This window comes from Geomonas edaphica, from assembly GCF_004917075.1.
Classification (GTDB): Bacteria; Desulfobacterota; Desulfuromonadia; order Geobacterales; family Geobacteraceae; genus Geomonas; species Geomonas edaphica.
In genome coordinates, this window is sequence record NZ_SSYB01000001.1 from 403345 (window position 1) to 461015 (window position 57671).

Here is a 57671-nt window from a genome sequence, read left to right on the forward strand (position 1 = left end):
GGTCGAAAGCGGTCCGGATGATGTTGAACATTTCGGCCCGGGTGGGGATCGTTGTCTGATAGGTGCGGCTCATGTTTTGGACGCCAAGGCCTACGCTGGAGACCTCGAGCGTGCCCAGTTTGCGGTGCCCAAGAGGTGTGGAGTGGGCGGAGCTGGCCCCGCTGGCGGGCTGTGTTGCCTGCCCCTGCGCCCTGGCGGGCATGGACGGCAGTAAAGAGGCTGCGGCTAATCCCAACCCTGTGGCCAGGAATTGCCGGCGGCCCGGCAAAGGCAGGTCGTTTTCTTCAGCTTGTCCATTCTGCGTATTGCTCATAAAAGTCAGCTCCTTTCATTGTTTCCCATTGTATTGTTCGTCGCTGACCTGTCCCTTCCAGTCGGCAGTTTTACCTTCTTGGCCTTCCTGAATGGCAATATGGGTCATGGATGAGCCTGGTGCGGCTCCGTGCCAGTGTACTTGGTTGGGCGGAATCCAGATGACATCTCCCTGGCGGATTTCCTCGATCGGGCCACCCCGCTGCTGAATGAGACCGGTGCCCGCGGTCACAATCAGGGTCTGGCCCAGCGGATGGGAATGCCATGCGGTCCGGGCACCTGGCTCGAAAGTAACCCGTCCCCCCGTCGTGCGTGATGGTTCGTGTGCCTTGAGGAACAGAGGGTCGATACGTACCGAGCCGGTGAAGTTTTCGGGGGAGCCCTGGATCGAAGGCTGGGAGCCGCTTCGTGTGATACTGATTCTCTGCAACGCCTGCCTGCTGCTCAGCACCTGCGCCAATATCTCGTTGGCATTGTCGGCTTGTTTTCTGCCGACCTTTGATTCGAGAGCGGACGTCAGGCCTCTCAACTGCGTCTCAGTCAGCCCTGTGTTGAGTCCGACGTTGAAATGAGCCTGCAGCTGGGGATTGACCCCCTCGATATTTGCCAGGGCCGCAATGGTTGCCAATTCTCGGCTCTGAAAATCTAGGTTGTCGCGCCCAAAGATGTCTCCGAAAAGATGCCCCTTCAGAAACTCGTCAATGGCCGGGGTAAAGGTGATATACGCCCCGGTAGCCGGTGCACCGATCAGACGTGTCTGGATTTCGGCCCCACGTTCTATGCTGCTCCGATTGGCGGGCAGGGAGCTTGGTTCCTTACCGGGAAGGTCCTTGATCCCCTTTTCCCCCCTCTCCTCCAGAACGTTTATGAAGGTGTTGATGCCGTTCAGGCTGCGGGGGAATCCGGCATAGGCGTACATCTGGACCAGGACTTCCTTGATCTCGTTGATGGTCAAACCGGCGTCCAACCCCTCGCTTAAGGCCGTTTTCAGTTTTTGCAGGTCACCGTTGGCAGTAAAAGCCGCAATGGTGACGATGCTTTCCTGTCTGGCATTTAACCCTTTATTTGTCATGGTCTGAGCCTCCGAAAATGTTATGCAGCTGAATAATGCGGCAAGTATACTTGCCAGGAGCACGGCAACTTTCTTCATGCACTTTCCCCTCGAATCAGTTCGCCCTTTCTTCTCTTCACAGTTTGGCCCCTCATTTCAGTGTCTTGCCGAAGAACTCGGTCAGTTTGCCCATGGCCTCATCCACATACCGGGGAACCCAGTAGGTCTCGATATGGGTCGCGCCATCGATCTTGAACAATTCCTTGTCCTTCGCGCCGGTGGCCTTGGCGATCGCATCCTCGCTCATGTACAGGCTGTCGGACTTGCTGCCCGCGATCATCAGCAATGGCTGGTTGATCAAATCGATATGGTCGGTGGCGTCGAAGCGCATCAGGTCCTGCAGACTGCTCGTGGTGTACTTGAATGTCGAGTTGGGGTGTGCATGCGTCTTCCAGTAATACTCATAACCCTGTCGGTACAGCTCAAACGGTAGCTTGGCTATCTGCTCATCCGTCAGATTGGCATCCCCTGAATAGAGAACTTCCCCGCCGGCCGCTTCCTGGGCGCGGGCAGCCGAAGCCTGCTGCAGTCGTTGCTGGATTGTGTTCAGTTGGGAATCGTTGTAGCCATTGCGACGAACCCGTCCGGAGTTGAACATGCTCACCGTCGCAATCGACTTGAATCGCTTGTCGGTTTGCGCGGCGGCCAACGAGTATCCGCCACCGCCGCAGATGCCGAGTAAGCCCAGACGCTTTCCATCCACGCCTGCATACCTCGTAATGAAGTCGGCCATGCCATGAATATCTTCTATACGGCTTGACGGCTTATCCACACTGCGCGGCTGCCCTCCGCTTGCTCCCTGATACGCCGCATCTGCGGCAATGGTGATGTAGCCCTGTTCGGCCAATCGCTGCGCATACAGGCCAGCCACTTGCTCCTTCACCCCGCCGTTCGGGTGCGCCACCACCACAGCCGGATAGGTCTTCTTCGGGTCGTAGTTGGCGGGGGTATAGAGGTTGGCAGAGATATCCAAACCATTCAGTTTGTAGGTGACTGGGTGGATATTCACTTTGCCTTTTACGTTCTGAGTAATCGCGCCGTCATAAGTCAGAGTAAACGGATTTAGTCTATAGTCTGCTGCCATAGCTCCTCCTGCGGAGATAATTGTCGCTGCCAATAACGAGGACACAGTTTTTAAGCCAAACATTCCTTTTCTCCTTAACAGGTATCTTGAGGCTATAGGTCCAGCTTACGAGTCCCGATCCACTTCACGATTTCCGGATCGCGATGATCGAAGAAACTGCTTTCCTTCCGGTCCAGCGTCGCAATGGCCTCCATATCCTCAGGGGCCAGTTCGAAGTCGAAAACGGTGAAGTTTTCAACCATCCGCTCCACGCGCACCGATTTCGGGATGACCACGACTCCTCTTTGGATCAGCCAGCGCAGCACCACCTGGGCAATCGATTTGCCGTATTTGCTGCCAATGGCAGCAAGCAGTTCGTTGCTGAAGAGATTGTTTTTGCCCTCGGCGAAGGGACCCCAGGATTCGATCTGGACCCCGTTTTCTTGCAGAAACCGTTGGGTCTCGATCTGCTGACAGAAAGGATGCGTTTCTATCTGGTTGACTGCCGGGGTCACCTCATTGTGAACCATGAGGTCCATGATTCGGTCCGGGTGGAAATTGCTGACACCGATGGCGCGGACCCTGCCTTCCCGGTACAACTCTTCCATGGCCCGCCAGGAGCCGTAGACATCGCCGTACGGCTGATGGATCAAGTACAGGTCCAGATAATCGAGCTGCAATTTGGCCAGCGACGTATCGAACGCCTTCAGGGTTCTCTCGTAACCCGTGTCCTGAACCCAGAGCTTGGTGGTCACAAAGATATCCTGCCGGTTCACGCCGCTACTCCTGATCCCGTCGCCGACAGCTTTCTCATTCATGTAAGAAGCAGCGGTATCAAGCAGACGATAGCCGGTCTGCAGGGCATTGCGGACACTGGCTTCACACTCCTTGAGGTCACTGACCTGAAAGACTCCAAAGCCAAGAATGGGCATCTCGACCCCGTTATTCAAAGTGACTTTCTGCATACTTGCGCCTCCATTGGGTAAATTTTGCTGGGCTTGCTGCCGACTCTAACCTTTCGGGGTGATCGTAGTTTCCGTGTCCAGCCAGCCTGCTGATGATTGTATCCTACACCCCAACAATCAACAGGTGTTAGACCGATCCTGTTGAATTCTTGCATTATCCTGCAAAGCGCTGAAAAACGGGTTGTAACGCTGGAGTGGATTGGTTAGCATGCATCTAGGAGGTAATTATGGGAAAAGCGCCGAATGAACAGGATTTTGAGGGTAATAGCTCGGGTGGAGCAATGACCGCGTTAAGCAGGAGGATTGCCGAATGGACCGAACAAAAAGAAAGGTACATAACGGCGATCCCTGGCTTATCGCTTTTCCGCCGGGAGGAACCGACTGAGCCGGTCAGCGGCATGTACGAACCTAGCATTTGTCTGGCTGTCCAAGGGGCAAAACGAGTCATCCTTGGAGAAGACACCTTCGTGTACGACGCTCACCACTATCTGATCACGTCCGTGCACCTGCCCACAATTGTGCAGATTACCAAAGCAAGTCCGGATAAGCCCTACCTTGGACTCAGGTTGACGTTCGATTTGCGTGAACTATCGCAACTGATGGTGGACTGTAATCTGCCTCGGCCCAAGCTACAAAAGTCGAGCCGCGGCATGGCGACAGGCGAGATAACACCTGAGTTGACCAGCGCTTTTATCCGGTTGATCAACTTGCTTGCCGATGAGAAGGATATACCGATTCTCGCGCCGGTCATCCAGCGCGAGATCATCTACCGTTTACTTGTGGGGGAACAAGGTGAACGGCTGCGCCAGATTGCGACTGCAGGAAGCCAGGGACAGCAAATTGCCAAGGCAATAGATTGGCTCAAGAGCAACTACTTCCAGCCTGTCAGCATCGATGAACTTGCCGCGCAGGCTAACATGAGTACGTCCTCGTTTCACCATCATTTCCGTTCCATGACCGCTCTCAGCCCGTTGCAGTATCAGAAGCAGCTTCGATTGCAGGAGGCCAGACGACTAATGCTGGCAGAACGAATGGATGCAGCAAATGCAGGATTTCGAGTCGGATATGAAAGCCCCTCACAGTTCAGCCGTGAATACAACCGACTGTTCGGGGCACCACCGTTACGAGACATTTCTAAACTACGTCAGATCTTCCCTGCGGAATAGACAGCATCTTTCGTATTGAAGCTTATCCGCACCCCATGACTCGCACTACCTGAACATCACGTCCATTTCGTTCATGTCGATCTCCTTAGCCTCAGGACGCTTCGCGGTGCCCCGATCTAAACAAGGGAGTGGGCAAGCGCACGGCCCCAGCTAATTCTAATGGAGACAGAATTGAGCAATCCCCTCAATATAATGAACATACTTTCTACCCCTAATCTTCACACAAAGAGCGACAGGGTCCCCAACGTCTGCCGTTTCCCACTTGGATCCTCTTGTATTCCGTAGGATCCACTTATTCCTTTTTACCCACGCACTTGGTAGATGGTAGAAGTGGGCGCGACTGAGCTGATAAAATTCTAAAGGGTTACTGAACTTACGCTATGTCATGTGTACCGTTCGTAACGGGCAATTGAGTGGGCTAGGAGGGAATCCCTTGCGAGCTCCAAAAAATTCATTCTAGCTGTTTGTCGGAAGAGGGGGGGGAGAGGTATAAGGGGGGAGGGCGGGTGTTCCACGTTTTCACCTGCAACCTGGGCGAGGGCTCTATGCTGATAACCACCTGAAGCAGCTATATGTTTTTTCGGACTGGAACCTGCGGTCTTCAGCTTGGGATCTGAGTCTAATGAAGGGGCAAAAAAACCCTGAATGCATAAGAATTAAAGATTTCAGCCCTCACAAAAAAATACATGGCGATTTCAAGCACTTCCTAAAAAAAGTAAGGACTTAATTGTTCTCCCTTTTTGAGATTTGATTAAAAAGGTAAGGACTCAATTGTTGATGTAACGACTTAATTGTCGATGTAACAACTTAATTGTCTCCCGACACGACTGTAAATTAAAGCGGCATGCCGAGGCGACGCATCTTTTCGACGAGGGTGGTTCGGTTGATGCTTAGCATCACGGCCGCGCGGGCCTTTACGCCCCCTGAAAGCTGCAGCGCTTCGGTGATCATACGCTTCTCGATCTCGTTGATCGCCTGGACCATGTCGATACCGGCTGGGGTGACACTGGTGGAGTGGGAGCCTTCGATGTAATTCTTCGCTATGTTGGCGGGGAGGTCGCGCAGGGTAATGACGTCACTTTCGGTAAGTGCTACGATGCGCTCCATGATGTTCTCGAGTTCGCGAACGTTCCTGTTCCACGGGTAAGCTTCCAGCGCCTCCAGCGCTTCCTTGTCGAGGTGCATGATAGGGCGCTGCATGGAGCGGCAGTTCTTCTCCAGGAAGTGCTTGGTGAGGGGAAGGATGTCCTCGACTCGCTCCCTGAGAGGCGGAATTTGAACCGGGATGACGTTCAGTCGATAGAAAAGGTCCTCACGGAAGTTCCCGCGGGTGACTTCCTCCTCGAGGTTCACGTTGGTCGCTGAAACGACCCGCACGTCGAGCTTGATCTGCTTGTTGGAACCGACCCGTTCCACTTCCTGCTCCTGGAGGACGCGCAAAAGCTTCGTCTGCAGGTGCATCGGGAGCGTTCCGATTTCGTCCAGGAAGATGGTCCCGTAGTTGGCAGCTTCGAACTTCCCTACCTTTTCCTTTACCGCACCTGTGAACGCTCCCTTAACGTGCCCGAATAGTTCGCTCTCAAGCAGGTTTTCCGGGATTGCGGAGCAGTTGACGGCGATGAACGGCTTGTCTTTGCGGCTGCCGTTGAAGTGGATAGCTTTGGCAACCAGTTCCTTGCCGGTGCCGGACTCACCGAGGATCAGCACCGTGGAGTCGGTCTTTATGATCCTCTGCATACGCGAGAAGAGCTGCTGCATCGCCTGCGAGTTGCCGATGATGTTGGCGAATTCGTATTTCTCACGCAGCTGTTTTCTTAGGTAAACGTTCTCACTGACCAACTGCCCCTTTTCGACCGCCTTGTCGATGATGATGCGGAGCTCGTCTATGTTAAGGGGTTTCGTGATGTAGTCGTAAGCGCCTTTCTTCATCGCCTGCACCGCGGTTTCTGCAGAGCCGTGCCCGGTAACCAGGATTACCTCGGTACGCGGCGAGTCCTGTTTCACCCGGGACAGGATGTCGATCCCGTTCATGTCAGGCAAAAACAGGTCGCTGATGACGATGTCAAAAGGCTCACCTGCCAGGAAGTCGAGACCGTCTTTCCCGCTGGAACACCCTTTTACGGCAAAGCCGCTCGCCTTAAGCAGGATGAGCAGCGCCTCCCGGCTCCCGTCATCGTCTTCGATAATCAGTATTTTTATACTCTGCTTCATAGAAAATTCCTGATTGTTAGAGGTTTCTTCAATAACATGGATAAGAGATTTTGGCAATATGGCAAATTGACGTGCAGGGCTGCTCCGATATACTTGGGCGGGCTTTCACTGTCTCTATGGTGACCCGAAACAGGAGGCAATCATGAACGTGGTGAACCTTTTCCCTGTGCTGTTTGTTCTGTTCCTTGTCGTGATCTTCCTTGCCAACGCCATCCGCATCCTCCCCGAGTACGAGCGTGGCGTACTATTTCGCCTGGGACGGGTCAAAAAGGTAAGGGGGCCCGGTCTGGTGCTGATTATCCCTGGGATCGACCGGCTAGTGCGGGTGTCCCTGCGCATCGTTGCGATGGACGTCCCCTCCCAGGACGTGATCACCCACGACAACGTGACGGTCAAGGTCTCCGCCGTCATCTATTTCCGTGTGGTCGACGCTGTGCGTGCGGTCGTGGAGATGGAAAACTACCTGTACGCTACGAGCCAGCTCGCCCAGACCACCTTGCGTAGCGTCCTGGGGCAGGTGGACCTTGATGAGCTCCTCGCTAATCGCGACAAGATCAACAAGGAGCTGCAGGAAATCTTGGACCGCCAGACGGAACCCTGGGGGGTGAAAGTATCTACGGTCGAGGTCAAAAACATCGATCTTCCGCAGGAGATGCAGCGCGCCATCGCCCGGCAGGCGGAGGCCGAGAGGGAGCGCCGCGCCAAGGTGATCCACGCCGAAGGGGAGCTGCAGGCCTCGGAAAAACTCGCGCTTGCCGCTCAGGTGATGGGAGCAGAGCCCATGTCACTGCAGTTGCGCTACCTGCAAACGCTCACTGAAATCGCCGCCGAAAAGAACTCGACGACCATATTCCCCGTACCGATCGATCTCATCAAGATGTTCCTGGACCGGGGTGAGTCGGGAAAATAACCCGGTTCGACGCCACAGTTGACTGCTGCGCCCATCTATGAGAAATTGCACAATCTTAATTTTGTGAGTTTGCTAGGCTGTTCCCTGGGGAATTTCAGATGGCTGCGTCCAACATGACAAGAATCGTGGTGCCCTGCTACAACGAGGCGAAAAGGCTGCATCCAAGAGCTTTTCTCGCCGCGCTGGGAGATGATCCCGGTCTGTCCTTTCTTTTTGTCAATGACGGCAGTACTGATGCTACGCTCGAGGTGCTCCGTGCGCTGCAGGCAGAGGCACCGGTACGGATCGCGCTGCTGGATCTGGATCGCAATGTCGGCAAGGGCGAGGCTGTCCGATTGGGGATGCTTGACGCGACGGAAGGGCCGTACGACCTTGTAGGATATTGGGATGCCGATCTCGCCACACCGTTATCTGCCTTGGGTGAGTTTCTTCGCTTGCTCGAGGATCCGGAGGTGGATGGCGTCATCGGTGCTAGGGTGCGTCTGCTTGGGAGAAAGATCAGGCGCAGGCCTTTGAGGCATTACCTGGGGAGGGGATTCGCCACTTGTGCCTCATTATTGCTCGGGTTAAACGTGTATGACACTCAATGTGGGGCCAAACTTTTCAGAAATAGTCCGATTTTGCGCTCGGTTCTATCAGCTCCGTTCAAGGTTAGGTGGATCTTCGACGTCGAGTTGCTTGCCCGTTTTCCACTGCTTATGGAAGTTTCCGGCGTGACGAGGAGCCAACGGTGGGTCGAACACCCCTTGTTAGAGTGGACCGACGTAAAGGGATCCAAGCTCGAACTCTCCGACTATTTCAGAGCAGTCGCTGAGTTTGCAATCCTGCTTTATTATCTACGCTCCCCCGCGGGCAAGTGTTATAGACGCTACCTTCAGGAAGCACAATCGGTCCCGGTTCCGTCGCAAACCTGACATCGTCGCCTTGGTAAAGAGTGAAGGGAGTGACAAAGAATGTTTACGGTTTGTCTAGTTGCAAAGGTCTGTGTCTGGGGTAAGATCTAACCGTCATTGATAGCCTGTGCGGCACGTATTAGACAGTAACGCGCCAGGCAATAAGGGGGAAATTGATGTTGACCGAGAAGCTCTGCCATGCCTTGAACAACCAGTTGAACAACGAACTCTATTCTGCCTATCTCTACCTGTCCATGTCTTCTTATGCTGGATCCATCGGACTCAAAGGAAGCGCCAACTGGTTCATGGTGCAATACCAGGAAGAGATGGTCCATGCGATGAAGTTTTACAACTACATCAACAGCCGCGGCGAGCATGTGAAGCTGCAGGCCATCGCCGCACCGCCCGCCGAGTTCAAGAGCCTGCTCGACATGTTCGAGCAGACCCTCAAGCACGAACTTTCCATCACCGCCTCCATTAACGACCTTACCGATCTCGCGCTCGCCGAGAAGGATCACGCCACCAACATCTTCCTTCAGTGGTTCGTTACTGAGCAGATCGAGGAGGAGGAGAATGATAGGGACATCATCGGTAAACTGAAGCTGATAGGTGATAACGGCCAGGGGCTCCTCATGCTGGACAACGAGCTCGCCGCACGCGTATTCGTACCGCCGCCGACAACGACGCCGTAGTAAGGAACTCGGATAGCGCTTAACCTGTTCTCCCTCTTCCTTCGGGCCTTTGCTTACTGCAGGCTTAGGTCCGCAGGCAGAAGAGGAAATATGGACGTAAAAAAAGGGCCCAAACCACGGGGCCCTTTCTGCTTTTGTTTATGATGATTGTTGGATCTAAGCTAGTTCTTCTCGATCTTCGCGGTCTTTTTCAGCTCGTCGATGTAGCTCGAGAGTTCCTGCTGTACTTTCTGCTGCTTCAGGTAGTTCAGGATTTTCTCCTTCACCGCGTCGAACTTTTCTGTGCTCGGTTCTTGCTTCTCCACCACCTTGATGATGTGGTAGCCGAATTCAGTCTCCACCACGCCGCTCACCTCGCCCGGCTTGAGGCCGAAGGCGGCACTTTCAAAGGCCGGGACGGTCTGGCCGCGGCCGAAGGCACCCAGGTCGCCCCCCTGGCTGGCCGACGGGCAGGATGACTCCGCCTTGGCGATCGCCGCGAAATCCTCGCCTGCCTTCACCCGCTTGAGCAGCGCCTCTGCCTTTTCTTTAGCCTTTTTCCGCTCCTCGGGGCTCGCCTTCTGGTCAGCGCCGATCAGGATGTGGCTCGCCCTGACCCCTTCCTCCTTCTTGAAACGGTCGATGTTCTGATCATAGAACTTCTTTGCCTCGTCATCGGTGGCGACGGCCTTAGCAACAAAGCGCTGTTCGATGAAATTGTTGATGAGGATGTCCTTCCGGGTGAAGTCCTGCATGTCCTTCATGGTCATGTCGACCCCTTTGAGGGCCTCGACGAAATCCTGTTCCGATTTGAACTTGGCTCGATTCTGGGCCACTTTCTCATCGACGAGTTTGTCCAGGTCGGCAACTTTCACCTTTGCTGCTTCCTGGTACAAAAGCTCAGCCGCGGTGAGCTGGTCGATGACCGCCGCTTCGGCCTGTTTCTGTGCCTCCGGGGCAAGGGGCTCCTGGACCTGGTTTTGTGCCAGCATGACCTTCATGGCACGGTCCACCTCGTGCTTGGTGATGCCCTGGCCGTTTACCTTGACGACGACGGCCTGTCCCTTGGCGTCAGCCTCCTTGGCAACCGCCTTCTGGTCGGTCGGTTTCGCAGCAGCATCAGCCTTTTCGCCGGCAAAGACACCGGCGGAAAGCATCAAGGTCGCTGCGATTGCTGCAACGGCCGGTGTCACTGTTCTTTTGAAGGAAAACATATGTATCTCCTTTGGGAAAATTTAAGACGCGATGGTAGCATCTAATCAAAGCTAATTCAAATCAGAAAACATATGTGCGGGAAAACTTCATTACTTAATCTTGGGGGGTTTTATTGCGCGCCGGAATGTGATAAGAATGACTGCACTATTTTTCTGCCGGTCACTTCCAGAACCAAAAGGAGCATACGACATGTCGAAGAAAAGCGAACAGGCCGCTCTGCTGGCCTTCCTGGCCGGAGCCGCGGTAGCTGCGGGTGCCGCTCTCCTCTTTACCCCCAAAACCGGTCGCGAGGTTCGCGAGAAGCTGAGCGAAGCGAAGGACGATGCGCTCGACAAGCTGAAGAGCTGCAGCACCAAGCTCCGTTCCAGAAAGGGCGCCTCCGATCCGCTCAACTACGACGGTGGAGACTGCTGGATATAAAGGGAAAGGGCCGGAGTCCGAAAGGGCGCCGGCCTTTTTCGTCTACAGTCCGAGTTCGCGCTGCGTCGCCTCCAGAAAACTCCGGATCGACTGCGCGCTCTCCATGGCGAGCACACGCTCGGCGACCAGCTGCGCCTTTTCAAGCGTAATCCGGCGCACAGCCTCTTTCACTCGCGGGATACTGGGTGCCGAGAGGCTGAAGCTGCGCAGGCCCAGCCCCATAAGCAGCAGCGCATTGATCGGCTCGCCGGCCATCTCGCCGCACAAGGAGGCCGGCTTTCCAGCAGCCGTCGCCGCATCGGCCACCTTCTTGATCGAGTGAAGAACCGCGGGGTGGTACGGATCGTACCATTTCCTTACCAACGGGTTGTTCCTGTCGCAGGCCAGCGTGTACTGGATAAGATCGTTGGTCCCGATGGAGAGGTAGTCCACCTCCTTCACCAGCATCTCTGCTCCTAGCACGGCTGCCGGGAGTTCCACCATCACGCCCAGGCCGATGTCCGGGGCGAACGCCTTCCCTTCGCGCAGCAAATCCTCCTTCACCTGTTCCAGGATCCCCTTGATGCGGCGCACTTCGTCCACCCCCGAGATCATGGGGAACATCAGGTTGCACCTTCCTCCCACCGAGGCGATGAGCACCGCGGCCAACTGCTCCCGAAGGATCTCCTCGCGGTCCAGGGACAGGCGCATGGAGCGCCATCCGAGAAACGGGTTGTCCTCCCTCGGATGCGGAAAGTAGGAGAGCTCCTTGTCGCCGCCTATGTCCAGCGTCCTTATGTTGACCGGGAGCCCCGGAAAACCCTCCAGCACCTTGCGGTACACCACGGCCTGTACCTGCCGGGTCGGAAAAGAACTTCTGGTCATGAAGGGAAACTCGGTGCGGTAAAGGCCGACCCCTTCGGCTCCGTGCAGGTGCGCCACCCTCAGGTCACTCAGAAGCCCTATGTTGGCGAGAAGGGAAACGGTGCAGCCGTCCAGGGTGCGGGCGGGGAGGTCGCGGATCTCTTCGAGCTCGCGCTGCTTCTGGTCGAACTCTCCCTGCAGCCGCACGTACTCCTGCTTCACCCCCTGGTCCGGGTTCACATACACGCAGCCGGAGTTGCCGTCAACGACGACTTCGCTGCGTACGCCGACCCGTTTCAAAAGTCCATCCACGCCGAAGACGGCGGGGATGCCGAGTGCCCGCGCCATGATGGCCGCGTGCGCGTTGCGGTTTCCTTTTTCAGTCGCGATCCCGATCACCTTGCCGTGGTCCATGATGGCAAGGTCGGAGGGGAGCAGCTCCCTGGCCACGATGATGCGCTCGTCGCGCAAGCGCTCCTTTTGCCTGCTGTGACCGTTCAAGGCGTCGCAGATACGGCGGCCGATGTCCTCCATGTCGGCGCTGCGCTCCCTAAGGTAGGGGTCCTCCATGCGGGCGAAGGCGGCCACGTACGCTTCTACCACCTGGCTCACCGCACGGTGGGCGCCGACACCTTCCTCTATGAGGGCGGTGATCTTGCCGATGAAGCCGCGGTCCTCGAGGATCATCAGGTGACTGTGGAAGATGGCGGCATCGGCCTCGGAGAGGATCTCACCCATCCGCTTTTCCATGTAGATGGTCTGGATGCGCGCCTTCTCGAGTGCCTGGTGGAACAGGTTCAGTTCCTCTGCGCGCGGACGGGCTCGTTCCAGTACCGCCTCCTCGGCAGGGCCGCGGTGGTGCAGTATGGATACCTTGCCGAGGGCGAACCCCGGGGAGATGCCTATGCCGGTGAGTGCGGTGGAGCCTGCGCCCTTGCGGTTGCCGCGGACGGCCTCTTTCGGCGTGCCCCCTTTTCTCAGGCGGTCCACCTCGGCCGCGTAGAAGGCGCGCTCCTCTTCCTTCTTGCGGATTGAATCGAGCAGTTTGGCGTTGGAGACGATGCTTGATATCTGCCAGGCGATGGTGGATACCGCACTGATCTCTTGGGGGGTGAAGGTACGCGACTCGCGGTTCTGGATGACCAGGACGCCGATGGGGTGATCGCGTTCGAAGAAGGGGACCCCGAGGAAGGAGAGCACTTTCTCCTCCTTGGTCTTCCTGAAGTATTTGTAGCGGGGGTGCAGGGGGGCGTTGTCGGTCGCCACCACGCCGCGCTGTTCCACGGCGAGACCGGTGAGACCTTCGGAGATCTTCATGGTGATGCCGACCGAGAGTCTGGACAGACCGCGGGTCGCGTGCAGTCTGAGCGTCTCGCCGTCCTCCTCCAGGAGATATATGGAACAGACCTCTGACGACATCCTCTTAGCGACCAGGTTGACTATGTTGTCCAGAGTTTCCTGCAGGTCGTGGGATTGCAGGATCAGCGCGCTGATATCCTCAAGCGTCCTTAGTCCCAGTTGTTCTCCTGCCTCCTCCGGCATTGCCTCCCCCTTGCTTCTGTTTGTCGCAGTATATATGAGGGAAAAGATATGTGGAAGCTTTTAATGCTTTTTCAGTGCTCTTAAGTTGGCAAAGCGGGCGCTTCTCTGTTATAGTGTGCGCCAATGAAATCTGATGCAGTTACGGAGGTGGCAATGGCAACGAATTTTGACGAGGCGCTGGCGAACGGAATAGCCCACATGGAGTCCGGCGAGTACGACCAGGCCATTGAGTCCTTCAAGGGGTGCATCGCCGTCGAACCGGACAACGCAGAGGGATACTTCTACCTTGGTGAGGCGTATTCCGAGGCGGGGCGCAACGATGATGCGGTCGCCGCGCTGAAAAAGGGTCTCGAGTTCGCCCCGCAGGACCTGGACGGTCTCACCGCGCTGGGCGACGTTTACTTTGAGTCGGGCAAGCACAAGGACGCGCTTGCATGCTACCGCAAGGTGACCGAATTGAACCCGGGGGAGTGCGACGGCTACGTCAGCATGGGGCTTGTTTACAACGCTATGGAGCGCGCCGATGACGCGCTGAAGTCCTTCGAGAAGGCGCTCGAACTCGATCCGGCTAACGTCTTCGCGCTGAACGCGCTGGGAGATCTCTATTACGGGCTGGGCGAGAACGAAAAGGCGATCGCCTCCTACCATAAGGGGATCGAGATCGACCCCAACGATGCCACGGCCCGATTCAACCTGGGCGAACTCTACTACGACATGGACGAGCTTGAGGCCGCCGAGCGCGAGACCCTGGAGGCGATCCGTCTCGATCCCGACTTCACCATGAGCTACCTGACCCTCGGGAACATCTGCATCGACCAGGATCGCACCGCCGAGGCGATCAAGCACTTCGAGAACTACCTGAAGAAGGAACACTCACCGCAGGCGCGTGAGATGATCGCTGAGGTGAAGGCGGTGGTGGAGGGGCTTCGGGAGGAGCTTAAGTAGGGGCGGTAGAGGCAAATCCCCCCTGTTCCCCCTTCGCATAGGGGGGGGACGCTGGGACGCATGCAGCGTTTCGTTGGCAACTGCACTGAACATCACTTGGATTACTGGATCAAATTGAAAAGGGGAGCCGAATTGGCTCCCCTTTGTCGTGTCTGCATCTAGTCCTGCGTCGTGTCCGCTTTAAAATCCCGGCTATTTCTTCAGCTTCTTGACGACCGCAGCGATGACGTGATGGGCGTCGTTCACAGCGGTGTAGATCAGGTTCGGATGGCGCTCTTCCTGGATGGCGCCTTTGCTGATGCGCATGTAGGAAGGGGAGATCGCACCGCCGATCACGTAAACCCCTTTTCTGGTCGACTCGAAATCGGCGGTGAGCAGCAGCAGCCGGTCACCTTCCTTGGCGACTTGGCAGACACCCTCGGCGCAGGCGATGGTCTGAACCCCGATCTTGTCGTAGATGGTAGTGGGGCCCTGGCTGCCGATGCAGGCGATGACGTTCTTCATCGGGAAACTCATGGCATGGTAGCGCTCGATTCCGCCGGCGATCTTGTCTTCGCTGACCCTGATCACCAGCCGGTCGACCCCCTCGTCGTCCACCTCGCCGATCCTCGGCGTGGCGCCCGGCAAAAGCCTTATATTCCCCCCCAGAAGGATCTCCTCACCCAGACGCTGCGCGGTCTCCTTGTTCACGTCAAAGGTCTCGGCAACGTGCGCCCAATAGACCGGCTCCTTGTCGTTCGCGCTCCTCTTCTCCTTAAGGATGGAGATGATCACGTCGGCCGCAGAGTTTCCGCCTCCGATCACCAGGGTGCGCTTGCCGATGTACTTCTTCGGGTCGTCGAGGGTCTTTGCCACCATCTTCGCGTCGCCGTACACGGAGAGCTCCTTCGGGATGGAGCTGCCGAAGGCGAGGAGCACCTTTTTCGTCTGGAAGGTGCCGCGCGAGGTGTGCACCTTGAGGTAGTCGCGTCCGTCTTCGATGTTCTCGAACTGGGTCTCGGTAAGCACGTTCAACCCCTCGTGCTGGACGAAGTGCTGCACGTACTGGATGTACTTCTCCACGGTCACCGGCTTGTCGGGCGGGCGGAGTTCCTCCACCAGGAACGGCTCGGGGTTCTCCTTGGGTTTAGACGGGTAGACGTTCTTCCCTTCGGGGTAGGTGTTGGCGATGCCCTGGAAGATTGCCTTGCCGGATTCGATCAGCAGGTGCGTGAGACCATGCTTGTGGCAGAGGTACGCCGCAGCTACGCCACCGGGGCCGCCACCGACGATAAGCACATCATATTTTTGATCCATGTTTTCCTCTTGGATAGCAAGATTGGTTGTTGTTGCAACGGTTCAAATATACACGGTTCAATACCCGCTTCAAAGCAATAATGAGAAGCGTACTTGGCAAAGCCTTACCATCGGGTAGTATATGGATGTTCCCTTGAACAACAACACACCTAAAGGAGGAGGGGCCATGGCCGATCGGGATAACAAGGTGATGGTTGGAGCGCTCATGCTCTTGGCAGGCGGCATCATCGGCGCGGGGGTCGCGCTTTTGTACGCGCCGCAAAGCGGCCAGAAAACCCGCAAGGATATCTCCCGCTACGCGAAGAAGGCGCGGCGCAAAGGGGAGGAGGCGCTGGAGGCGGTTGAGGATTTCACCGAGCAGGTGACCGATATGGCCGAGGCGATGGGCGATCGCGCGGCAGAGATCCTCGACCGCGGCAAGGACATGGCCTACGGCGCCAAGAAGAACCTTTTGAAAGCCCTGGAGGACGGGGAGGCGCGTCTTACCAAGGAGAGGGCACGCCTGGCGAAGATGATCGGGTAGAAGGCAAAGGCAGGACGCAAAGAGCGGCATCCAAAGGAAAAGGCCCCGCATCGGAAACGATGTCGGGGCCTTTTTTTATCCAAAGCCGGTCCAGGTCGGTAGGCTAGGGCGCCTTCATCCCGGTCAGCTTTACCAGCGCTTCCATGTACTTCTCGCCGGTCTTCTGAACGATCTCGGCGGGAAGCGGCGGGGCAGGGGCGGTCTTGCCCCAGTCCAGGGTCTCAAGGTAGTCCCTCAGGAACTGCTTGTCGAAGGATGGCTGCGGGCCGCCCGGCTTGTAGCTCTCTTTGGGCCAGAAGCGGCTGGAGTCCGGCGTCATGCACTCGTCGATGATGATCAGCTCGCCGTCGTAGATGCCGTACTCGAACTTGGTGTCGGCGATGATGATCCCTTTCTCGTCGGCCAGGTCGCGGGCCTTCTCGTAGATCTTGAGCGTCACGTTGCGCACCTTCTCTGAGATCTCTTTCCCGCAGATGTTGCACATCTCTTCGAAAGAGATGTTCTCGTCGTGGGTGCCGAGCTCTGCCTTGGTGGAGGGGGTGAAGATCGGCTGCGGCAGGCGGTCGCTTTCCTTGAGCCCCTCGGGGAGCTTAATGCCGCAGATGGAGCCGGTCTTTTGGTAGTCCTTCCAGCCGGAACCGGAGATGTAGCCGCGCACGATGCACTCAGCGGCCAAAGGCTTCGCCTTCTTCACCCACATGGAGCGACCTTTCAGGGTCTCAGCGTAGGGCTGGCACTCCTTCGGGAAATCGGCCACATCGGTGGAGATGATGTGGTTCTTGATGATGCCTTCCATTTGGCGGAACCAGTAGGCGGAGATCTGGGTAAGCACGTAACCCTTGTTGGGGATCCCTTCGTTCATGATGACGTCGAACGCGGAGATCCTGTCGGTGGTGACGATGAGCAGCGTCTCCCCGAGGTCGTAGATGTCGCGCACCTTCCCGCGTGCGGCAAGCTTCAGGCCGGGGAAGTCAGTGTTGAGTACCGGTGTAGTCATTGGTGCATTCTCCTTTTATGGTTCGCCTTGAGCGTGAAAAGTGAAAGGTGAAGAGTGCACCTTGCACCCTCCACCTCACACTTGAAAGCTGTTGACGCTTCCGTTTGACCCGTTAGTCCTGCAGCACCAGCGGGTTGATATCGATCTTGGCCTTGTCGCGCAGACCTTTGACCCACTTCTCAAGCACTTCCTGCTGCTTCTTCGGAAGGAGGGTAGCCTTGATGCCGGCGGCCTTGGCGGCGAGGTCGGCAAGAGGCGCCTCGGCGCGGGACTTAAGGCTCACCGCATACCAGCGGTCGCCGACCTTGAAGGGCTGCTTCGCGGCCTGGTTCGGAGCGGTGAGCGTGAAGGCGGCTTCCATGAGCTCCGGCGAGGTGCCGATGGTCGGCACGGCACCGGTCGCGGCATAGCCGAAACTGCCGGTGGACTTGGCGGCGCCGCCCTTGGCGAGCTGCTGCAGTGCTTCCTCGGCCTTCTTCTTGGCGAGCTCGGCGGCCTTAGCCTCAACCGCTTTCGCCTCGACGGCCGACTTGATCTGTGCCAGCGGGGGGACGGCAGCCGGTTTCTTGTCCAGTACCTTGACGAGGTAGATCCCTTTTGCGGTCTCCACCGGGCCACCCAGTTCACCCTGCTTGATGGCGAAGGCGCGGGCGATTACCTCGTTTTCGCCGGCAAGTGCTGCCGCCGGGGCCTTGGCGGTGAAGAGCGCGGTCTTCTCCACCTTGCTGCCGAGGGCTGCTGCGGCGGCGTCGATGTCGCCGGTAGCCTTGAATTTGTTGGCAGCCTCGGCCGCTTTCTCGTATGCCTCTTTGGCTGCTTTCTGCTTCTGGGCGTCCGCGGTGGCCTGATCCTTCACCTCGGAGAAGGGCAGGATGCCGCCCTTACCCTGGTAGCGGTCGATGTTTTTCTGGTAGTAGGTCTGCGCCTCTTCGGGGGTGACCGTCGCCTTGCCTGCTGCCTGGGCGGGGTTTACCAAGGTGTAGGCCACGGAGACCTGCTCCGGGGTCTTGAACTCGTTCTGGTGATCCTGCAGGTAGGTGGTGAGCTCCTGGTCGGTCAGCTTGATGCCACCTTTGACGTCGGCAGGGGAGAAGGAAACGTAGGCGAGGTCGACCTTGTCGTTTTGTTTCTTGAAGGCGTCCTTCACTTCGGCGTCGGTAACCGTGGCACCCATCTTCACCTTGTTACGCGCCTTCGCAAGCAGCATCTCCTGCTCCTGGGCCTCCTCGAATTCCTTCGGGGTGAGGCGGTTCGCCTTGAGGGTCTGCTGGTAGAGGTTGAAGTCGAAGGCGCCGTTGTTCTGGAAGGCGGGGATCTTGGCGATCTCGGCCGCGACCTCGTCCTTGTTTACCTTCACGCCCATTTTCTTCGCTTCGTTGAAGATGAGCACGTTATCGATAAGGGTGTCGATGGTGAGCTTCTTGATCCCCATCTGTTTTTCCATCTCGGGGGTGAGGGTTTTACCGTAGATCTGCTCATAGAGACCGCGGGTGCGGTAGTAACTCTTCTGGAACTCGTCCAGGCTGATCTTCGTGCCGTTGACGGACGCCGCATAACTTTTGCCGCCACGCTGACCGTCGCCACCTTTGCCCCAGACCAGGAAGATGGTTCCTATGAAAGAGAGAACGATGACAACAAAGACGATCTTGATGACGATCGACTGCTTATACTTCCTCATTACGCCTAGCATTCGGGTTCGGCTCCTTTGCACACAAAATTGACGCCATTAGATTAGTTCAAGAGACGCGAATGATAATATAATTTAATCGCAAAAGCAACGGTAGAATGAAGCGGTATACGTCCAATGTTTCAGCGCCCTGTCAGCCAGTAGACGGGTTTTCTTTCTTGCAAGGGTGTGTAGCTTTTGCTATATTTCCACCTTTGCCGGGTCGGTCCCGGCTACTGCGCCAATTCAAAAGGAGTTCCCAGGATGCTCAAGATTTTCGATGCCCTTTTCGGCATGTTTTCTAACGACCTCGCCATCGACCTCGGCACGGCCAACACCCTCGTTTACTTGAAGGGTAAGGGGATCGTAGTGCGCGAACCGTCCGTGGTTGCGGTCCAGAAGATGCCAAGCGGCCAGCAGAAGGTGCTTGCCGTAGGGATGGAGGCAAAGAAGATGTTGGGGCGTACCCCCGGCACCATCACGGCCATCAGGCCGATGAAGGACGGGGTCATCGCCGACTTCGACATCACCGAGGAGATGCTGCGTTACTTCATTCATAAAGTGCACAACAGGAAAACCCTGGTGCGCCCGAGGATCGTCATCTGCGTTCCCTCCGGCATCACCCAGGTGGAGAAGCGCGCCGTAAAAGAGAGCGCCGAGTCCGCCGGCGCCCGCGAGGTGTACCTGATCGAGGAGCCGATGGCGGCGGCGATCGGTGCGGGGCTTCCCATCACCGAGGCGTCCGGCAACATGATCGTCGATATCGGGGGGGGCACCACCGAGGTGGCCGTGATCTCCCTGGCCGGCATCGTCTACACGAAGAGCGTCCGCGTGGGCGGCGACAAGATGGATGAGGCGATCGTCCAGTACATAAAGCGCAAGTACAACCTCCTCATCGGCGACCGCATGGCCGAGCTCATCAAGATCGAGATCGGCGAGGCATACCCGGGGACCCAGCTTTTGCACATGGAAGTCAAGGGGCGCGACCTCGTCTCCGGCATCCCCAAGACCACCGAGATCGACTCCAACGAGATCCGAGAGGCCCTCTCCGAGCCGGTTACCGCCATCGTAGATGCGGTGCGCAACTGCCTGGAGCGCACCCCGCCCGAGCTTGCGGCCGACCTCGTCGACAAGGGGATTGTGCTGGCGGGCGGCGGCGCGCTTTTGAGGAACCTCGACGTCCTTTTGCGCGAAGAAACCGGTCTACCGGTGGTCACCGCCGAGGACCCGCTTTCCTGCGTCGTGCTCGGCTCGGGAAAGGTGCTCGACGAGCTTGCACTGCTTCGTAACGTCGCTGTGAGTTCCTAGGCCCGATCGCGCTCCAATCCGCCGTTTCTACCAGAGGGATTTTCATGACCGACGCTATCGTAGACGTCATCATACCCGTTTGGAACCGGCCCGAAGAGACTCGAAACTGCCTGGTCAACCTGATCAACCACACCCCGAACGCCCGCTTCATCATCGTGGATTGCGGCTCAGAGCGCGACACCGAGAGGATGCTGCAGGAGTTTGCCGACGCCCTGGACGAACGCGCCCTTTTGATGCGTGACGACAGCAACATCGGGTTCGTGCGCGCAGCAAACCGCGGTTTCGAGAGTTCCGAGGCGCCGTTTCTGGCCCTGATGCGCAGCACCAGCATAGTAATGGCGGGGTGGTTCGAGCCGCTTTTGCAGTTCGCACACACCCATGCCGACGCCGGGATAATGCTTCCCTGTCTTGACCCGGGCGACCCCTGCGACCTCCCGCGCGAGGTTGTCAGCGGCTCCTTCGCCGCCATGGCCGTGCGCCGCGAGCTCTACCGCAAGATCGGAGGGTTCGACGAGACGATGGACGGCGGAGCCTGGTGCCTTAGGGACTTCACCATGCGTGCCTGCGCCGAAGGGTTTCGCACCGTGCAGGTCCCCGGTCCCACGGTGAGCCACCATGACGAGGCGCCGCTTGGTTCCGTGCAGCGCCGCCGCGAGACCCTGTTGCGGAGCATCTCCCTTTTCAAGGAGCGCTGGGGGGAGGGGAGCAACTTCCTCGTCTACGTCCCTAAGGGGGTCGAGGCTTCGCTTCTCGAGCAGAAGCTGGAACTACTGGTGGAGGGGGCCCGGCACGGCGACTGCTACACGGTGCTCCTTCCGTTCGCGCTGCATCAGCAGGCCCGGCAGCAAGGGCTTGCCGCACTGCATGAAAACGTGAAACTGGTGGCGCTGCCTCGCATCGCCCTGGACGGCATGAAGCGCCGCCTCTACGAGAAGCTTCTCGCCGCTTCTCCCGACACGATGCCGGTGATCGCCGTGGACGGACTTGCCTTGCCGTGGAGCGAGCAGTACCTGTCGTTTTCGCAGCTTGCCGAGCGGATCAAATCGCGCGCCCACTAGAGGCCGCTTGGCAGCACACAAAAAGTCGGAGGGTTGATGAAAGACGAGATCAGGGCCCAGCTCCAGGCCCACATCCAGGTCATGACGGCGCTCGAAAGGGACCTTACTCCCGCCATAGAGAGCGCCGTTTCCCTTTTGGCTGAGGCGTTGAAGGATGGGCGCAAACTGATCGTAATGGGCAACGGCGGCTCCGCAGCGGATGCCCAGCATTTCGTTGCCGAGATAGTCGGGCGTTTCAAGCTCGAGCGCCGCGCGCTTCCCGCCATAGCTCTCAGCACCGACACCTCGATCCTCACCGCGGTCGGCAACGATTACGGCTTCGACCAGATCTTCGCACGGCAGGTCGAGGCGCACGCGCGTCCCGGTGACGTCGTCGTCGGCATTTCCACGAGCGGCAACTCGCCGAACGTGCAGATCGCCCTCGAGGCAGCGCGGCGGCTTGGGGCCCGGACCGTGGCGCTTCTGGGCAAGGACGGCGGCAGCATCAAGGGTGTCGCAGAACTTTCCCTGATCGTCCCCAGCAACGACACGCCCCGCATCCAGGAGGGGCACATCACCATGATCCACATCATTTGCGACCTCGTTGAGCGCGGGTTGTTTCTTTAACAGGCGGCTGACGAGCCGGAAGGGCCAGGCATCATGGGCAAGCATCGGGCGGTTTTTCTCGACAGGGACGGGACCATCAACGAAGAGGTGCAGTATCTAAGCCGTGTGGAGGATTTCCGCCTCATCCCGGGCGTCCCCTATGCGCTGCAGCGCCTGAAGGACGCCGGTTTTCTCCTGGTCGTCGTCACGAACCAGTCCGGCATCGGACGCGGGCTCTACGACGAGGCGGCGCTGCACGCGATCCACGACAAGATGCACGAGGAACTAAGCAGCTTTGGCATCACCATCGAGGCATGCTACTTCTGCCCGCATCACCCAGAACATGCGGTCGGCGACTACCGCGTTGACTGCAGTTGCCGAAAGCCCCTCCCGGGTATGCTGCAGCAGGCGGCGCTCGACCTGGATATCGACCTTTCCGACTCCTATATGATTGGGGACAAGCTTGGTGACATCGAGGCCGGGCTGAACGCCGGGTGCACCTCCCTCATGGTGCAGACAGGGTACGGCGCCGCAGACTCCGCGAGGCTCCCGGAGGGGGTGCTTGCCTACCCGGGGCTGCAGGAAGCGGTCGAGGCGATATACGAGCGGGAGGGGAAGGGGAAACGCCCCGGGCGCTAAAGGCAAAGGGGCCTCACCATGAAGCCGTTCCAGCAGATCTTTCCCGGCGCCCAGGCGCCTGCCATGACCCTGGAGGTCGCGCACCAAAGCGGCCGGATCCCACAGGGAAAATACACCTTCCTGGAGTGTTTCTGCACGCGACCCGCGTGCGACTGCCGCCGTGTCGTGCTCCTGGTGATCGACGGGAAGATGCGGCACAGAGCGCAGATTCACCTCTCCCTCGACGACGAGGGTCCCTTCAGCGGTCCTCACCTCGATCCCGTAAGCTACCAGGCCCCCTACGCCGACGAACTCCTCGACTTCTGCGTCCATTCCCTCAACTCGTGTCCCGACTGGTTTGAACGCCTGCAGCGGCACTACGGCGAGGTGCGCGGACTTGTCGACGGCAGGCCCTACTGCGGAAAGCCTTTCCCGCTCCCAGGTGAACTTTTCTTTCGCGCCATGCCGTCGCCTGACCTCGAGAGCTCGCTAAGGGAGTCACTGAGGCATGACGGCAGGCTCTGCGGTTCGCGTGTACGTCCGGACGCGGGCAAGGCGCTTAACGGGATCGAGCGGCTCGTGGAGCTCTCCCTCCAGGCGGGGGGGGATGCATCGGTGGCCGTTACCCTCGCCCTGCGCGAGGAACTGCACCGGCACCTGCTGGCGAACCCGCCCGCGTGTGAGGAACTGGCGGCACTGCTTGCCGGCCTTTCCGGCGACCCCGATGAAGCCCAGGAGCGTGCCGCAGCGCTGAGGCTCTTGCGGCATACCCTCGATTTCTACACCGTCGAGGCTCAAGGGGGGCTCCCAGGGGCCAGGCAGCAGATGCAAAGGCTGCAAAGGGCGCTTTTGTCGCGTGTTTTTCACGACGACGCCCCGGCACTGCTGCAGCGCGATGTGATCGCCGTTCTCGCCGAGGCGCGCGTGCCGCTCATGCCCGAACTGGAGCGCATGATTTCAGGTGACGCTTTCCCGCAAGAGGTGGGGGAGCCGTTTCTCCCCGGCGTGATGAAGCGCCTCGCCGCGTCCGGCCTGGTTTCGCCTTTCGATGGTGCCGACGAGATGCTGGGGCTCTTCGCCCTGAGCGACGCCGAGATGCTCCCAGGTCTTGTCTGGGAGATGCTCAGCGCGGACACCCCGCTTCTGCGCGACATCGCCGCGCTCTTTCTTTTCAACGGGGATACGGAGTTGTCGCGGGGCGTCGCCCGCATGCTGGCGGCGGTCGAGGGGGGGAGCATCACGCCCGAGACGCTCAGCCGTCTCATCGTCACGCGCAACTGGTTCGACGACCCGGTGCGCGGCTGTATCGACGAGGCCATCGGCAACGCCCGCAAGGCGCGGGTTGCCTGCGCCCACTTGCCGCCCCCATCGGAGGTCGACGTCCTTGCCGGCCCCCTTGACGGTGCCGGGAACCAACTCTTTTACGCCGTGGCTCCCGACTCCGGCGGTCACGCAGGGTGTACCGTTTCGCTGCAGGAAGGCGGCGGGGTGGCCGAATGCACGGTAACCAGGCTCTCTTCCAGGACCGAAGTGGACGCCTTCCTTGCTGCCGCCCGAAACCGCGGCTGCTGTATCGACTCGAGTCTCGACTACCTCGATCTGCGCATCGCACAGGCCCTGGCGCAGGGGAACGAGCAGGGTAGGGCGCCCGGGCACTGGCTGGTCCGGTTGGCCGAGATCCTCGGGTGCAACCGCTGGAAGGCGGCGCCGCTTGACGCCCGACTCGAACTTGAAGCGATGCTTGAGGAAATGGCGGAGAACACCCCGCTCCTCCTTGAGCCGGCAGAAAAGATCGCCTCGCTTGAAGAGTCCGGGGAGTGGTGCCGCTACCGCGCCCTCTTCGGGGGATGGAAGGAAGAGGGGAGCGCGGTGACGCGCCTGGTTGTCGGCACGGGCCCCGGCAGCATCAAAAATGTGACGGCCGTCATCGAGCGGCTGTGCGATCAGTTACTGGAGCAGAAACGTCAAACCCTGATGGATCGGCTGGTTCTGCAGGCGCTATGGCTTAAATCCTCGCCGCAGGCCCCCATCGCCTGGCAGCGGATGTACCACGTGGCGCAGGCCATGGCCGACCCATCGATAGCACTGAAGGAGATTCCCTTGGCAGTATCCGTAGCAAAGCAGACCTTGAAGGCTTACCAGGCGCGCACTGCGTCGCGCGACAGCGCAGAGGGGGACCCGGCATGATCGAGCTCTCCCCGATCCTTTTCCCCATTCTCTTTATTACCGGCGCGGTTGCCGGACTGATCGACTCCATCGCAGGGGGGGGCGGGCTGATCACCATTCCGGTGCTCCTTGGCATGGGACTTCCCCCGCAGACAGCACTCGGGACCAACAAGCTGCAGGCGTCATTTGGCTCCTGTAGCGCCATGTTCCACTTCGTTCGGGCGGGAACGGTGAACCTGCGCGACGCGCTTCCCGGCGTCATCTGGACCGCCGTCGGCGCTATCCTTGGCTCCTACACGGTGCAGCAGATCGACCCCGGGTTCCTGAAAAAGTGCATCCCGTTCCTGCTTTTAGCGATTCTCTGCTACACCATCTTCACGCCGAGGCTCGGCGCCGAAGAGGTGCACCCGCGCCTGCCGCGCCGTCTCTTCTATGGCATTGCCGGCCTGGGGCTGGGTTTCTACGACGGCTTCCTCGGACCGGGCACCGGCTCGTTCTGGGTGATCGCCATCATGCTAGGTCTCGGCTTCGACATGCGCAAGGGGACCGGGTACACCAAGCTCTTCAACTTCGTGAGCAACATCGTCTCGCTGGTGGTGTTCGTCGCCGGGGGGCACGTGCTTTTGGGGGCGGGGCTTCTCATGGGGGCGGGGCAGGCGGTGGGGGCCAGGGTTGGCGCGAAGCTCGTGATCCACAAGGGGACCAGGTTCGTCAGGCCGGTGTTCATATGCTCGGTGCTCGCGGTGACGGCGAAGCTTTTTTGGGACAGCTACCGGTAGGGGAAAGGGGACCGCGCCACAGGTGCCGGTCCCCTTTTCGCAGGGTGGGGCGGGGCATCTCCCCCCGCTAGATCTCGCGCACGGTGCCGGCTTCGGCCTGGCCTTCCAGGTCACGGGCGTTCAGTTCCTGCTCCAGATGCTCCAGCATCTCGCTTACTTGCTGCACGAATGCGGCGGGGGCCACTTCGCAGGCCCGCAGCGCGGATTCAAGCCGCTTTGCCGCGGACACGGCGGCCTTCAACGGCACCAACGGGTTCGGCTCCTCGCGTAACGCGGACACTTCCTTGAACTTCTTCAGCACGGTGGGGTGACTCTTCTCGTCCTCCACCACGCGCTTTCTCAAATCGCCGTACTCTTCCTCGGAAAACCCCTTCTCTTCCTTCGCCTGACGCAACAGATCGATGGAACGATAATCGGGCAGGGGACGCAACTCCTCCCGCTGCTGTAATAACTGCGGCTCTTCTTTCTCCATGAACCGGTACGCCATGGTGAGCTTCTCCGCGGTGCCGCGCTTGATGCGGATCTCCTGCACGCAGTACTCCTCAAAGCTGCCGTAGCCCCACTCGCGGAAGCGCGCCCGCTTGCTCACGTCGAGCAGCTTCTCGCCAAGCTCCACCCAGGACGACTTGAACCGCTTCGCCTTGTCCAGCACCTCGTAACGGTCCGTTCCGGGCTCCAGATGCTGCATTATCGTTTCGATGTGCTTCTCGCTGCTCGATTTCGGCGTATCCGACATGTCTCTTCCTCCGTCTCCCGGCGCTCCGACCTCCGGGACAGGGAGCGAAATTATCAGAATCCGTCCTGTTTTTGAAGTTTTTTGTCTTGGCTATGGAAATGAATCAGGTTAAACTTTGCCGGTCCGTGACGCTTTGCCCGGACGGCGACCGCTACTGACAGGAGAAATACTATGGAACAGCGTCTGACCGACATGGAGATGCTGATCATGCATCAAGGTCACGTGATCGATCAGCTGAACGAGGTAGTGACCGGGCACCAGGCCGTCATCGATCAGCTTGCCAAGGAACTGAAGATCATCAAGGAGCACCTGAGCGGCATCGGTTCTCAGAACAGGCTCCCCTCTGAAGAAGAGCCACCCCCGCATTACTGATCCAGGAGCAGGAGACGCATGAAGAAAGTAGCGCTTGGCAGCACCGGTCTGAGCATCAACCCTCTCGTTTTCGGCACGCTTCCCCTGGGTCCCCTGCAGGCCTCCCTCTCGCCTGAAGAGGGGGGACGCCTGATCCGCCACGCCCTCGAGCGCGGTGTGAACCTCCTCGACACGGCCGAGCTTTACCAGACCTACCCGCACATCCGCCGCGCCCTCGAAGGCTTCACCGGCCAAGTGCACATCGCTTCCAAAACCCACGCCAACACCGCTGAGGCGGCCCGCGCCCACGTGGAGCGCGCCCTCACCGAGTTGGGGGTCGAGCGCCTCGACATCGTGCACCTGCACGGCGCGCGCGTCGCCGATCCCTTCGTCGAGCGTCCTGAGGTGATCGAGACCCTGGTGCGCATGAAGGAGGAGGGAAAGATCGCCCACGTAGGGCTCTCCTCCCATTTCGTCGCCGCCATGAAGAAGTCGGTGACGCATCCGGAGATCGAGGTGGTGCACCCCCTGATCAACCGCACCGGCATGGGGATCATCGACGGATCCCGGGAAGAGATGGCCGAGGCGATCGCCGCCTGCGCCGCCGCGGGTAAGGGTGTGTACGCCATGAAGGCGCTCGCCGGCGGGAACCTCATCTCGACCGCGCGGGAGAGTCTTCGTTTCGTGCTGGACCTAAAGGGGGTGCACGGTATTGCGCTCGGCATGCTCTCCGAGGCCGAGATCGACGGCAACCTCGCCCTTTTCCACGAGGGGCGCGCGGACGAGGCGCTCTGGAGCACCCTCGAGGGGAGGCGGCGCAAGCTCACCATCATGGAGGCCTTCTGCAAAGGGTGCGGCGCCTGCGTCCCGGCCTGCACCAACAACGCGCTCGCCATGGTAGACGGCAAGGCCCAGGTTGACGATGATGCCTGCATCCTGTGCGGCTACTGCGGGGCGGCCTGTCCCGAGTTCATGATCCGGGTGGTGTAGTCGGGGGACGCGGCCAAGCTATGAGCAGTGGTGTGATCTTCAACCTGCAGCGCTACTCGCTGCACGACGGGCCCGGCATCCGGACCACGGTCTTCCTCAAGGGGTGTCCCGCGCGCTGCTGGTGGTGCCATAACCCGGAGAGCCACGCCGCCACGCCCGAAATCGCCTGTGCCCAGAACCGCTGCATCTCCTGCGACGCCTGCTTGCTTGCGTGCCACGAGGGGCTCAGGCCGCGTAACGCCTGCCGCAACTGCGGTGCCTGCGCCGAAGCCTGCCCGACCGGCGCCCGCGAGATGATCGGCAGGGAGACGACGGCTGCTGACGTGCTGCGAGAGGTTCTTAAGGACCGCATGTTCTTCGAAGATTCAGGCGGCGGCGTCACCTTCTCGGGGGGCGAACCGCTCTGCCAGCCCGCCTTTTTAAGGGAACTCCTCTCTAGATGCCGCGCCCACGGCATCCATACTGCGGTGGACACCGCAGCGCTCTGCCCGACCGAGCCTCTCATCGATCTCGCCCCGCTCGTGGACCTCTTCCTCTTCGATCTGAAATGCGCCGACAACGACCTGCATCTGCGGGGGACAGGTACCGGCAACGCCGCCATCCTTAAGAACCTGGCGACGCTGGGACGGGTGCATCAAAACATCTGGATCAGGATCCCGGTGGTGCCCGGTTTCAACGACAGCGTTCAGGAGATGGATGCGTTGGCGGAGCTTGCGGCAGGGGCGGCGGGGGTACGCCAGGTCTGGCTCCTCCCCTATCACGGCAGCTGGTCGGCGAAACCGGCGCGACTTGGTAAAAAGGCACCGAAAGAGGCTGCGACGGCGCAGGCGCCCGCCGCGGACACGATGGAGAATTTCGCCCGGCTCTTTAAAGAGAGGGGCCTGGATATACAGATAGGAGGGGTATAGATGACCGGAAGAACCGAACGTTTGCGTGAGGAAAGTCTCGCCGCCGAGCCGGCCATTTCCGCCGAGCGCGCGCTGCTCATCACCGAGTTTTACCGCGAGAACGAGGGGCGCTGGTCGACCCCGGTGCTGCGCGCGAAGTCCTTCTACCACCTCTGCGAGAAGAAGACCATCTACATTGGAGAAGGCGAGCTGGTGGTCGGTGAGAGGGGACCTGCGCCGAAGCTCGTCTCGACCTACCCGGAGCTTACCTGCCATTCGCTTGAAGATCTCCGCATCCTCGATTCCCGGGAGAAGACCTGGTACCGGGTCGACGACGCATGCATGAAGATCTACCGCGAGAGCGTGGTTCCGTACTGGGAAGGGAGGTCGCTGCGCGAGAAGATCTTCGCCGCACTCCCCAAGGAGTGGCACGAGGCGTACCGCCACGGCATCTTCACCGAGTTCATGGAGCAGCGCGCTCCGGGGCACACGGTGCTCGACGACAAGATCTACAAAAAGGGGCTCCTCGATTTCAAGAAGGACATCGCGCAGGCGATCGACGCCCTCAACTTCGCCGCCGACCCCGACGCCTGGGCGCGCCGCGAGCAGCTCGTCGCGATGGACATCTCGTGCGATGCGGTCATCCTCTTCGCGGAGCGTCATGCGAAACTAGCCGAGAGCATGGCCGCGGCGACCAGCGACCTTGCGCGCAAGCAGGAGCTTTTAAAGATCGCGGCCAACTGCCGCTGGGTGCCCGCGCACGCGCCGACCGACTACTGGGAGGCGTTGCAGTCCTACTGGTTCTGCCACCTGGCCGTCATCACCGAGTTGAACGGCTGGGACGCCTTCAGCCCGGGGCACCTGGACCAGCACCTTCATCCCTTTTACCGGCAAGGGTTGGAAACCGGCACCCTCTCCGAAGCGAGCGCACGCGAGCTCATGGAGTGCTTCTTCGTCAAGTTCAACAACCACCCGTCCCCCCCGAAGGTCGGCGTGACCGCAGCGGAAAGCGGCACCTATACCGATTTCGCCAACATAAACCTGGGCGGGCTCCTTCCCGACGGCTCCGACGGCTCCAACGAGGTCTCCCACCTCATCCTCGACGTGATCGACGAGATGCACCTTTTGCAGCCCTCGAGCAACGTGCAGCTCTCGCGCAAGTCCCCGGACGCCTTCTTGAAGCACACCCTGAAGGTGGTGCGTAACGGCTACGGCTTCCCCTCCATCTTCAACGCCGACGCCGTGGTCGAGGAACAGCTGCGCCAGGGAAAGAGCCTCGTCGATGCCCGCGCCGGCGGCTGCAGCGGCTGCGTCGAGGTGGGCGCTTTCGGCAAGGAGGCCTACATCCTCACTGGTTACTTTAACCTCGTGAAGATGCTGGAGCTTGCCCTGCACGACGGCGTCGACCCGATGACCGGCACGCAGCTCGGCCCGCAGACGGGGAGGGCGGAGAGTTTCGAAAGCTTCGAGGCGCTCTTCGAGGCGTTTCGCGCCCAGCTCGCCCACTTCATCGACATAAAGATCCGCGGCAACCGTCTCATCGAGATGATCTACGCCTGCACGATGCCGGCGCCGTTTCTCTCCGTCCTCACCGACGACTGCATCAGCCGCGGCGTCGACTACAACGCTGGGGGGGCGCGCTACAACAACAGCTTCATCCAGGGGGTGGGGATCGGCAGCATCACCGACGCGCTCTCCGCGATAAAGGAGCAGGTATTCGAGCGGAAGGCGGTCCCCCTTGCCGAACTCGTGGAAGAGCTCGACGCCGACTTCGCCGGACAGGAGCCTTTGCGCCAGCGGCTTTGGAACAAGACCCGCAAATACGGCAACGACGACGACTACGCCGATGACCTCATGCGTCTTGTCTTCGACTCCTTCTTCGACGTGGTGGACGGCAGGCCCAACACCAAAAACGGCGTCTACAGGATCGAGATGCTACCGACCACCTGCCATGTCTACTTCGGCTCGGTGGTGGGCGCCACCCCGGACGGGCGCAGGCGCGGGACGCCGCTTTCCGAAGGGATTTCGCCGGTGCAGGGGGCGGACCGCAACGGCCCGACCGCGGTGATCCGTTCCGCCGGGAAGATGGACCACATCCGAAGCGGCGGAACGCTCCTGAACCTCAAGTTCTCGCCGACGCTTCTTTTCGGCGCGAACGGCCTCGACGGCGTCGCCAGTCTCGTGCGGAGCTACTTCAGGATGGACGGCCATCACGTCCAGTTCAACGTGGTGGATGTCGAGACCCTAAAACGTGCGCAGGCGGACCCTTCCGAGCACCGCGACCTCATCGTGCGCGTCGCGGGCTACAGCGACTACTTCTGCGATCTCTCCGTCGAACTGCAAAACGAGATCATCGCGCGGACCGAGCACGCTTCGTTCTAGACTACGGAAGGGAGGATGCAACATGCCTGTCGAACCCGGCCGCTACCGGCACTACAAGGGAAACTACTACGAAGTCATAGGAACCGCGCGGCACAGTGAGACCGAGGAACCGATGGTGGTGTACCGCCCGCTCTACGGCGAGGGGGGGCTTTGGGTGCGCCCGGAAGCGATGTTTCTGGAGCAGGTCGAGGTGGATGGCGTGCTCCAGCCACGCTTCAGCCGCTCCCTTTCCGACTAGACCTTCACGAGAAACTAAGGGGCCGTCTTCGAGCGGGGGGACGGTCTGTTTCATTTCCCACCGTACGCTCTCACCGATGCCGCATGTATCCGTAAATATACATACTTTGCGGATTGTCTTTGCACTGTAACAGTAATCAATTCTCGTTGACTTTACTTCCTGAAAAGGTGTAAGTGAAGATCGCTTTTACTTACAGCTCAAGTAATAGTTTTCCCTACCGAAACGAAAGAAGAGAACGGCCTGTCAGGGCGTTTTTACTCTTCTTCGTTACCGCTGTAAAAGATAGCCGGAACGAAGTTGCCCATTTATTCCATGTAATCCCCGGAACGTGCCGCTCCGCCGACGCGTTTCTGCAGCCCCTGGAGGCCTGATTGCGTGAGACGGTAGCTGAGATTATCCAGTTTTTGACGCTTCATTTCGGTGAGGATTTTCGCTCCTACGCTCAAGGGCTCGTGGAAAGAAGGATCCTTGAGCGGACCGCCCAACTCCGGCTTTCCGATGCGGCGGCTTACCTGGACCTGCTGCGGAGCGATCCTGAGGAGCCGTGTCGTCTCGTCCGCATGCTGCGCATCAGGTTCAGCAGCTTCTTTCGCGACCCGTTGCAGTTCGAGCTTCTTCGCTCCCACGTGATCCCTCCCATGCTGCTGCAGGGCAACGGGTACTTTCGGGCCTGGTCCGCGGCGTGTGCCGGCGGCGAGGAAGCCTGTTCCCTTGCGATCATCATCGATGAAACCGCCAAGCTTTTGAACCTGCAGACGAAGGTGCAGATCTTCGCCACCGACATCGCGGAAGACGCGCTGGAAGAGGGGCGCCGTGGACGCTACGCGGCGGGGAGCCTTGGGGGGGTGCCGCTGCAGCGGTTGAATACCTACTTCACTCCGGACGGGGGCGGCCACCGGATCGATCCGTCCATCCTCTCCATGATTACCTATTCGCGCCACGATCTCCTCGATCCGCACACCTATGCGCCGCCCGAATCCCTGTTCGGGGGGTTCGACCTTATCGCCTGCCGCAATTTCCTGATGTACCTGGATCCGGAGGGATACCTGAAGGTCTTCGACAACCTCTTCCGAGCCCTGAACCAGGGGGGGATCTTGATGCTCGGGAAGGCGGAAACGGTGCCAGAGCGGTATCTTCCGCACCTGGATCGCATCTTCGACTGCGGCAACCTATACCGCAAGAAGCAGACCGGGAGGAGCTGATGCCGAGTTTGCTTCGACGTGTCATCCTCACCTTTTTCATCGCACTGTCTCTTTGCGGCTGCTCCTCCAAGGACGAGCGCACCCCCTCCGGGCAAGAGCAGCAGGCAGCCGCAACGTACCAGGGGTACCGCTTCGGCGGCGACGCCGTCCTGGACCTGGGCTCGCAACCGATCACCCTGCCGGAAGCCGCCGTTGCCGAGCTTTTGTCACGCGACAAGACGCTCGAGGAGCGGCTCGCCATGGCCGGCATGGAGCTCAGGGTGCACCCCTTCTTCAAGGGAAAGGACATCGCCGGTTACCTAGCCACCAAGCAGCTCGACGGCGGCATCTTCGCCGACATGCCCACCCTGACGGCCCTTGCCACCGGTAATTTCGTGGTAGTCGCCCAGCTCAAGCAGGGTTTTGCCTCCATCATCTCCAAACGTCCGATGCTCGTGCGCGACCTCAAGGGGCGACGCGTCGCCACCGGCGTAGGTTCAGCCGCACATTTCGCCCTTTTGAGCGCCCTCGAAAGCGAAGGGCTCTCCGAGCGCGACATAAAGCTCGTCCCGATGGAGGTCAGCGAGATGGCGCAGGCGCTCGACAACGAAAGCATCGACGCCTTCAGCGCCTGGGAGCCGACCCCCACCATCGCCCTCGCCCAGCATCCGGAATGGCACCTGATCAACAAGGGGATCAGCTACGGCTTTCTCTGCCTGCGCCGCGAGTTCGTGGCACAGCACCCGGAGCAGGTGCGTGAGCTCGCGGCCTCGGTGGCGCGCGCCTGGATGTGGATGCGCCTTCCCGGGCACCTCGATCAGGTTTCCGGGTGGACCATCTCCACGGCCGGCCGTTTCCAGGGGACGGCGCTGCCGCTCACCGCTCCCCAGGTAAGCGGCCTCGTACGAAACGACCTGTTGAACATCCCGGCCGCCCCGCGCATATCCCCGGCCCTGCTCAGCGAAGAAGGGCTTCTCTACAGGAAGTTCATCTTCCTGAAACAGGCCGGTAAGATCCCGCAGACGACCCCCTGGTCGCGGATACGCGACTCCTTTGACAATGAAAAGCTGCGCAAGGTAATGGCCGAAGGGGAGCGCTTCGCCCTGCAGAGGTTCGATTACCGCAGCTCTGATCCATCGGATGGTGCCAAATGAAAAAAACGTTCTTCCCCACCCTGAAGGGACGCCTTGCCTTCTGGTTCACTACCATCTGCCTGGTGCCCCTGGCTCTCATCACCACCCTGATCTACGTGCAGCGCGTGCGGCTTGCCACCTCGCTCATGCTCGACAAGCTTGCGGCGGTCACCGCGCTGCGCCAGGACCAGATCAACGCGGTCCTCGACAACCTGATCGTCGACGTCACCACGGTGAGCTCCGGGAAAAGCGTGCAGGTTGCCGCCCGCACGCTCCTCGCCGACCGGCACGCCCTGCAGGAATCCGCAGGGGACAGTTTTCCCCTTTTGCGCGGCTACCAGGGGGGATACGAGCCGGTGTCCGACGTCTCCATCGTGGCCGAGGACGGGACCATCCTCTTAAGCACCGATGCCGCGCGGCGCGGCCAGCGCATCGCGCGTCCGGAGATCGCCACCGCGGCACTGCACGACGCGACCCCCATCCTCGGCGAGGCGTACGTGTTCGGCAGCGAGGCGAGTGCAAGCTTCGACCTCGCCGCACCGGTCAAGGGGGAAGGGGCCCCGGTGCGTGCGGTCGTCGTGGTGCGCTACAACCTGCGCAAACTTCTTTCCGTCATCACCGAGAACCGTACCGGCATGGGGCAAAGCGGCGAGGTCGTGCTGGTGAACCGCGAAGCCCAGCCCCTGGTCGGGCTGCGCTTCCTCCCGGACGCCGTCTTGAAGGTCCGTCTCAAGGGGAAGCCGGCCCTCCTGGCGGCCGCAGGGCAAAGCGGCATCGCACGTACCACGGATTACCGCGGCGTCGACGTCCTCTCCGCCTACGCGCACATCCCGCGCACCGGTTGGGGACTCGTCTGCAAGCAGGATTCCGCCGACATCTACACCCCCATCAAGCGGATGTTGTACCTCACCTACGGGTTGAGCGTCTTGATAGCCATCCTCGTCTTTTTCTTGGCATGGCGGCTCGCCAAGGGGATCAGCGCTCCGCTCGTGAAGCTTTCCGATGCGGCTAGCGAGATCCAGGGTGGGGATTACGCCGTGCGGATAGAGCCGGAAGGGACCCTGGAACAGGTCGCCCTCGCCGGTGCCTTCAACGCCATGGCCGGGACCCTGCAGCTGAAGATGGCGGCTCAGGACGCCATGCTGCGCCTGTCGGAACGCCTGGTGGATGCCGCTTCCCTGGACGACTTTTTCCGGCGCCTCCTCCCGGTTTTCTGCGAGATAACAGGGGCGAAGTTGGCGGCGGCCTTCGTGAAGGACGCCGAAGCGGACCACTTCGTCCCTGCCTGCGCCATCGGCGCCGACTGCACCAGGATGCGCCGCTACAGCCGCGCAGGGCTCGAGGGGGAACTCGGCATCCTGCTCGCTTCCCGGCGCATCGCCCGTTACGCCCCCGAGCGGGACGGCTCGTCCCTGCGCCTGCTCACCCCGTTCGGCGAGATCGTCCCGGCGGAGATCGTGACCATCCCGGTCGAGGTGGACGGGGAGCTCTGCGCCTTCATCTCCCTTGCCTGCGACAAGGCCTTCGCCTCATGGGTGCATGAAACCCTGGAGATGGTGCTCATGCCGCTTGGCTCCGCCTACGCCCGCATCCTTGCCGAAGAGGATGTGCACCGCCTCGCCTCCGAGCTTGCCGTCAAGAACGCCGAGCTCACCCAGCAGTCCGAGGAACTGGTGCAGCAGTCGACGGAGCTCGCCCAGCAGTCCGACGAGCTCGCCCGCAGAAACCGCGTGCTGGACCAGCAAAAGCAGCTCCTCGAAGAGGCGACGCGGCTTAAGAGCGAATTCCTCTCGAACATGAGCCACGAACTGCGCACCCCGCTCAACTCGGTGCTGGCACTCACCCGCGTCCTGGCGGTTCAAGGAAGCGAGCGGCTCACCGCGGACGAGAAGGGATATCTATCCATCATCGAGAAAAACGGCAAGCACCTCCTCTCGCTCATAAACGACATCCTCGATCTGGCGAAGATCGAGTCGGGGCGCCAGGACCTCTACCTCGAGGCGGTGGCGCCGGAGCGGATCGCCGCCGAGGTGGTCGACGGGCTCGCGGTCCTGGCCGGCGAAAAGGAGATCGCACTCGAACTCCGTGCGCCCGAGTCCGTTCCCCCCATGGTCGTCGATGTGAAGAAGCTGCGCCAGATGCTGCAAAACCTCGTAGGGAACGCCGTTAAGTTCACGCAGTACGGCTCGGTCACGTTGCGGCTCACGCCGCTTGAGGGGGAGCTCCTTTTCGAGGTGGAGGACACCGGTATCGGCATCGCGCCGCAGTACCTGGACAGCATCTTCCACGAGTTCCGCCAGGCAGACGGCTCCACCTCCCGCTCCTACGAGGGGACCGGGCTCGGCCTTGCCATCGTCAAGAAGACGGCGCGCCTTCTCGGGGGCGACGTGAGTGTTACGAGCGAGCAGGGGAGGGGATCGCTCTTCACCCTGCGCCTGCCGCTTGATTGCAGCCGTGCGGCAGGGCCGGCCCAAAGTGCTCTGGTCGCACCTGCGCAGGCGCCGCCGCACCAGGTGCCTGGGCGTCCCATCCTGGTGGTCGACGATGACCCCGAGGCGGTATCGCTCATCACCGGACACCTCGCGCAGGCCGGCTTCGAGACGCTGACCGCGCTGAACGGCGCCGACGCGCTACGGCTCGCGCGGGCAAGGCATCCTTTCGCCATCACCCTCGACATCATGATGCCCGATATGGACGGGTGGGAGGTGATGCGGGAGCTCAAGGAGCATCCCGACACGGCGGACATCCCGGTGGTGATCATCTCTCTCTCCGAGGACCGCGAAACCGGCGTTGCCCTCGGTGCCGTCGGTGTGATCGCCAAGCCGGTCGGGAAGGAGCAGCTCATGGAGACCTTCGCGCGGCTTGCCGGCGCAGGGTGCCGCCTTGTGCTCGTCGTGGACGACAGCGAGTTCGACCGGTACTTCATCGCCTCCATGTTCAAGGAGCAGGGGCTCGACGTGCTCATGGCCGAGAGCGGGCCGGAGGCTCTCGAGCTCGCCGCTGCCGACCACCCCGATCTGATCACCCTGGACCTGCTCATGCCCGGCATGGACGGCGCGGCGGTCCTCGACCGCTTGAGGTCGAACGAGAACACCGCCGACATCCCGGTGGTGGTGATCACCTCCAAAGAGCTCTCGGCCGTCGAGTTGCAGCGCCTCTCCTCCGGGGTGAGCGCGGTCTTGTCGAAAAACGCCCTCGACCGCGAGGTCGTGCTCGATGAGCTGGTGAAGACCCTGACCAGGCTTGGCTGGCAGCTTCCCGAGCGACGCGGGCCGAAGGGGGCGCGCATCCTCATCGTCGAAGACAGCGAGGCGGCCACCATCCAGCTCCGTTTCGCGCTCGAATCGGCCGGTTTCTGCGTCGATGCCGTTTCCGGTGGGAGGCACGCGCTTACCTACCTGAAGACCCACGTCCCGGACGGGATCATCCTCGACATCATGATGCCCGAGGTGGACGGCTTCGAGGTGCTGGAGGCGGTGCGTTCCTCGAGCCTCACCAAAGAGGTACCCGTGCTCGTGATGACGGCGAAGACCCTTTCTCCCGGGGAGCACGACCGCCTGCGCGAGCTCGCCGTGCGCCACCTCGTGCAGAAAGGGGACGTCGAGCTGCAGGAACTCTTGCGCCGGGTCTACGAGATGCTGGGGGGGGTGACGCTCTTTCGGGGGGAGGCTGCAACGCTTTCTCTTCCGGCCGTCCCCGCCGAGGCGTGCTGGGTTGGAGACGGCTCGCTGCTCGTGATCGAGGACAACCATGACAACCTGACCACCCTGAAGGCGGTACTCGGCACCGGGTACCGTATCATCGAGGCGGTGGATGGCGCCGCCGGGGTCGAAGCCGCGAGACGGTTGCTTCCGTCGCTCATCCTGCTCGACATGCATCTGCCTGTGCTGGACGGCTTCCAGGTGCTGCAGCGCCTGAAAAGGGATCCGGCAACGGCCGCCATCCCGGTCGTGGCGCTTACCGCCAGCGCCATGGCGGGAGATCGTGAAAGGGCCCTTGCCGCCGGGTGCGCTGGGTATCTCTCCAAGCCTTATCAGCCCGAGGAACTGCAGGAACTCGTGGCGCGTTACCTGGCGCCCGCCCAGCTCACCGCGCCCGAGCAGGCCGCACCATGCGAGGAATTGCCCACATGAAGCTCCTCGCCATCGACGACAACCACGACAACCTGCTCACCCTAGGCGCGCTCCTGAAGATATTTCTTCCGGAGGCGAGTCTTATCACCTCGCAGTCGGCCCAGGACGGGATCCGCCGGGCGCGCATGGAGGGGCCGGACGCCATTCTCCTCGACATACAGATGCCGGGTATGGACGGCTTCGAGGCGACCAGGCGCCTGAAGTCGATACCTTCCACCCAGCACATCCCGGTGATCCTCGTGACGGCGCATAGAAGCGATTCCGCCTGCCGCGTAAAGGGGCTCGAGTGCGGCGCCGATGCCTTCCTCTCGAAACCGATCGACGAGGCGGAGCTCGTTGCCCAGATCAAGGCGATGGTGCGCATCAAGCGGGGCGAGGACGCCCTGCGTCGGGAACGCGATTCGCTCGAGGCGCTTGTGGCGCGGCGCACCGGCGAGCTCTTGCTCGCCAACCGGGAGCTCAAGGAGAACCTGGAGCGGCTTGCGCAAAGCGAGGCGCGCTACTCCCGCGCCGTACGGGGCACGAGCGACGGGCTGTGGGATTGGGACCTGAAAAGCGGCGACTACTACTATTCGCCGCGCTGGAAGGAGCTTTTAGGCTTTGCCGACGACGAGCTCGTAAACGAGGCGGATACCTTCTTTTCGCGGCTGCACCCAGATGAAGTCGCGCGGGTGCAGGACGCACTTGATGCGCACTTTTCAGGGCGTTCCCCCTTCGACCTTGAACTGAGGCTCAGGACCAGGGAAGAGGTCTACCTGAAGGTACGCTGCCGCGGACAGGCGGAGTGGAACACCGAGGGTGAGGCCGTGCGCCTCTCCGGAGCGATCACCGACATCACCGAACGGCAGCAGATGGAGGAGCAGCTGCGTCAGTCCCAGAAGATGGAGGCGGTGGGGCAGTTGGCGGGCGGGGTCGCCCATGATTTCAACAACGTCCTCACCGTCATCGCCGGCTACGCGAACATCCTGAAGATGGACCTGCCCGACGACAGCCAACATCTGGAGCTGGTCGAGCAGATCGCCGTGGCGAGCGAGCGCGCCGCGCAGCTTACCCGCGGTCTTTTGGCCTTCAGTCGCAAGCAGGCCATGGCGCCGCAGCAGACCGATGTCGGCGAGATCGTGCGCCGGGTCGAGCAGTTTCTCGTGCGGGTCATCGGAGAGGACATCCAGCTAAAGACTGAGCTGCTTCCGGAGCGGCTCCCGGTCTTCGTCGATCTCGGCCAGATCGAACAGGTGCTCATCAACCTGGCCGCCAACGCGCGCGACGCGATGCCGCGCGGGGGGACCTTCGCCATCGCCACCGGCCTCCAGGAAGCCGGCGCAGGGGGGGCACAGGCCGTCATCATCGTCTCCGATACCGGGAAGGGGATGGACGAGGAGACCCGCAACAGGATCTTCGAGCCCTTCTTCACCACGAAGGAGGTAGGGAAGGGGACCGGGCTCGGCATGGCCATCGTCTACGGCATCATCCAGCAGCACAAGGGGAGCATCCGCGTAAGCAGCACCCCCGGGTACGGGACGACCTTCACCATCGAGCTCCCCCTTCTCACGGTGGAGACCTCCCTTGGCCAGAACCTGGTGGCGCCGTTTGAGCCGCCGAGCGGTACGGAGACCATCCTCGTGGCCGAGGACGACCCGAGCGTGCGCAACCTGGTGGAAATGGTGCTGACCAAGCACGGCTACCAGGTGATCCTCGCGGACGACGGACAGGAGGTCGTCGAGCGTTTCGCCCTGCACCAAAACGGCATCGGCCTCGTACTGATGGACATCATCATGCCGCGCAAAAACGGCATAGACGCCTTCGATGAGATAAGGAAGGTGCGCCCCGACGCGAAGGTGCTGTTCACCTCGGGTTACACCGCGGACTTCATCCAGAGTCGCGGCATGCAGGAGGGGGTCGAGCTGATCATGAAACCGGTACAGCCGTTGGAGCTGCTGCGCAGGGTGAGGGAGGTGCTCGAGCGTTAAATCACCCAGCCGGATAAGCCTCTCTAACATTAAAATTATTTTTTCTTATTTTTTTTGCCCTCCATTTCCATCCTTTTTCCCTCTGCCCGTCATCATTAATTTTCCTACAACTCTTTGAATCTAGGGCTATTACCCTAGCCGTGCAGGCGCCTTGTGGCGTCTTTTTTTTTATTCAATTTACCGAATAATACGATTTCTGTGTGGAATGGTTGCTGCTGAATTAGGGTAAACCGCCTAGTGGGGAATTTCCGGTTATCCTACAAGCTGGTGCTGCTCGCTCATTAAGAGTGCGAAATCACGGAGGTTTGACGGGTATGGTCCCACCCGGTAAAACCTGGCGGTGGCAAGGGACTATTTCAAAGCTGAGTGGTTTACCCCAATGGCTGGGCGTTTTCCCTCAGCACTACACAAAGGAGGTAGTAAAGATGAGAAAGTTGTTCGCAGCACTCACCTGCCTCGCCATGCTCCTGGCACTCTCCGTGCCGGCAGCCCTGGCAGGTAGACCGGTGGCCGACAAGACCGCGCCGACCACCACCGCTTCACCGCTGGGCGGCACCTTCACCAGCGCCGTTACCGTGACCCTCTCGGTCAACGAGGCGGCCACCACGTACTACACGACGGACGGCACCACCCCGACGACCGGTTCCACCGTGTACGGCGCTCCGCTCACCTTCAGCGCCACCACCACGCTGAAGTACTTCTCCAAGGATACCGCCGGTAACCTGGAAACGGTGAAGTCGCAGACCTACACCATCTCCGGTGGTGGCACCACCACTCACTCCACGCTGACCTGGAGCGGGTACTCCATGTGCTCCACCTGCCACACGAGCCAGGCCCAGGCGATGTACCAGGGCGTGCACTACCAGTGGAAAGGCTCCGCGGCGGAGATGACCACCGGCCCGACCACCCAGGGCAAAATGGATGCCACCGACGGCTCCTCCGCACTGAACGCCTACTGCATCAACATCCAAGGCAACTGGGGCCCCTGCGGCGCCTGCCACGCGGGTACCGGTGCGAAACCGGTCGCGACCAACAACCCGAGTGCCGCGCAGCTTGCCTCCATCGACTGCCTCATGTGCCATGCCGACGCCACCAACGCTCCCTACAGCCGCGTGCGTAACGCTACCACCGGCCTCTTCGAGCCGGCAGCCGGTCTCGACATGAACCTCGTGGTCCAGAAGGCCGGCCAGAAGCCGACCCGCAAGAACTGCCTCGGCTGCCACGCGAAAGCAGGCGGCGGCGACGCCGTGAAGCGCGGCGACATCGCGCTTGCCTCCGGCACCACCTCCGACGTCCTTTACGACACCCACATGGCGATGGGTAACGGCGGCAACATCCAGTGCCAGGGTTGCCACACCTTCACCGGGCACCGTGTAGCCGGTCGCGGCTCCGACCTCAGGCCCGAAGACAGCACCCTCGAGGTCACCTGCTCCACGAGCGCGTGCCACCCGACCAAGACCACCGCGACCGGTCACGTGACGGCTGCCGTGAACGACCACATCTCCCGCATCGCCTGCCAGACCTGCCACATCAACAAGTACGCGAAAAACGCGAACGACACCGCCAACACCGAGGCGACCGAGACGAACCGCAACTGGCAGGTTGGCGAGTGGAACGCGACCCTGAACCGCTACGAGCCGATGCCGACCAAGGCCAACGACCTGATCCCCAAGTACGCCTTCTGGAACGGCACCTCCTGGGGTAACAACGCCCTCAACGCCGCCGTGCTCGACAGCGCAACCGGCGCTTACAAGATCTCCCGCCCGGTGGGCGCCATCACGGACCCGGTCGGTACCAAGCTTTACCCCTTCAAGTACAAGACCGCCAACCAGGCCCTTGCCAACGGCAAAGTGGTCACCATCTCCACCGCCACCTTCTTCGCCACCGGCAACTACGACCAGGCCGTGAAGGATGGCATGGTGTACATGGGGCTTCCGAGCACCACCGCGTACAGCACCGTCACCACCGACGAGCTGCAGGTGCTGAACCACCAGGTACCGCCCGCGACCGGCAACGTCCTTGCCTGCGCCGCGTGCCACCCGAACGCTTCTGCCACCCAGCTTAAGCTGATCACCAACATGGGCTACACCCTCAAGGCCGCCCAGTCTGTGGTCTGCGCCCAGTGTCACACGCTGAAGGCGTACTCCGGCGACTACGTGTCCTTCCACGGTCGCCATGTTGACACCCGCGGCAACGACTGCTCCTGGTGCCACACCTTCTCCCGTCCGGAGAAGGGGCTGAAACTTCCCTAGCAGCAACTCAACCGGCGGGGGCGATCGAAAGATCGCCCCCGTTCTTGTGCTCGCCCTTGAGTTTCTTCCCACGCCGTCGCCGTCGTATGACCCGAGATACATCCGCAGCTTTGAATAATTAGATTTTCTGTTGGAATGATTAGTGCTGTTTAACTTAGCATGTTGAGGTCCTTGCCATTCAATGTTTCGTTTTCCGTACGGGTAGGAGGGGGATCCCCGCGTTATCACAAGTTTTTGTTGAAAAGGGGATCGAGTAGGTGCCGCATGCCGTGAGTTCACGAGCTGGGGGGGATTGCCCAACGGGTGGGACATTTCACCCAGCCATAGCCAAAAGGAGGAGACAACGAAATGATGAAAAAATTGTTCGCAGTACTCACCTGTCTGGCCATGGTGTTGGCCCTGTCCGTCCCGATCGCCCTGGCGGGCAGACCGGTAGCCGACAAGACCGCGCCGACCACCACCGCTTCACCGCTGGGCGGCACCTTCACCAGCGCTGTCACCGTGACCCTCGCGGTCAACGAGGCGGCCACCACGTACTACACGACGAACGGCTCCACCCCGAGCACCGGTTCCACCGTGTACAGCGCGCCGCTCACCTTCAGCGCCACCACCACGCTGAAATACTTCTCCAAGGATACCGCCGGTAACCTGGAGACGGTGAAGTCGCAGACCTACACCATCTCAGGTGGGACCTCGACCCATGCTACGCTGACCTGGACCGGCTACTCCATGTGCTCCACCTGCCACACAAGCCAGGCCCAGGCGATGTACCAGGGCGTGCACTACCAGTGGAAAGGTTCCGCGGCCGAGATGACCACCGGCCCGACCACCCAGGGGAAGATGGACGCCACCGACGGCTCTTCCGCACTGAACGCCTACTGCATCAACATCCAGGGGAACTGGGGCCCCTGCGGCGCCTGCCACGCGGGTACCGGCGCGAAACCGGTCGCGACCGCCAACCCGAGTGCCGCGCAGCTTGCCTCCATCGACTGCCTCATGTGCCATGCCGACGCCACCAACGCTCCTTACAGCCGCGTGCGTAACGCCACCACCGGCCTCTTCGAGCCGGCCGCCGGTCTCAACATGAACCTCGTCGTGCAGAAGGCGAACCAGAAGCCGACCCGCAAGAACTGCCTCGGCTGCCACGCGAAAGCGGGCGGCGGCGACGCCGTGAAGCGCGGCGACATCGCGCTTGCCTCCGGCACCACCTCCGACGTCCTTTACGACACCCACATGGCGATGGGCAACGGCGGCAACATCCAGTGCCAGGGGTGCCACACCTTCACCGGGCACCGCGTCTCCGGTCGCGGTTCCGACCTCAGGCCCGAGGACAGCACCCTCGAGGTGACCTGCTCCACGAGCGCCTGCCACCCGACCAAGACCACCGCAACCGGCCACGTAACGACCGCGGTGAACGACCACATCTCCCGCATCGCCTGCCAGACTTGCCACATCAACAAGTACGGCAAGAACGCAAACGACACCGCCGCCACCGAGGCGACCGAGACGAACCGCAACTGGCAGGTGGCCGAGTGGAACGCGACTCTGAACCGCTACGAGCCGATGCCTACCAAGGCAAACGACCTGATCCCCAAGTACGCCTTCTGGAACGGCACCTCCTGGGGTAACAACGCCCTAAACGCCGCCGTGCTCGATGCAGCCACCGGCGCGTACAAGATCTCCCGTCCGGTCGGCGCCATCACCGATCCCGCAGGGACCAAGCTTTACCCCTTCAAGTACAAGACCGCCAACCAGGCCCTTGCCAACGGCAAGGTGGTCACCATCTCCACCGCCACCTTCTTCGCCACCGGTAACTACGACCAAGCGGTTAAAGACGGCATGGTGTACATGGGCCTTCCGAGCACCACCGCGTACAGCACCGTCACCACCGATGAGCTGCAGGTGCTGAACCACCAGGTGCCGCCGGCAACCGGCAACGTCCTTGCCTGCGCCGCATGCCACCCGAACGCTTCGGCCACCCAGCTCAAGCTGATCACCAACATGGGCTACGCCCTTAAGGCCGCCCAGTCCGTGGTCTGCATCCAGTGCCACACGCTGAAGGCCTACTCCGGTGACTACGTTTCCTTCCACGGTCGCCACGTCGACACCCGCGGCAACGACTGCTCCTGGTGCCATAGCTTCTCGCGTCCCGAGAAGGGACTCAAGATGCCGTAATGCCTTATACCTTCAACCTACGTCTGTCTGGTGGGTGCCCTTACGGGCACCCGCCACATCTGTTCAAGCCGTTGCTGCCTGACCTCCTTGAGGTCGTTGCAGGCGGCGCCGGCCACATGCGTTGCATCAACTGCAATCCGAGTATCTGTGAAAAGGGAGGGAAAGATGTTCTGTTTCACCAAGCGTCTGCTTCTTGTCGTTTTGCTTGCCTGCGTGTCGTTGGGTGTCCCACCCAAAGCCCATGCCGCTGAACCCGGTAGTTACACCGTCGAGATCGCCGATGTCAGCAACAGCGGCGAACTGGCCGCATCACTCAAGGAGAAGGGATACGCCGCCTCGGTACCAGCTAAAAACATGTGGGTGGTGGACCAGCAGAGTAACTGCGCCGTCTGGATCGGCAGGAACGTTCCGCTCGACATGCTGCGCGTCGTCATCCCCGAGGCGATCAAGTCGAACCCTTATCTGAAATTCTTCTACGTTGTCGGGGACCGCGGTGAGAAGCCGCCGCAGTCGGTGGACAACACGGTGCATGTCGGGGGAAGCATTGAGGCGGCCCTGGTGAAAAAGTTGAACGTCATCGACCAGAAGGACATGCTTTCCGCTCTGAACAAAGCATCGGACCTTGCTGCGCTGCACCAGTACCTGCACGAGAAGAACAAGCCGGTAAAGGATGAGAAGGACAAGGATAAGGCAGCCCCCTAGATTCCTCTGGCTCTGCACCTGACCCAAAAGAGACCGCTCCGCACAGACGTGGGTGGTCTCTTTTATTGGGTGCGGACGGATCTGCTGCCAAACCGCGGCTATGCTTGACGCTGATGTCGCCGCCGGGTAGACTTGCCGGGTTCAATGATTTCAGCACGATGGTCGTCTTGGCACCTACGAAGGCGACCTCGGCACTTCAGGGGGGAGTGTGGAAGAGAAAGAATGGTCGCCCGCGACACTGCTTGAGACTTCCGGAAGCTACTGGAGTACCTGTACCCTCCACGCCGGTGTGAAACTGAACGTCTTCACACCCCTATCCGCCGCGCCGTCCTCCGCTCTCAGGCTTGCTGAAGAGAGCGGCTGCGACAGCCGTGCTCTCGCCATGCTGCTCGATGCCCTGGCGGCACTGGGGCTTCTCGAAAAGAGGGGAGGGGAGTACCTCGCCACCCCCTTCGCGGCAAAGTTCCTGTCCCGCACCTCACCCGACTACCTCGGGCACATCATCATGCATCACCATCACCTGGTGAACGGGTGGAGCAGGCTCGACGAAGCCGTGCAGACCGGCCATCCCGTGCGGGAGCGCGTCTCCCACGAGGATGTCGAGAGCGCAAGGGAAAGCTTCCTCATGGGGATGTTCAACTTAGCCCAGATGATCGCACCGAAGATCGTGCCGCAGATCGACCTCAGCGGCCGCAGGCGCCTGATGGATCTGGGCGGTGGTCCCGGCACCTACGCGATACATTTCTGCCGGCAAAATCCGGGACTCGACGCCGTCATATGCGATCTTCCGACCACGCGCGGTTTCGCAGAGCAGACCGTCGCCCGCTTCGAACTTTCCGAGCGCATCGGCTTCATCGCCGTTGATTTCGAGCAGGACGACCTGCCCGGCGGGTTTGACGTCGCCTGGCTTTCCCATGTGCTGCACGGCATCGGTCCCGAAGCCTGCCAGAGCGTGCTGAAAAAGGCGGTCGCGGCGCTTGAACCGGGAGGGATGATCCTGGTACAGGAGTTTATCCTCGACGATACGAGGGATGCCCCGGTTTTCCCGGTGCTGTTCTCACTGAACATGCTGCTTGGCACCCCGGACGGGCAGTCCTACAGCGAGAGCGAGCTCTTCGGGATGCTCGAGTCGGCTGGAGCAAAGGGGGTGCGCCGCCTGCCCATCGAGCTTCCCAACGGTGCCGGCGTGGTCGCCGGTATTGTCTCCTGACAGGTCCCCGGCTCAGCGTGCCGGTGTAACGTCTTGGTGGACTCGGGGTGACGTCCCGATTGGAGGGTGTATGGAAGAGAAGAAACCTTCAGCCGCCGGAACAAGTCTGATTCTGCCGTTTTTCGCCGCTGCATGTGCCGCCTGCGCCTTCCTGCTGCTATTCACGTCCGGCCCTGGCGCAAGGCTGAACCTGTGGAATTTCAGGACCGGGTTCACCATGATAAAAGCTGCCGGCTACATCGGTTTCGGCTGCGCCGTGCTCGCCCTGGCGTCCTCTGTCGTGTCGGTCCGGCGGCGGCACTTCAAGGGGATCTTCATCTCCTTGCTGGCCCTCATCGTGGCGTTGTTTGCCTTCGCCATTCCGCTTTACTGGAATTTCCAGGCGCAAAGCTACCCGCGCATCCACGACATCAGCACCGACCTTAGCAACCCGCCTCATTTCGTGGCCATCAGCAGCGCGCGTGGCGCTGGGGTCCGGTATGGCGGGTTCGACGTCGCGACACAGCAGTTGAAGGCCTATCCCGATCTCAAGACCGTGGTGCTGTCGATGCCTGCGGACGAGGCCTACAAAAGGGCGCTTTTGATCGCGCGGGAGTTGAAGTGGACCTTGGTGGCCGAGCGTCCGGCGGAGTGGATCATCGAGGCAACCGACACGACGCGCTGGTTTGGTTTCAAGGACGATATCGCGATAAGGATCGTGCCGGCCGGCGACCGATCCCTCCTCGACGTCCGCTCGGTTTCGAGGGTCGGTATCAGCGATGTCGGGACTAACGCGAAGAGGATCAGGGCCTTCCTGGCGAAGATGGCGCCCGCCGCCAGATAAAAAGATGCCGCGACCGTAGCGTCACGCGGTCGCGGCATCTTTGCAATGTAATGGTTCCTGCGCTCAAGCGTGGGAACGCCTGGCCGGGGATGCTGCGTCCATCCCTCGGTTTTTTCACCCCACGCTGCTGTCTTATCCCACCCCGTCAGTACCGCTCGAACCCCTGATCGCGCTCCTCCATATCGAGGTCGGCCCCGGAATAGGTGAGTTTCTGGCTGGAACCAGACTTGCCTTGTGTCTGGGCGGGCGTCTTTCTGACGGGCGGTTTTGCGGGGGGGACGCGCCGTCCGGCGCCTTGTTTGCCGCTCCCTTCACCCGCAGTCAGCTGCAAGATTGCGCTCTGCAACTGGTCTGCCTGGGTCGAAAGCTCTTCGGAGGTGCTCGCCATCTCCTCGGCGGCCGACGCGTTCTGCTGGATTACCTGGTCGAGCTGCTGGATCGCCTTGTTGATCTGCTGGACGCCGGTGTCCTGCTCCTTGCACGACGCCGTGATCTCCTGGACGAGCTCCGATGTCTTCTGGATGTTCGGCAGCATCTCTGCCAGCATCTCGCCGGCCTTGTCCGCCACCTCCACGCTTGCCTGGGATAGGCTGGAGATCTCGGCAGCCGCCTTTTGCGAACGTTCCGCGAGCTTTCTCACTTCGCTTGCCACGACCGCGAACCCCTTGCCGTGCTCGCCAGCCCTTGCCGCTTCGATGGCTGCATTCAAGGCGAGGAGGTTGGTCTGCCGAGCGATTTCCTCGATGATGGAAATTTTCCCCGCGATCTCCTTCATGGCCTGGACCGTCTTGGTGACGGCCTCGCCGCTTTCCTTCGCGTCGGCCGCCGTTTTAAGGGCGATCTTCTCCGTCTGCAGGGCGTTATCCGCGTTCTGCCGCACGTTTGCGGACATCTCTTCCATCGAAGACGACGCCTCTTCCGCAGCACTTGCCTGCTCGGTGGCCCCCTGCGACAGTTCTTCTGCACCCTGCGACATCTGCAGGCTGCCGGACGATACGTTGTTGGCTGCGTCAAGCACCTCGGCGACGACGGCTCGAACGGAACGGATGATGAAGAGTGCGACGAAGACCACGATGGCTATCACCACCGCAGCGGAAACGATGGCAAGGATCAGCGAGGATTTCTTTATGGCGACCGCTTCCTTGCTCCCCTTGTCTGACATTGAAAGGTTGTATTGGAGATGCGCTTCGAAAACGTCGTCGGCTTTCTTGCTGACTGAGCGGTTATGCGAGAAATAGTCACGCGCCTCTTCGTTCTTGTTCGCGCGGGACAGGGAGAGGATCTTGTCGGTGAAGGCGTACAATTCGGCGACCGCGGCACGGTCGTTCGCCAACAGTTGCCGGTCCTTGTCGTCGACGAGCAACTGATCGTAATCCTTCAGCGCCTTTTCCAGTTCGTCTTTCTCGGTCTGAACCGACCTGTCGAGCTCCGCCATCCTGCCTGCGTCGGTGTTCAGGACGTGGGTAAGGGTCCAGGTCTGCAGGTTGCGCATAGCCGTAGAAGCCCGCCCGAGAGCTACCAGGCTCGGTACCGTGTTGACGTTGCCAAAATTGGCGGCGGTATAGACCCTCCCGGTTTGAAACTCGTTGAAGATGGTGAGTCCCAGCATCCCCATGACCGCGACGACCAACAGCAGGAACAACCTCTTAGATATAGACATGGGCCAACTCCTTTTTCCGGCACCTTAGCCGGATAGTTGCAATAGCCCTTGGCTTATCGGCACTGTTTACAATTACTTAAGCGGAAAGGCGAAGGCCTGCTCGCGCCGTCATCGGCCTTTATGCCGGTTCTTCTCAGTTCTCCGAATCGGCAAGGATCTCCTCGCCGTATTTCCCCGGGTGGTATCCCCCCTTGTTGGTCGACATCTTGCTCCTCTCTACCCTGATCGGTCTTACCTTGTCGCTTTTGACCTGCATCGAATATTCGATGTCGGTGTCGGCATCCCCGTAATAGATCCTCGCTCCGGTTTTCTCCAGGTACGGAGTCTTCGACTGCTCGTTGGTGCAAAAGACCTGAGAAGTGAGCGCGAACAGCCTGTTCATGCGCTTCTGGATCACCTCCGCATCGTCGTCATAGCAGTTTCGCTTGGTGATGAAGACGATGGTGTCGCCACGACGCTTGTGCATAGCGATCAGCTCCTCACCTGCTTTCTTCTTCATGCTGAACTTGTCCAGGTACTGGTTCAGGTCCTTGCGGAACTGAGGGCTCGCCAGATAATCGGCGCCGTAGCGGTTAGTGCCGCCAGGGCCTTCTCCGTTATTGGCCCCGTAGTAGTAGGCAGGGGTGGAAAAGAGCACGGTGTCGTCAATGTCGAAACCGGCGACGATGGGAGTGGCAGGTAGGCTTTTTTCCAGTCCTTGAAGGGTGACGTACCGCGTAGTTGCCGCACCAGCGCTGCTGCCAAATGCACTGACCAGCACAAACGACACTATTGCCGCATGGATTCTTCTCATGGCAGATCTCCTTGGGGTTTTCCTGTTGCAGGATTCCTATAGCGTCGGAGGTTCATGTGGTGGGAGTGGAGCTAGAATGCCTCGTGCTGCGGACTAACCAGGCACCTTATGAGGTTGAGGTAGATCCTGGTTAGCGTATCCGCTTCTTCCGTACAAATGGTATCCAGGTTGCCTGCGATGGCCTTCCAGTCGGCCGCTACGTAAAAGGCACGGCGGTACTCGGTGAGCGGCAGCACGTGTGTAAAATCCCCGGATATAGTGGACTCGCTGCTCAGTTCGGATACGGTGCTGAAGAATGGGAAACACACGAAAACTTTGATCTCACCACGCTTTGCAAGCTCCCTGATTCTCAGGTCGTAAGGCGTCTCCAGCGGGAAAGCATGCTCCATCATCTGCAGGAACTTCTCCATGCTGCGCTTGTTGATGAAGTAGGAGTTGGTGCCTGCGAATTCCCATGACCCGATGTCGAAAAAGGAGAGTGAGCCGCTGGCGGAAAGCTTTTGATAGCTTTCGTGCAGATATTTGAAGAGGTAGAGGTCCGGCGGCAGGAAGATGTCGGTCATCAGCAGATCCCACTCCTCATCCTGCTTCAGTTCGACGAACTTCTCAAGGACCCGGCCGATGTGGGGGTGCAGCACTGCGTCGTCTTCGACGATGTGGACATGCCGGCTGCTTCCCAGCTGACCCTTGATGATGCTCAGGTGACTAAGCGTGCATCCCAACACCCCCGAACCGGGAACGGCCTCGGGACCGTAGGTGATGGAACGGCCGTCGATGGCGGAGAAACGCTGGTAGCAGCCGGCAAGACCGCTCTCCTCCAACCGCTGCTCCAGGCTTTCTCTTCTTTGCACGTCGCGGTCAAGATTGATGTAGAAGCCGTTGTACATATTCCCGTCCCGTATCAGTTCATCCGAGGTAATGGTTCTCTATTCCCCTTGGTTAAAATTACCGGCCGCACAGTACGGTCTTGATGGTGTCGTAGATTTCTCTCGCTTCGAAAGGTTTTTTCAGCACGCCCTTAGCGCCAACTTTCAGCACGGCCTGCGTGTCGCTGGCGCAGTCCGAGGCGCTGCTTGTCAGGACATTCGCACTCCGGTCGATGGCGAGGATCTCACGCGTGGCGTCGATGCCGTTTTTCTCAGGCATATACACGTCCATTATGGTGATGTGCGGTCGGTGGGTGAGGTATTGGCGCACCGCCTGTCTGCCATCTGTCGCCTCCCCAACCACGGTGAAACCTATCTTCTCAAGTGTCTCCCGCAGTGAGTCACGGAAAAAAGACTCATCGTCAACGATAAGTATCCGTACGTCTTTCAAAGCCATGGCATATGCCTCCGTTCGTGACAATTGAAAACCGCAATATGTATATGTGGGTTGGCTGGCCGGATCATAGCACCAGGGTTAATGTGGAACAACGAAAAAGTTCACAGGGAGGACTTCTATGACCAAGTGTCCTCCTGATGAAGAGCGCTTCCAGTCTATGGACCGCTCATTGTGCCGCTATTTTAAGCGCGCCGCATAATGCGAGGTCAGCCTGCGCATCACGCCAAGTCATCCCGACCTAAGCACTCCTTTGCTCCCAAAACGTTCTTTTCTGCTATTTCACCAAGAACGGCACTCGTACCGCCCCCTCCCTTTACGGTAGGGGGATGGGGGTGGGTGAAGCCGCAAACAGCAGAAATGATAGCCTCTTCCCCCACCCCAGTACCCCCTCCCGCAAGGGGAGGGGGCGACCCGAGGCACGAAATTGAGGTGTGCGCGTCTGCCCGTATACCGAAGTCTCGCATTCATCTGGCACAGCTCCTGCTCAAAGGCATGTTCAGGTTGCGGTTGACGCAGCTTCCGGGCAACGGCGCCCGTCACGCTTTGACAGGGGGCGCATGTTCCCCGGAAGGAGGCGACATGGGTGAGGAAGTGAAGGTACGTATCGGCGACACTACCCTGCGCGACGGCGAGCAGACCGCGGGTGTTGTGTTCAGCGCACGCGAGAAGATTGCCATCGCCCGGCATCTGGACGCCATGGGGGTCCACGAACTGGAATGCGGCATTCCGGCGATGGGGGAAGAAGAAAGGGCGTCGATCAGGGCGCTCGTAGACTTGGGGCTGTCGGCGCGGCTCATCACCTGGAACCGCGCGGTGATACCGGACATCGAGGCGAGCCTTGCCTGCGGTGTCGAAGCCGTCGACATCTCCCTCTCCGTTTCGGACATCATGATCCAGCACAAGATCAATAAAACGAGGGAGTGGGTGAAGGAGCAGTTGAAGCGGGCTCTCGATTTCGCCAAGGCGAAGGGGCTCTACGTCTGCGTGGGAGGAGAGGATGCAAGCCGCGCCGACGGTGATTTCCTGATTGAGCTTCTCTCCATCGCCCGTGCGCACGGCGCCGACCGTTTCCGCTTCTGCGACACCCTGGGCGTCCTGGAACCGTTCGGGATGTTCGAGAAGGTAGCGCGGCTCACCGCTGCTGTGCCGGAGCTTGAGATCGAGGTGCACACGCACAACGACCTTGGGCTCGCCACGGCGAATGCCCTGGCCGGGGTGAGGGGAGGGGCACGCAGCATCAGTACCACGGTGAACGGTCTCGGAGAGCGGGCGGGGAACGCGGCTCTTGAAGAGGTGGTGATGGCGCTCAAGGTGGCCTGCGGCATAGACGTCGGTATCGACACGAGACGCTTCCGTGGCGTCTCCCGGCTCGTCGGGCGCGCCTCGAACCGTGAGGTCCCGGCTTGGAAAGCGGTGGTGGGGGAGAAGGTGTTCGCGCACGAGTCCGGACTGCACGCGGACGGGGTTTTGAAGGATCCGCGTAACTACGAGCTCTTCGCACCGGAGGAGGTGGGGCTCACGCGGCACATCGTCGCCGGTAAACATTCCGGCACGAACGGGATCGTCGAGAGTTACCGCCAGATCGGTATCCCCATTTCGAGGGAGGAGGCGCAGGAACTCATGGAAAAGGTGCGCAGCACCGCGCAGCGCATCAAGGGCCCCCTGGCCCCCCGGGACCTGTTGAAGCTGCACGAGGGTCGCGCCGTCTCGCTGGCGGCATAACTGCTTGATTGATCTGAACAAGGCAACTCCGCCCCTGTCCCCCCTTTGCGGGAAGCGCGCTACGGGGGGCAGGCTTCCCCTTCGTAAAGAGGGGGAAGCTAGGGATCGTGTAGCACTTCGTAGTGAGCAGCCACAGAAGTCCCAAAAGTCGCCAATGAAGGGTGCACAATAGTTAGGCAGCTGCCCCGGTATACAACTTCGAAGGCGGCAGAAGAAGCACACGCAATCGGCAAAACCCTGTAACAGCTACATGTTACAACTTGGCACGGTAGCTGCTAATAGTAAGACAACAACCGAATAAAGGATACGACGTCGTATCCCGTCGAGAGTTTTGGCAAAGGCGCCCACGTTAGCAGTAACGGAGCGCCTTTTTTTTATTTAGGGCCCCCGCAAATCAAACGAGCCCCGCATCGCAGCCCGCCCCGAACAGGAGCATGCCAGGTGCCAGGTTTGCCGGATAGGCCGGCGACGGTGACTAAGCGCTCCAGCCTGAGGGTGGACGCGGTCGGCGGGGCAACCAAAAGGAGAGGAAGACATGAGACAGATCGCGATTTACGGCAAGGGCGGCATCGGCAAATCCACCACCACACAGAACACCGTGGCAGGCCTCGCCTCCATCGGCAAGAAGGTAATGATCGTAGGCTGCGATCCCAAAGCGGACTCCACCCGCCTCATCCTGCACGCGAAGGCGCAGTCCACCGTCATGGACCTCGTGCGCGAACTCGGCACGGTGGAGGATCTGGAGCTTGAGGATGTGATGAAGGTCGGCTATGGCGACGTGAAGTGCGTCGAGTCCGGCGGACCGGAGCCGGGTGTCGGCTGTGCGGGGCGCGGCGTCATCACCGCCATCAACTTCCTCGAGGAGAACGGGGCCTACACACCGGACCTCGACTTCGTCTTCTACGACGTTTTGGGCGACGTCGTCTGCGGCGGCTTCGCGATGCCTATCCGCGAAGGGAAGGCGGAAGAGATCTACATCGTCTGCTCCGGCGAGATGATGGCCATGTACGCCGCCAACAACATCGCCAAGGGGATCCTGAAATACGCCTCCTCCGGCAAGGTGAGGCTCGCCGGCCTGATCTGCAACGCGAGAAAGACGGACAAGGAGTACGAACTGATCGACGCTCTGGCCAAGAAGCTCGGCACCCAGATGATCCACTTCGTCCCCCGCGACAACCAGGTGCAGCGCGCCGAATTGCGCAGGATGACCGTCATCGAGTATTCCCCGGAACACCCGCAGGCCAACGAGTACCGCACCCTTGCCCAGAAGATCGCAGACAACAAGATGCTGGTGGTCCCGACCCCGCTCGAGATGGAGGAGTTGGAAGACCTGCTCATGGAGTTCGGCATCATGGAGGCCGAGGACGAGAGCATCGTGGGCGTGGCCGAGGCGGCAGCGGTCTAATTCGGGAAGGGGCGGCCGGCGCCGCCCCTTAAAAGGAGCCAGATATGTCTAAGGAAACAAAGAAGAAGGTAGACTGTATCACCATGGAGTCGACGCAGGCGATGATCGACGCCGCCATGGAGATCTATCCCGATAAAGCGAAGAAGAAGAGGGCGCCGCATCTCGCCCCGAACGCGGGGGAGGGGGCCTGCGTCAAGAGCAACCGCAAGACCGTCCCCGGCATCATGAGCGCCCGTGGTTGCGCCTATGCCGGTGCCAAAGGGGTTGTCTGGGGTCCGATCCGCGACATGGTGCACGTCTCCCACGGTCCGGTCGGCTGCGGCTGGTACTCCTGGGGCACGCGCAGAAACCTCGTCACCGGCGTGAACGGCGTCTCCCAGTTCGCCATGCAGTTCACCTCGGACTTCCAGGAGAAAGACATCGTCTACGGCGGCGACAAGAAGCTCAGGACCCTTCTCGAGGAAGCCCACGAGCTCTTCCCGCTCGCCAAGGGGATCTCGGTGCTCTCCGAGTGCCCGGTAGGCCTCATCGGTGACGACATCAACTCGGTGGCGAAGACTGCCTCGAAGGATCTCGACATCCCGGTCATCCCCTGCAACTGCGAGGGGTTCCGCGGCGTGTCCCAGTCGCTTGGCCACCACATCTCCAACGACACCATCCGCGACCACATCATCGGCACCCGTGAGTTCCGCGAGCCGGCGAGCCCGTACGACATCGCCCTGATCGGCGACTACAACATCGGCGGCGACGTCTGGAGCGTTAAACCTCTGCTTGAGGAAATAGGGCTCAACGTCAAGGCGGTGTGGACTGGTGACGGCGAACTCGAAAAGATCGCGGCGACCCACACGGTGAAGCTGAACCTGATCCACTGCTACCGCTCCATGAACTACATGTGCCGCGTCATGGAAGAGAAGTACGGCATCCCCTGGGTCGAGTTCAACTTCTTCGGCCCGACCAAGATCCGCGAGAGCCTGAGAAAGATCGCCGAGTACTTCGACGACTACATCAAGGAGAGGGTGGAGGCGGTCATCGCCAAGTACGACCCGATCATGCAGGCGGTCATCGACGAGTATCGGCCGCGCTTGGAAGGTAAGACGGTAATGCTCTACGTCGGCGGCCTGCGCCCCCGTCACACCGTGAACGCCTACGCGGACCTTGGCATGACCGTGGTCGGTTCCGGTTACGAGTTCGCCCACGGCGACGACTACGAGAGGACCTCCCCCGAGATGCCCGAGGCGACCGTCATCTACGACGACGCCTCCGAACACGAGCTCGAGCAGTTCGTAAACGAGCTGCGCCCCGACCTGGTCGGCTCCGGGATCAAGGAGAAATACCTGTTCCAGAAAATGGGGATCCCGTTCCGGCAGATGCACTCCTGGGATTACTCCGGTCCTTACCACGCCTACAACGGTTTCCCGATCTTCGCCCGCGACATCGACATGGCGGTGAACAGCCCGACATGGAAACTCGTGAACGCACCCTTCTAGAACACAAACCAGACCTACCGCCGTGTGACGGATTAGTCTCCGGCCGAAAGGAGCAATACTATGACTGCAGAAGCTGCCGTGAAATACGTCACCGAGATACCCGAAGAGGAAGTGAGCCGGGTTTCCGAGTGGATCAATAGCGAGGAGTACAAGGAGAAGAACTTCGCCCGCCAGGCGCTGGTGATCAACCCGGCCCACGCCTGTCAACCGCTGGGTGCGGAGCTCGCCGCGCACGGTTTCGAGGGGACGCTCCCCTTCGTGCACGGCTCCCAGGGATGCGCCTCCTACTACCGTTCCACCTTCAACCGTCACTTCCGCGAGCCGGCGCCGGCCGTGTCAGATTCCATGACCGAGGACGGCGCGGTGTTCGGGGGACAGAACAACCTGCACGAAGGGCTGGAAAACGCCTACACCATCTACAAGCCTAAGATGATGGCGATCTTCACCTCGTGCATGCCGGAGGTCATCGGCGACGACCTGACCGCGTTCATCAAGAACGCGAGGAACAAGGGAATCGTGCCGCAGGACTACCCGCTCCCCTATGCCAACACCCCGAGTTTCAACGGCTCGCACGTTCACGGCTACGACGCGATGCTCCTCTCCATTCTGCAGACCCTCACCGAGGGGAAGAAGATCGAGGGGCGCTGCACCGGTAAGTTGAACCTCATTGCCGGGTTCGACGCCAACACCGGCAACTACCGCGAGTACAAGAGGATCCTGAAGGAGATCGGCATCCCGTACACGCTGCTTGCCGACATCTCCGAATCCTTCGATTCCCCGCTCGACGGCACCTACCGCGCCTATCCGGGCGGCACGCCGCTCGAGGATGCGGCCGATTCCATCAACGGGAAGGTGACCCTTACCGTCGCTCCCTACGCGAGCGCCAAGACCTTCAACTGGATCAAGGACAACTTCTCCGGGAAGCACATCTCCATGCCGACCCCGTTCGGCGTTGAAAAGACCGACCAGCTCCTGATGACCCTCGCAAAGGAATTCGGCAAGCCGATCCCCGAATCCCTGAAGGCGGAGAGGGGGCGCGCCGTCGACGCCATGACCGACGCGCACCAGTACATCCACGGCAAGAAGTTCGCCCTCTACGGCGACCCCGACTACCTGATAGGGTACGTCACCTTCCTTCTGGAGATGGGTGCGCGTCCGTACCACATCCTCTGCAGCAAGGGGACTAAGAAGCTCGAGAAAGAGCTGCAGGCGCTCCTCGACGGCTCTCCCTACGGCGCCGGGTGCAAGATCTACATCAACAAGGACCTCTGGCATATGCGGAGCCTCCTCATGACCGATCCGGTCGACGCCGTCATCGGCGATACCCACGGCAAGTTCATGGCCCGCGACGCCAAGGTGCCGCTGTTCCGCTTCGGCTTCCCGATCTTTGATCGCGTGAACCTGCACCGCATGCCGCTCATCGGTTACCAGGGCGCCATCAACATGCTCACCACCATCTGCAACAAGTTCATCGACATCCGTGACGAGACCTGCGACGACCGCAACTTCGAGATGATGAGGTAACCCGGTATCTCCCCCGGCCCCCTCCCTTCAGAGGCCTGTGACGTAACGCCTCGGTCTAGGAAGGTGGGGCCGGGGGGATTTGCCTTGGTTGGACCCACAGCCAGCCCCGCCCATCTCAAACCGCACACAAAAAGGAGGCTCCAATGGCGAAGCCGGATTGGTACGACACGACAGATTGCGAGACACACGACGCCGGTGCTCCCAAGTTCTGCAAGAAATCCGAACCGGGCGAAGGGACCGAGCGCAGCTGCGCCTACGACGGTGCGCGCGTCGTCCTCATGCCCATAACTGACGTCATTCACCTAGTGCACGGCCCCATCGCCTGCGCCGGAAACTCCTGGGACAACCGCGGCGCGCGTTCCTCCGACTCCCAGATCTACCGCCGCGGCTTCACCACCGAGATGCTGCAAAACGACGTGATCTTCGGCGGCGAGAAGAAGCTCTACCGCGCCATCCAGGAACTCGCGGCGCGCTACCCCGAGGCGAAGGCCATCTTCGTCTACGCAACCTGCGTCACCTCCATGACCGGCGACGACATCGAAGCGGTCTGCAAGGCGGCCCGCGACAAGGTGAGCGTACCGGTGATCCCGGTTAACACCCCCGGCTTCATCGGCGACAAGAACATCGGCAACCGCCTCGCGGGGGAGACCCTCTTCAAATTCGTGATCGGCACCGCCGAGCCCGAGTACACCACCGACTACGACATCAACCTGATCGGCGAGTACAACATCGCAGGCGACCTGTGGGGGATGCTGCCGCTCTTCGACCGGCTCGGCATTCGTGTCCTTTCCTGCATCAGCGGCGACGCCAAATTCGAGGACCTGCGCTACGCACACCGAGCGAAGCTGAACATCATCGTCTGCTCGAAGAGTCTCACCAACCTCGCCAAGAAGATGCAGAAGAATTACGGCATCCCGTACCTGGAGGAATCCTTCTACGGCATGACCGACGTGGCGAAGGCGCTGCGCGACATCGCCCGTGAGCTGGACGACCAAGTGAACGGCCTGGAGAAGCGGGTTATGCAGGAGCGGGTCGAGGCGCTTATCGCCGAGTGCGAGGAGGCCTGCCGCGCTGAATTGGCGCCCTACCGCGAGCGGCTCGTCGGGAAGAGGGCGGTTCTCTTCACCGGCGGCGTCAAGACATGGTCCATGGTTAACGCGCTGGCCGAGCTTGGCGTCGACATCCTCGCCGCCGGTACTCAAAACTCCACGCTTGAGGACTTCTACCGCATGAAGGCGCTCATGCACGAGGACGCTTCCATCATCGCGGACACCAGCACGGCCGGTCTTTTATCCGTTATGTACGACAAGCTTCCCGATCTGATCGTTGCCGGA

Annotated in this window: 47 protein-coding genes (2 of these 47 only partly in view); 32 read left to right on the top strand and 15 right to left on the bottom strand. The window is 60.5% G+C overall.

The features are described from left to right. The 4 genes from E8K79_RS01735 to E8K79_RS01750 form a co-directional block, all read right to left on the bottom strand. Positions 1–313 carry the 5' portion of an aldo/keto reductase gene (locus tag E8K79_RS01735; RefSeq protein WP_136513205.1) on the bottom strand. Its footprint begins 878 nt before the window's first position, so only the first 313 of its 1191 coding nucleotides appear in the window; the start codon lies at positions 311–313; its stop codon lies beyond the left edge, outside the window. Positions 314–328: 15 nt separating this feature from the next. Continuing rightward, positions 329–1462, bottom strand: coding sequence for a (R)-mandelonitrile lyase (locus tag E8K79_RS01740; RefSeq protein WP_136513206.1), 1134 nt, complete (start codon positions 1460–1462; stop codon positions 329–331). A gap of 52 nt (positions 1463–1514) precedes the next feature. Then, positions 1515–2507: an alpha/beta hydrolase gene (locus E8K79_RS01745; protein ID WP_246043665.1), complete on the bottom strand. Its 993-nt coding sequence runs from the start codon at positions 2505–2507 to the stop codon at positions 1515–1517. 92 nt (positions 2508–2599) lie between these two features. Beyond that, complete coding sequence (locus E8K79_RS01750) at positions 2600–3451, bottom strand: aldo/keto reductase (protein ID WP_136513208.1); 852 nt, start codon at positions 3449–3451, stop codon at positions 2600–2602. 281 nt (positions 3452–3732) lie between these two features. Here E8K79_RS01750 and E8K79_RS01755 point away from each other — a divergent pair, with 281 nt between their 5' ends. Beyond that, entirely contained in the window at positions 3733–4617 is an 885-nt protein-coding gene (locus E8K79_RS01755) for an AraC family transcriptional regulator (protein WP_281276051.1), read from the top strand. Positions 4618–5451: 834 nt separating this feature from the next. On the opposite strand, the gene E8K79_RS01760 is transcribed toward E8K79_RS01755, so the two are convergent. Beyond that, positions 5452–6828: a sigma-54-dependent transcriptional regulator gene (locus tag E8K79_RS01760; protein WP_136513210.1), complete on the bottom strand. Its 1377-nt coding sequence runs from the start codon at positions 6826–6828 to the stop codon at positions 5452–5454. Between the two features lie 142 nt (positions 6829–6970). Here E8K79_RS01760 and E8K79_RS01765 point away from each other — a divergent pair, with 142 nt between their 5' ends. The 3 genes from E8K79_RS01765 to E8K79_RS01775 all read left to right on the top strand — a co-directional run bounded on the left by E8K79_RS01765 (position 6971) and on the right by E8K79_RS01775 (position 9323). Beyond that, complete coding sequence (locus E8K79_RS01765) at positions 6971–7738, top strand: slipin family protein (protein ID WP_198419759.1); 768 nt, start codon at positions 6971–6973, stop codon at positions 7736–7738. 98 nt (positions 7739–7836) lie between these two features. After that, positions 7837–8652, top strand: coding sequence for a glycosyltransferase (locus E8K79_RS01770; RefSeq protein WP_136513212.1), 816 nt, complete (start codon positions 7837–7839; stop codon positions 8650–8652). Positions 8653–8807: 155 nt separating this feature from the next. Then, positions 8808–9323 carry a ferritin gene (locus E8K79_RS01775; protein WP_136513213.1) on the top strand — a complete coding sequence of 172 codons (516 nt, stop codon included), beginning with the start codon at positions 8808–8810 and terminating at the stop codon, positions 9321–9323. A gap of 161 nt (positions 9324–9484) precedes the next feature. On the opposite strand, the gene E8K79_RS01780 is transcribed toward E8K79_RS01775, so the two are convergent. Beyond that, a complete protein-coding gene (locus E8K79_RS01780; protein ID WP_136513214.1) occupies positions 9485–10516 on the bottom strand; it encodes a peptidylprolyl isomerase in 1032 nt (343 codons plus the stop codon). Positions 10517–10706: 190 nt separating this feature from the next. On the opposite strand from E8K79_RS01780, the gene E8K79_RS01785 reads away from it, so the two are divergent. Then, the gene (locus E8K79_RS01785) at positions 10707–10937 is read left to right on the top strand and encodes a YtxH domain-containing protein (RefSeq protein ID WP_136513215.1); all 231 of its coding nucleotides are present in this window, start codon (positions 10707–10709) and stop codon (positions 10935–10937) included. Between the two features lie 42 nt (positions 10938–10979). Here the strand turns inward: E8K79_RS01785 and ptsP are convergent, their stop codons facing one another. Then, complete coding sequence (gene ptsP, locus E8K79_RS01790) at positions 10980–13322, bottom strand: phosphoenolpyruvate--protein phosphotransferase (RefSeq protein ID WP_136513216.1); 2343 nt, start codon at positions 13320–13322, stop codon at positions 10980–10982. Between the two features lie 153 nt (positions 13323–13475). On the opposite strand from ptsP, the gene E8K79_RS01795 reads away from it, so the two are divergent. Beyond that, complete coding sequence (locus E8K79_RS01795) at positions 13476–14267, top strand: tetratricopeptide repeat protein (protein WP_136513217.1); 792 nt, start codon at positions 13476–13478, stop codon at positions 14265–14267. Positions 14268–14459: 192 nt separating this feature from the next. On the opposite strand, the gene E8K79_RS01800 is transcribed toward E8K79_RS01795, so the two are convergent. Then, a complete protein-coding gene (locus tag E8K79_RS01800) occupies positions 14460–15563 on the bottom strand; it encodes an NAD(P)-binding domain-containing protein (protein WP_135869850.1) in 1104 nt (367 codons plus the stop codon). 166 nt (positions 15564–15729) lie between these two features. On the opposite strand from E8K79_RS01800, the gene E8K79_RS01805 reads away from it, so the two are divergent. Continuing rightward, complete coding sequence (locus tag E8K79_RS01805; RefSeq protein WP_136513218.1) at positions 15730–16086, top strand: YtxH domain-containing protein; 357 nt, start codon at positions 15730–15732, stop codon at positions 16084–16086. A 103-nt stretch (positions 16087–16189) separates the two neighbouring features. Here the strand turns inward: E8K79_RS01805 and E8K79_RS01810 are convergent, their stop codons facing one another. Continuing rightward, positions 16190–17083 (bottom strand): phosphoribosylaminoimidazolesuccinocarboxamide synthase, encoded by an 894-nt coding sequence (locus E8K79_RS01810; RefSeq protein WP_136513219.1) that lies wholly within the window; start codon positions 17081–17083, stop codon positions 16190–16192. 112 nt (positions 17084–17195) lie between these two features. Then, complete coding sequence (locus tag E8K79_RS01815) at positions 17196–18773, bottom strand: peptidylprolyl isomerase (RefSeq protein WP_136513220.1); 1578 nt, start codon at positions 18771–18773, stop codon at positions 17196–17198. 240 nt (positions 18774–19013) lie between these two features. Between E8K79_RS01815 and E8K79_RS01820 the strand changes: the two genes are divergently transcribed. The 6 genes from E8K79_RS01820 to E8K79_RS01845 are packed head-to-tail and all read left to right on the top strand — an operon-like array spanning position 19014 to position 25263. Then, positions 19014–20057, top strand: a complete 1044-nt coding sequence (locus E8K79_RS01820) for a rod shape-determining protein (RefSeq protein WP_129128273.1) — start codon at positions 19014–19016, stop codon at positions 20055–20057. 44 nt (positions 20058–20101) lie between these two features. Beyond that, on the top strand, positions 20102–21115 hold the full coding sequence (locus E8K79_RS01825) for a glycosyltransferase family 2 protein (RefSeq protein ID WP_136513221.1): 1014 nt from the start codon (positions 20102–20104) through the stop codon (positions 21113–21115). A 36-nt stretch (positions 21116–21151) separates the two neighbouring features. Continuing rightward, entirely contained in the window at positions 21152–21721 is a 570-nt protein-coding gene (gene gmhA / locus E8K79_RS01830) for a D-sedoheptulose 7-phosphate isomerase (protein WP_136513222.1), read from the top strand. Between the two features lie 33 nt (positions 21722–21754). Further along, positions 21755–22339: a D-glycero-beta-D-manno-heptose 1,7-bisphosphate 7-phosphatase gene (gene gmhB, locus E8K79_RS01835; protein ID WP_136513223.1), complete on the top strand. Its 585-nt coding sequence runs from the start codon at positions 21755–21757 to the stop codon at positions 22337–22339. Positions 22340–22357: 18 nt separating this feature from the next. Then, entirely contained in the window at positions 22358–24505 is a 2148-nt protein-coding gene (locus E8K79_RS01840; RefSeq protein WP_136513224.1) for a hypothetical protein, read from the top strand. Then, positions 24502–25263 carry a TSUP family transporter gene (locus E8K79_RS01845; protein WP_135869858.1) on the top strand — a complete coding sequence of 254 codons (762 nt, stop codon included), beginning with the start codon at positions 24502–24504 and terminating at the stop codon, positions 25261–25263. Before E8K79_RS01840 ends, E8K79_RS01845 begins: the two co-directional genes overlap by 4 nt. Before the next feature lie 67 nt (positions 25264–25330). On the opposite strand, the gene E8K79_RS01850 is transcribed toward E8K79_RS01845, so the two are convergent. Continuing rightward, on the bottom strand, positions 25331–25999 hold the full coding sequence (locus E8K79_RS01850) for a hypothetical protein (RefSeq protein WP_136513225.1): 669 nt from the start codon (positions 25997–25999) through the stop codon (positions 25331–25333). Positions 26000–26170: 171 nt separating this feature from the next. Here E8K79_RS01850 and E8K79_RS01855 point away from each other — a divergent pair, with 171 nt between their 5' ends. From E8K79_RS01855 to E8K79_RS01920, 14 genes are all read left to right on the top strand, one after another. Next, positions 26171–26371, top strand: coding sequence for a SlyX family protein (locus E8K79_RS01855; RefSeq protein ID WP_135869860.1), 201 nt, complete (start codon positions 26171–26173; stop codon positions 26369–26371). 18 nt (positions 26372–26389) lie between these two features. Next, positions 26390–27340, top strand: a complete 951-nt coding sequence (locus tag E8K79_RS01860) for an aldo/keto reductase (protein WP_136513226.1) — start codon at positions 26390–26392, stop codon at positions 27338–27340. Positions 27341–27360: 20 nt separating this feature from the next. Further along, the gene (locus E8K79_RS01865; protein ID WP_136513227.1) at positions 27361–28248 is read left to right on the top strand and encodes a glycyl-radical enzyme activating protein; all 888 of its coding nucleotides are present in this window, start codon (positions 27361–27363) and stop codon (positions 28246–28248) included. After that, on the top strand, positions 28249–30609 hold the full coding sequence (gene hypD, locus E8K79_RS01870; protein ID WP_136513228.1) for a trans-4-hydroxy-L-proline dehydratase: 2361 nt from the start codon (positions 28249–28251) through the stop codon (positions 30607–30609). 22 nt (positions 30610–30631) lie between these two features. Further along, complete coding sequence (locus tag E8K79_RS01875) at positions 30632–30847, top strand: DUF1653 domain-containing protein (RefSeq protein WP_136513229.1); 216 nt, start codon at positions 30632–30634, stop codon at positions 30845–30847. A gap of 371 nt (positions 30848–31218) precedes the next feature. After that, a complete protein-coding gene (locus E8K79_RS01880; RefSeq protein ID WP_135869865.1) occupies positions 31219–32049 on the top strand; it encodes a CheR family methyltransferase in 831 nt (276 codons plus the stop codon). After that, the gene (locus tag E8K79_RS01885) at positions 32049–33182 is read left to right on the top strand and encodes an NrtA/SsuA/CpmA family ABC transporter substrate-binding protein (protein WP_136513230.1); all 1134 of its coding nucleotides are present in this window, start codon (positions 32049–32051) and stop codon (positions 33180–33182) included. The genes E8K79_RS01880 and E8K79_RS01885 overlap by 1 nt, the downstream gene beginning before the upstream one ends. Next, complete coding sequence (locus tag E8K79_RS01890; RefSeq protein ID WP_136513231.1) at positions 33179–37294, top strand: response regulator; 4116 nt, start codon at positions 33179–33181, stop codon at positions 37292–37294. The genes E8K79_RS01885 and E8K79_RS01890 overlap by 4 nt, the downstream gene beginning before the upstream one ends. Next, on the top strand, positions 37273–39261 hold the full coding sequence (locus E8K79_RS01895; RefSeq protein ID WP_246043667.1) for a response regulator: 1989 nt from the start codon (positions 37273–37275) through the stop codon (positions 39259–39261). The genes E8K79_RS01890 and E8K79_RS01895 overlap by 22 nt, the downstream gene beginning before the upstream one ends. A 425-nt stretch (positions 39262–39686) precedes the next feature. Next, positions 39687–41513, top strand: a complete 1827-nt coding sequence (locus E8K79_RS01900) for a chitobiase/beta-hexosaminidase C-terminal domain-containing protein (protein WP_136513232.1) — start codon at positions 39687–39689, stop codon at positions 41511–41513. A 348-nt stretch (positions 41514–41861) separates the two neighbouring features. Then, entirely contained in the window at positions 41862–43688 is a 1827-nt protein-coding gene (locus E8K79_RS01905) for a chitobiase/beta-hexosaminidase C-terminal domain-containing protein (RefSeq protein ID WP_246043668.1), read from the top strand. 165 nt (positions 43689–43853) lie between these two features. Continuing rightward, a complete protein-coding gene (locus tag E8K79_RS01910; RefSeq protein WP_136513233.1) occupies positions 43854–44390 on the top strand; it encodes a hypothetical protein in 537 nt (178 codons plus the stop codon). A 208-nt stretch (positions 44391–44598) separates the two neighbouring features. After that, positions 44599–45600 carry a methyltransferase gene (locus E8K79_RS01915; RefSeq protein WP_136513234.1) on the top strand — a complete coding sequence of 334 codons (1002 nt, stop codon included), beginning with the start codon at positions 44599–44601 and terminating at the stop codon, positions 45598–45600. A 70-nt stretch (positions 45601–45670) separates the two neighbouring features. After that, positions 45671–46423, top strand: a complete 753-nt coding sequence (locus E8K79_RS01920) for a DUF1499 domain-containing protein (protein ID WP_136513235.1) — start codon at positions 45671–45673, stop codon at positions 46421–46423. A 145-nt stretch (positions 46424–46568) separates the two neighbouring features. Here the strand turns inward: E8K79_RS01920 and E8K79_RS01925 are convergent, their stop codons facing one another. The 4 genes from E8K79_RS01925 to E8K79_RS01940 all read right to left on the bottom strand — a co-directional run bounded on the left by E8K79_RS01925 (position 46569) and on the right by E8K79_RS01940 (position 50199). After that, on the bottom strand, positions 46569–48083 hold the full coding sequence (locus E8K79_RS01925) for a HAMP domain-containing methyl-accepting chemotaxis protein (protein WP_136513236.1): 1515 nt from the start codon (positions 48081–48083) through the stop codon (positions 46569–46571). 133 nt (positions 48084–48216) lie between these two features. After that, a complete protein-coding gene (locus E8K79_RS01930) occupies positions 48217–48876 on the bottom strand; it encodes an HAD family acid phosphatase (protein WP_136513237.1) in 660 nt (219 codons plus the stop codon). Positions 48877–48947: 71 nt separating this feature from the next. Beyond that, positions 48948–49763, bottom strand: a complete 816-nt coding sequence (locus E8K79_RS01935; RefSeq protein WP_136513238.1) for a glycosyltransferase family 25 protein — start codon at positions 49761–49763, stop codon at positions 48948–48950. A gap of 58 nt (positions 49764–49821) precedes the next feature. Further along, on the bottom strand, positions 49822–50199 hold the full coding sequence (locus tag E8K79_RS01940; protein ID WP_136513239.1) for a response regulator: 378 nt from the start codon (positions 50197–50199) through the stop codon (positions 49822–49824). Positions 50200–50778: 579 nt separating this feature from the next. Between E8K79_RS01940 and nifV the strand changes: the two genes are divergently transcribed. The 5 genes from nifV to E8K79_RS01965 form a co-directional block, all read left to right on the top strand. After that, positions 50779–51921: a homocitrate synthase gene (gene nifV / locus E8K79_RS01945; RefSeq protein WP_136513240.1), complete on the top strand. Its 1143-nt coding sequence runs from the start codon at positions 50779–50781 to the stop codon at positions 51919–51921. A 535-nt stretch (positions 51922–52456) separates the two neighbouring features. Beyond that, the gene (gene nifH, locus E8K79_RS01950) at positions 52457–53326 is read left to right on the top strand and encodes a nitrogenase iron protein (protein ID WP_135870026.1); all 870 of its coding nucleotides are present in this window, start codon (positions 52457–52459) and stop codon (positions 53324–53326) included. A gap of 44 nt (positions 53327–53370) precedes the next feature. Next, complete coding sequence (nifD, locus tag E8K79_RS01955; RefSeq protein WP_136513241.1) at positions 53371–54813, top strand: nitrogenase molybdenum-iron protein alpha chain; 1443 nt, start codon at positions 53371–53373, stop codon at positions 54811–54813. A 60-nt stretch (positions 54814–54873) separates the two neighbouring features. Continuing rightward, the gene (nifK, locus tag E8K79_RS01960; RefSeq protein WP_136513242.1) at positions 54874–56337 is read left to right on the top strand and encodes a nitrogenase molybdenum-iron protein subunit beta; all 1464 of its coding nucleotides are present in this window, start codon (positions 54874–54876) and stop codon (positions 56335–56337) included. A 143-nt stretch (positions 56338–56480) separates the two neighbouring features. Continuing rightward, positions 56481–57671 carry the start of a bifunctional nitrogenase iron-molybdenum cofactor biosynthesis protein NifEN gene (locus tag E8K79_RS01965; protein WP_136513243.1) on the top strand. Its footprint extends 1566 nt past the window's final position, so the window shows 1191 of its 2757 coding nt (coding positions 1–1191); the start codon lies at positions 56481–56483; the stop codon falls past the right edge of the window.

Excerpts from the sequence above, each read along its gene's own strand:
- E8K79_RS01740 (WP_136513206.1), bottom strand. The coding sequence starts at position 1,462 with ATGAAGAAAGTTGCCGTGCTCCTGGCAAGTATACTTGCCGCATTATTC.
- E8K79_RS01745 (WP_246043665.1), bottom strand. The coding sequence starts at position 2,507 with ATGGCAGCAGACTATAGACTAAATCCGTTTACTCTGACTTATGACGGC.
- E8K79_RS01750 (WP_136513208.1), bottom strand. The coding sequence starts at position 3,451 with ATGCAGAAAGTCACTTTGAATAACGGGGTCGAGATGCCCATTCTTGGC.
- E8K79_RS01755 (WP_281276051.1), top strand. The coding sequence starts at position 3,733 with ATGACCGCGTTAAGCAGGAGGATTGCCGAATGGACCGAACAAAAAGAA.
- E8K79_RS01760 (WP_136513210.1), bottom strand. The coding sequence starts at position 6,828 with ATGAAGCAGAGTATAAAAATACTGATTATCGAAGACGATGACGGGAGC.
- E8K79_RS01765 (WP_198419759.1), top strand. The coding sequence starts at position 6,971 with ATGAACGTGGTGAACCTTTTCCCTGTGCTGTTTGTTCTGTTCCTTGTC.
- E8K79_RS01770 (WP_136513212.1), top strand. The coding sequence starts at position 7,837 with ATGGCTGCGTCCAACATGACAAGAATCGTGGTGCCCTGCTACAACGAG.
- E8K79_RS01775 (WP_136513213.1), top strand. The coding sequence starts at position 8,808 with ATGTTGACCGAGAAGCTCTGCCATGCCTTGAACAACCAGTTGAACAAC.
- E8K79_RS01780 (WP_136513214.1), bottom strand. The coding sequence starts at position 10,516 with ATGTTTTCCTTCAAAAGAACAGTGACACCGGCCGTTGCAGCAATCGCA.
- E8K79_RS01785 (WP_136513215.1), top strand. The coding sequence starts at position 10,707 with ATGTCGAAGAAAAGCGAACAGGCCGCTCTGCTGGCCTTCCTGGCCGGA.
- ptsP (WP_136513216.1), bottom strand. The coding sequence starts at position 13,322 with ATGCCGGAGGAGGCAGGAGAACAACTGGGACTAAGGACGCTTGAGGAT.
- E8K79_RS01795 (WP_136513217.1), top strand. The coding sequence starts at position 13,476 with ATGGCAACGAATTTTGACGAGGCGCTGGCGAACGGAATAGCCCACATG.
- E8K79_RS01800 (WP_135869850.1), bottom strand. The coding sequence starts at position 15,563 with ATGGATCAAAAATATGATGTGCTTATCGTCGGTGGCGGCCCCGGTGGC.
- E8K79_RS01805 (WP_136513218.1), top strand. The coding sequence starts at position 15,730 with ATGGCCGATCGGGATAACAAGGTGATGGTTGGAGCGCTCATGCTCTTG.
- E8K79_RS01810 (WP_136513219.1), bottom strand. The coding sequence starts at position 17,083 with ATGACTACACCGGTACTCAACACTGACTTCCCCGGCCTGAAGCTTGCC.
- E8K79_RS01815 (WP_136513220.1), bottom strand. The coding sequence starts at position 18,773 with ATGCTAGGCGTAATGAGGAAGTATAAGCAGTCGATCGTCATCAAGATC.
- E8K79_RS01820 (WP_129128273.1), top strand. The coding sequence starts at position 19,014 with ATGCTCAAGATTTTCGATGCCCTTTTCGGCATGTTTTCTAACGACCTC.
- E8K79_RS01825 (WP_136513221.1), top strand. The coding sequence starts at position 20,102 with ATGACCGACGCTATCGTAGACGTCATCATACCCGTTTGGAACCGGCCC.
- gmhA (WP_136513222.1), top strand. The coding sequence starts at position 21,152 with ATGAAAGACGAGATCAGGGCCCAGCTCCAGGCCCACATCCAGGTCATG.
- gmhB (WP_136513223.1), top strand. The coding sequence starts at position 21,755 with ATGGGCAAGCATCGGGCGGTTTTTCTCGACAGGGACGGGACCATCAAC.
- E8K79_RS01840 (WP_136513224.1), top strand. The coding sequence starts at position 22,358 with ATGAAGCCGTTCCAGCAGATCTTTCCCGGCGCCCAGGCGCCTGCCATG.
- E8K79_RS01845 (WP_135869858.1), top strand. The coding sequence starts at position 24,502 with ATGATCGAGCTCTCCCCGATCCTTTTCCCCATTCTCTTTATTACCGGC.
- E8K79_RS01850 (WP_136513225.1), bottom strand. The coding sequence starts at position 25,999 with ATGTCGGATACGCCGAAATCGAGCAGCGAGAAGCACATCGAAACGATA.
- E8K79_RS01855 (WP_135869860.1), top strand. The coding sequence starts at position 26,171 with ATGGAACAGCGTCTGACCGACATGGAGATGCTGATCATGCATCAAGGT.
- E8K79_RS01860 (WP_136513226.1), top strand. The coding sequence starts at position 26,390 with ATGAAGAAAGTAGCGCTTGGCAGCACCGGTCTGAGCATCAACCCTCTC.
- E8K79_RS01865 (WP_136513227.1), top strand. The coding sequence starts at position 27,361 with ATGAGCAGTGGTGTGATCTTCAACCTGCAGCGCTACTCGCTGCACGAC.
- hypD (WP_136513228.1), top strand. The coding sequence starts at position 28,249 with ATGACCGGAAGAACCGAACGTTTGCGTGAGGAAAGTCTCGCCGCCGAG.
- E8K79_RS01875 (WP_136513229.1), top strand. The coding sequence starts at position 30,632 with ATGCCTGTCGAACCCGGCCGCTACCGGCACTACAAGGGAAACTACTAC.
- E8K79_RS01885 (WP_136513230.1), top strand. The coding sequence starts at position 32,049 with ATGCCGAGTTTGCTTCGACGTGTCATCCTCACCTTTTTCATCGCACTG.
- E8K79_RS01890 (WP_136513231.1), top strand. The coding sequence starts at position 33,179 with ATGAAAAAAACGTTCTTCCCCACCCTGAAGGGACGCCTTGCCTTCTGG.
- E8K79_RS01895 (WP_246043667.1), top strand. The coding sequence starts at position 37,273 with ATGCGAGGAATTGCCCACATGAAGCTCCTCGCCATCGACGACAACCAC.
- E8K79_RS01900 (WP_136513232.1), top strand. The coding sequence starts at position 39,687 with ATGAGAAAGTTGTTCGCAGCACTCACCTGCCTCGCCATGCTCCTGGCA.
- E8K79_RS01905 (WP_246043668.1), top strand. The coding sequence starts at position 41,862 with ATGATGAAAAAATTGTTCGCAGTACTCACCTGTCTGGCCATGGTGTTG.
- E8K79_RS01910 (WP_136513233.1), top strand. The coding sequence starts at position 43,854 with ATGTTCTGTTTCACCAAGCGTCTGCTTCTTGTCGTTTTGCTTGCCTGC.
- E8K79_RS01920 (WP_136513235.1), top strand. The coding sequence starts at position 45,671 with ATGGAAGAGAAGAAACCTTCAGCCGCCGGAACAAGTCTGATTCTGCCG.
- E8K79_RS01925 (WP_136513236.1), bottom strand. The coding sequence starts at position 48,083 with ATGTCTATATCTAAGAGGTTGTTCCTGCTGTTGGTCGTCGCGGTCATG.
- E8K79_RS01930 (WP_136513237.1), bottom strand. The coding sequence starts at position 48,876 with ATGAGAAGAATCCATGCGGCAATAGTGTCGTTTGTGCTGGTCAGTGCA.
- E8K79_RS01935 (WP_136513238.1), bottom strand. The coding sequence starts at position 49,763 with ATGTACAACGGCTTCTACATCAATCTTGACCGCGACGTGCAAAGAAGA.
- E8K79_RS01940 (WP_136513239.1), bottom strand. The coding sequence starts at position 50,199 with ATGGCTTTGAAAGACGTACGGATACTTATCGTTGACGATGAGTCTTTT.
- nifV (WP_136513240.1), top strand. The coding sequence starts at position 50,779 with ATGGGTGAGGAAGTGAAGGTACGTATCGGCGACACTACCCTGCGCGAC.
- nifH (WP_135870026.1), top strand. The coding sequence starts at position 52,457 with ATGAGACAGATCGCGATTTACGGCAAGGGCGGCATCGGCAAATCCACC.
- nifD (WP_136513241.1), top strand. The coding sequence starts at position 53,371 with ATGTCTAAGGAAACAAAGAAGAAGGTAGACTGTATCACCATGGAGTCG.
- nifK (WP_136513242.1), top strand. The coding sequence starts at position 54,874 with ATGACTGCAGAAGCTGCCGTGAAATACGTCACCGAGATACCCGAAGAG.